Genomic DNA, 57,671 nt, shown 5'->3' with positions numbered 1-57,671 from the left:
GGGGACAGATGAATGTCGCTCACGTCAGCAATGAATACTGCGCAGTCGATTTTCAATAACACAGGTAAGCAGACGGACGTTACCTCGAAAAACATTGCCAATGTCGGCAATGCGAACTACGTCAAGCGAACCGCCATTCTCGGCACGACCATGGCCGGAGCGAGTATCGTCTCCAATGGCCGTGCCCAGAATGAAAGTCTTCTCCGACAGACGATTTCCAGCTCGTCTCTTGCTTCCGGCCAGAGCTCCGTTCTGAGCGGTCTCGAGGAAATGAAGAGCATTTTTGGCGGCAACAATTATGAGAGTTCGCCAGCCAACTATATGAAGGAACTGCTCAAGAGCCTGGATGGCTACGCGGCAAAGCCGAGCGACGCCGCCCTTGCAGCGACGGCCGTTACTGCGGCTTCGGATGTCGCCAGTTCCCTCAACAGGGCTTCGTCCGAACTGCAGGGAATGCGCCTGCGCGCCGACAAGGAGATGTCTCTCCAGGTCGACAAGCTGAACGGATTGCTCGCAAAGTTCGAGGAAGCCAATAACGAGGTCAAGGCGCAGACCGCGATCGGCGGTGATGCGAGCGACGCGCTTGATCAGCGCGAGACGCTTCTGAAGGACATTTCCTCCATCGTCGGCATCAATGTCGTCAATCGCCCCAATAACGATGTCGCGCTCTATACGACTGACGGCGCGACGCTGTTCGAGATCGTGCCGCGCAGCGTAACCTTCAAGACGCAGCCGGGTTACGACGCGACGACCACGGGTAACGCAATTTACATCGATGGCGTGGCGCTGAAGGCCGGTAATGGCACCAATACCACGGCCGCGGGTTCGCTGCAGGGCCTGATGCAGGTTCGTGACGATCTGGCGCCGACGATGCAGAGCCAGCTCGACGAAATTGCGCGCGGTCTCATCACCATGTTTGCGGAAAAGCCGGCGGACCCGACCAGTGGCCTGCCTGATATGCCGGGCCTGTTCACCTACGGCTCGCCAGCCGCGACCACCATTCCGCCAGATGGAGTTGTCTCTCCCGGGCTCGCAGCCAGCATTACCGTCAACCCGGCGTTAATTATTTCCAAAGGTGGCAATCCGGAATTGTTGCGTGACGGCGGTATCAACGGTACCGATTACGTCATCAATACCGCAACTTCGGGGGGAACCGGTTTTTCCACCCTGATCCGAAGCTATGTCACTGCTTTTGACGCGCCCATGAATTTTGCCGCGTCGACACGTATCGATACGAATACCAGCATCCTGAAATACGGCACCAACTCGATGGGGTGGCTCGAACAGGAACGTTCCGGTGCGACTTCGGCAAATGAAGCGAAAAGCGCGCTTTATGAGCGCTCCGCCACCTCCTATTCGAATAATACGGCGGTCAGCCTGGACGAGGAGCTCTCATTGCTCATGGATATCGAGCAATCCTACAAGGCCGCCACGAAACTTGTGACCACCGTCGACGAGATGCTCAAGTCGCTGATGGACATGGTGAGGTAAACGATGAAAACGTCCTTCATTTCATCGCTGGCAATGCAGAACAGCATGCGCAGCACCATCCTGAAGGCTCAGCTTGAGATGACCAATCTCAACACCGAGCTGACGACGGGCAAACATGCCGATCTCGGCCTGACGCTGGCCGCCAATACCGCCCGCAGCCTTGATCTCAATCGCGATGTCGACCGCATTTCCTCGCTGGTCAGCGTCAATTCGATTGCGACGCAACGCCTCAAGTCCTCGCAGACGGCACTGGACGGCATGGCAAAGGCGGCGCAGGAAATCCAGAAGGTGCTCGTTCCCAATACCAGCAGTGAAGCGCCGACGCTGACGACGGTCTCCCAGACCATCTCGAATGCGTTCAACAATTTCACAAGCTTCGCCAATACGGCGGTCAATGGCGAGTATCTGTTTTCCGGCATCAATACGGATGTGAAGCCCGTCGATGACTATTTCGCGGATGGATCTCCGCTGAAAGCGGCCTATGAGACGGAGCTCAATGCATTCATGGCGGCGCAGACGCCGCCGGTGGGTGACTTCGCCAGCCTGTCGAAACCGCAGGTCGAAGCCTTCATGACCCATATCGAGGGCGTGTTCAACGGCACGACCACGGTCACGAACCCGCCGCACAGCAGCCTGACGGCCGGCCAGAACTACGATTTCTGGACGAGCTTCGGTTCGAAGGCGAGCGACACCAATATGACGAGCCGCATCAGCCAGAACGAGGTCGTGGAAACGTCCAGCAACAGCAATTCGCAGGGCATGCGCTACTTCGCACTGACCGCGATGACATCAATGACCTTCCTTGATCCCAAGGTCGATAGCGGCATTCGCGAAATGGTGGCGATGAAGTCGGTGACCAATATCGGCACCGCCATCAATGGTCTGAACCAGCAGCAGAGCCAGCTCGGTCTTTCCGAAAGCCGTGTTTCGAAAGCAAACGAATCACTGGAGGCCCAGAAAAAGATCATCGAAACGCATCTGCTGGATATTGAGGGGATCGATACCTACGAGGCGAAAACCCGTCTCGACCTGCTGCAGCAGCAGATTGAAATCGCATACAGCCTCACGTCGCGTCTGCAAAAAATGAGTCTGGTAAACTACCTCTGATGATCAGAGGTGGCGGCAGATAAAGGATACATGAATGTACCAGTTTTCCTACGCCGAAATCATGGAGGATGGTGTCGCGAACGCGAAAGATCGCGAGCGGCAGGCGTTGACAAAATCGATCGACCTTCTGGTGGAGGCAAGGGACTCCTCTTCGCAGCGCCACTCGATCGAAGCACTTTTTTACACTCGACGGGTCTGGATTCGCTTCATTGAGGATCTCAAGCAACCCGACAACCAGCTGGCCATGGAACTAAGAGCCAATCTGATTTCCATCGCGATCTGGATTTTGAAAGAGTGCGAACTGATCCGGAAACGTCAGTCGACGAATTTCCAGGGCATAATTGACGTGACAACCATCATCAGGGATGGACTGAAATGAAAAGTACACTTCGGATTTCGCTGAAATCGGGCGAAAAGATTTTCATCAACGGCGCGGTTCTGCGTGTGGATCGCAAGGTGGCGCTGGAGTTCCTGAACGATGTCACGTTCCTGCTTGAAAACCACGTTCTGCAGCCCGACCAGGCGACGACCCCGCTCCGGCAGCTTTATTTCATCGCGCAGATGATCCTCATCAACCCGGAAGGGCGCGAGCAATCCACCAACATGTTCCGCAAGTCCGTGAGCATGCTGTTGAACTGCTTCCAGCATGACGAGATTCTGGCGGAACTGAAGCGCATCGACGGGCTGGTTGCCTCCGGCAAGGCTTTCGAAGCGCTGAAGGCCATTCGCGGTCTCTACACGATCGAAGAAAAAATCCTCAGCAATCAGGAAATGACCCCGGCAACGATCGAACAGATTCGCAAGGAGATCGCACCATGGCGGTAGATGCAGTCAACTCGGCGGCCGCTAACCCCTGGGCCAATGCCGGGGCGAGCAGCAGTGACAAGAATGCGGCCTCGCTGAACTATGACAGCTTCCTCAAGCTCCTCATCGCCCAGATGAAGAACCAGGATCCGACCAGCCCGATGGATGCCGGCCAGCAGATGTCGCAGCTGGCAAGCTTCTCGCAGGTCGAGCAGACGATCAAGACCAACACCCACCTGAAGAGCATGCTGCAGGCGGAAGCCCTGACGCGCGCGTCCGATCTTGTCGGCAAGACCGTCATGAGCGCCGATGACAAGGTCACCGGCGTGGTGAAGGAAGTGCAGGTCTTCTCCGACGGCATCGTCGCCGTCACGGAAGCAGGTGATAAAGTGCTGCTGCAGGCCGGTGTGGTCTTCTCGAACGGCCCAATCACGACTAAATCTGACGAAACGACGGCTGATTCGAGCAACTCGGCCGGTTCCTGATAGTGAGGCGGCATGATGCCGCCTCTATAAAACAAGGATGCGACGATGAACGAGGCCGATGCGCTTGATATCATGCAGGCGGCAGTCTGGACTGTTCTCGTCGCGGCCGGTCCGGCGGTTCTCGCCGCCATGATCGTCGGTGTCGCCATCGCTTTCATTCAGGCCCTGACCCAGGTTCAGGAAATGACCCTGACCTTCGTTCCGAAGATCGTGACGATCATGATCGTCCTCGGTGTCGCCGCCCCCTTCGTGGGCGCGCAGATCGTGCTTTTTTCCAACCTCGTCTTTTCCCGTATCCAGTCGGGCTTCTGACCCCCGTTTTCTTCGGATGCCATCCTCGCGCAAGCTTCAGCGGCTAGGGATAGGCTGAAAGCATCGGCCCGAATTGCGTTCGCTTTTCGAAAACCGATGCCCGGAACCGTGCGACGGCTTTTCCGTCGCCCTTCTCATGAAGAGACAGGACGAATTCATGGCGCAGCCACCAGTCATCTCCTTGCCCAAGGTCAGTCCGAGCATGCGGGATATCGGGTTCGCATTGGGCATCATTTCGATCCTTTGCGTTCTGTTTTTGCCAATTCCGGTCATGCTGGTGGATATCGGTCTGGCGTTCTCGATTGCGCTTTCGGTCCTCATCCTCATGGTGGCGCTCTGGATCCAGCGCCCGCTGGACTTCTCGTCATTCCCGACCGTGCTGCTGATTGCCACGATGATCCGTCTGTCGCTGAACATTGCGACGACGCGTGTCATCCTTTCGCATGGCAACGAGGGGCCGACGGCGGCAGGTGGCGTGATCGCGGGTTTCTCCAGCCTCGTCATGTCCGGTGACTTCGTCATCGGTCTGATCGTCTTCCTGATCCTGATCACGGTCAACTTCATCGTCATCACCAAGGGTGCGACGCGTATCGCCGAAGTCGGCGCGCGCTTCACCCTCGATGCCATCCCCGGCAAGCAGATGTCGATCGACGCGGATCTGTCCGCCGGCATCATCGATGAAAAAGAAGCGCAGCGCCGCCGCCGGGAACTGGAAGAGGAAAGCTCCTTCTTCGGTTCGATGGACGGTGCTTCGAAATTCGTCCGCGGCGACGCGATCGCCGGCCTCATCATCACCGCGATCAATATTTTCGGCGGCATCATCATCGGTTACTTCCGCCATGGCATGCCGATTGGCGAAGCGGCCGACGTTTTCGTCAAGCTTTCGGTTGGTGACGGTATCGTTTCGCAGATTCCGGCCCTGATCGTATCGCTTGCCGCCGGCCTTCTGGTGTCGCGCGGCGGCACGGCCGGGTCGACCGATCAGGCGGTCGTCAATCAGCTGAGCGGTTATCCGCGCGCGCTCATGGTCTCGGCCATGCTGATGGGTCTGCTCGCCATTATTCCGGGCCTTCCCTTCGTGCCCTTCATGTTCCTCGGCGGCATCATGGCCTTCGGCAGCTGGTATATTCCGCGCCAGGCCGAAGCCGAAAGCGCGCTCCGCCGCCAGGAAGAGGAGAACAAGGTTCTCCAGACAACCGAGGCGGAAAAGGATTCCGTCAAACAGGTGCTGAAGACCGCCGAGATCGAGCTCGCGCTCGGCAAGCAGGTGTCCACCCGCCTTCTCGGCGCGCATCAGGAACTGGCCTTCCGCGTTGGCAAGATGCGCAAAAAGTTTGCCACGCAATATGGCTTTGTGGTGCCGGAGATAAAGGTCTCCGACGATATCATGATCCCTGAAAAGGCTTACCAGATCCGTGTCCACGGCACGACCATCGCGTCCAGCAATCTTCGCGTTGGTGATGTGCTTGTCGTGACCGGGGCAGGGCGTAAGCCAAGCATCCCGGGCGATGAAATCCGCGAACCCGCTTTCGGCATGCCCGCGGTCTCGATCCTCGAAACCTTCACCGAGGACCTGAAGCGCGAAGGCTTCCACCCGATCGACAACGTCTCCGTCGTGTTGACGCATCTGAGCGAAGTTATCCGCAACAACCTGCCGCAGCTTCTCTCCTATAAGGACGTCAAGATCCTCATCGACAGGCTCGATCCCGAATACAAGAAGCTGGCCGATGAAATCTGCTCATCGCACATGTCCTATTCGGGCCTGCAGGCGGTCTTGAAGCTGCTGCTTGCCGAGCGCGTATCGATCCGCAACCTGCATCTCATTTTGGAAGCCGTCGCAGAACTCGCACCGCATGTGCGCAAGACGGAACAGATCGTCGAACATGTGCGGGTGCGCATGTCGCAACAGCTCTGCGGCGACCTTGCCGACAATGGCGTGCTGCGCGTCCTGCGCCTCGGCAACAAGTGGGACATGGTCTTCCATCAGGCGCTCAAGCGCGACCAGAAGGGCGAAATCGTCGAATTCGACATCGATCCCCGCCATCTCGAGGAGTTTTCGGAGCAGGCGTCGAAAGTTATCCGTGAATTCATGGATCGCGGCCTGCCCTTTGTTCTTGTAACCTCGCCGGAAACGCGGTCCTATGTGCGCATGATTATCGAGCGACTCTTTGCGACCCTGCCGGTTCTTTCGCATGTGGAACTGGCCAAGGGTCTGGAGATCAAGATTCTGGGCGCCATTTCATGATAACCGACCCGCAGGGGACAATCGTTGCATTGTTCCTTGCCATCTGCCGCATAGGCGCCTGCTTCATGACCATGCCGGGCTTTTCAAGCTCGCGCATTTCGCCGCAGATTCGCATGCTTCTCTGTGTGGCCGTGTCCATGGCGCTTCTTCCGGTGCTTTGGGACACGATCTACCCAAAGGTTTCGGGTGCCAGCCAGGGCACGGTCGTCGGCCTCATTTTCTCCGAGGTCCTCATCGGCGCGATGTATGGGCTGATCGCCCGTTTCTACACGCTCGGCTTCCAGTTCACCGGGGCGCTCATCGGCGCTTCCATCGGCCTCAGTGCGCCCGGCGGTGCCGATCCCATCGAAGACGTGCAGGAAAACCAGATCGCCAACTTCATCACCTTCGGTGGCCTGCTGGTGCTGTTCATGATGGATTTTCATCACATCGTCCTGAAGGCGCTGGTGGATTCCTATAGCGCTACACCGGTCGGTGCGCTTATCAGCGGGCAGAAGATGCTGATCACGCTGACGGATACGCTCAGGGCGTCCTTTTCGATCATGCTGCGGCTGGCGAGCCCCTTCGTGATTTATGGCCTGATGTTCAACGTCGCGGTCGGTCTCATCAACAAGCTGGCGCCGCAAATTCCGGTCTTCTTCATATCGACCCCCTTCGTTCTGGCGGGCGGTCTTTTCATGCTCTATCTGTCGGTCGCGGCCCTCATCCGGCAATTCGTGGATGGTTTCGGCCCGGTCTTTATCGGCTTTTGATCGGGAGGAAACGCCATGGCTTCGGACAAGCGCTCGGAAAAGCTCAAGCGTCTGGTAACGGTCCAGCGGCATATGGAAAAAATGGCCGAGGTAGAACTGGCCGATACCACCCGCGTGCGCAGCGAAGTGGCACAATCCATGGAGAGCACGTTTGAGGCCATGAGTTCCATGGACCCGGTGCACCAGACCTTCTCAAAGCATTATTCCGATCGCTACGGCCGCCTGGTCGTTCAGGACCGCCAGCTCGAAGGCGTTCAGCAATTTCAGGAAAATAAGGTTTTAAAGGAAAAAACCAAGGCCGACAGGCTGGAGGACAGGATGCATATTGCCCGCGATCTCGAGGATCGCGAGGCGGATGATAATGCAATCTACGATTTGTTAGAAATTACGAATGTTTCCCACACACCAGCCTCCAGCAAGGTTGGCGATCCATAGTCTTCCCGTTGTTGCATCGCGGGCGTCTTAATACACCGTTCGCGATGTTTCTTGATTGAGTGAACGCGTCGGCTTCCTCCGGCATGTTCGTCAGCTCGGGAGTTCGGGACGTGGCGATATCGGTTATAAGCGATCTGGTGATGGATGTGGTTCGTGCGGCGGACCCTCAGGAAGTGCAGGTTGCCCAGGAAAAACTGAAGGCAAACAAGGCGGCTTTTGCGGCAACCAGCCTGGCAGATGCCGGCAAGGGTTTTGGTGCCGCCGTCGATATGCTTGACGGTGCTTCCTCGAAGGCCGGCCTTGGCGATACCAATATTCGCTCGGCACGCACTGAGGTTCCCGAAACATACCGCAAATATGAAGCCTCGGTTCTCCAGACCTTCGTTGCCAACATGCTGCCGAAAGACAGCGAGGAAGTTTACGGCAAGGGTAATGCCGGCGAAATCTGGAAAAGCATGATGGCGGAACAGTTTGCCGACACGATCTCCAGAAATGGCGGCGTCGGCATTGCGGAGCAGGCCTACAAGGATGCGCTGCGGAAAGCCGAAAGCAAAGGCATTACCGACGTATCGATGAATGACAAAGACCACAATGCTGCAATTCGGATGGTGGCGGAGTTCGAGCGGCAGGTCCTCGGCGTTTCCAATGATAAAACGGACGAGGCTTGAGAATGAAAAACCCTAACGAGGAGACAAGCATGGACCTTATGTCGAACGACCACCGTATCCAATCCGTTCTCGGCCGCCTTGAGATGATCATCGATCACGAGAACGATAATATCGGTAAGGACCCGCAGTTCGACTTCAAGGTCTCCAATGCCCATAAAAGCCGTTGCCTTTATGAACTGACGATGCTGGTCCGGGATACGCCGCATGAAGATATCGCCGCCGGTTATATGGAGCAGGTGAAGGGCATCAAGTCCAAGCTCGCCACCAATGCCAGCCGTGTCGAGGCGCATTTGAACGCGGTTCGCGCTGTCGCGGATCTGCTGAAGAACGCTATCCAGGAAGCCGATACGGACGGCACCTATTCCCAGGAACAATTCCTTTACGGCGCAGCCTCCTGATGTTGAAGCTTCTTCTCACCGGCGTCTGGGTTTGCGCCGTCACGCTCGGCGCGGTGTATTTCTCCGTCCAGATGGCGACGGCGCCGACGCCGGATGAGGCGGGCGCAAAAAAAGCCGACCTGCAACTGGTCAAGGGCGAAAGCATTACGATCCCCGTCATCAATGATGGTGGAGTAAACGGCTATTTCCTCAGCCGGATCTCGCTGCGTGTCGACAAGGCCAAGATGGCCAAGATCGAGCTGCCGGCAACCCAGCTGATGACCGATGAACTGTTCACGCTGCTGGCGGGTTCTTCGATGGTCAACATTGCCAACATTTCCACCTTCGATCCCGACGCCTTCAAGCAACGCATCCGCGAGGGGTTGAACAAGAGGCTCGACGACGAGGTGGTCGAGGACGTGCTGATCGAACAGCTCGACTACCTGTCGAAAGCCGACATTCGCGAGCAGAACGGCAATGGTACGCCCCGCTCGGTCAAGCTCGTCGAGGGCGAGAAAGCGGAAGGGGCTGCGGCAGCGCCGAGCCATTGACGGCGGGGGGGCTTTTTCGGCTCGGATCGCGTCGCTTTCCCGGTTAATCATCCCTTGCTTTGTTCATGAGCATTCGAGAGATTGCTTTCAAGTTAAATTCAACCTGCACCTGTATAACAAACCCATGAACCACCGCCCCGCAGGCCATGCGCCGGGCCGGTGGCGATCGGTTTGGCATTTGGGGGTCGGCATGAGTTTCGCGTCAGGTTTTGCGCGCCGGGGATTGCAACGGAATATCCACGGGCTGCGCGTCTGTGATCTCGACTGGAACAGCGCGCTGGAGCTGGTCAGCGGCAATGCTTCGGGCTGTGAAGGGCATACGATGCTCTCCTTCCTCACCATCGAGAAGGCAAAGCTGTCACTCAAGGATAAAGCCTACCGGCAAATTCTGGAAAGCTGCCTGCTTCTGCCGCAGGGCAAGGGCATGAAAGCCGCCGCGCGGGCCGAACATGGCGAGCCTCTGCCCGCCACCATCGATGGCGTTGCCTTCACCATGGCGCTTCTGACCTACATGGCTGTGCCGAAACGCATCGGCGTGGCGGGAGACGATGCAGCGCAGATCGGCGAAGTGCTTGCCCGGCTGCGCGCGCATGCGCCCTGGCACGATTTCGTCATGCTGAACCGGGATGCGGCCGGCGTTAAGGTGGATGTGCTCCTGGCGGGAATGCTCAAGGAAAATCAGGAGACATGGCTGCACCGCAACGTCAGCCGTGACGATGCGCGTGTCACCATTGCAGTCGGCCCCCTGTTCAAGGTCCTGTCTTCAGAAGTGGCCGGCATGCCGGATATTTTCCGCAAGCTGCATATGAGCTGGCTTTACAGCCTTTGTGCCGAACCCTGGCACATCGCGCTCGGCAAGAGCTGATATCAGGCCGTGAAGCGGCGTGTTAACCATTTGTTTGCCACGATCCTTTAACCTCTCGTAAGGTTTTGACAGTCGCCCGTTGCGGGCGGCACCGAGGGCGGCAGACGGCTTCAAATGGTTGATGACAATCCGGATATGATCGCGATCCGCCCCGAGGGGGATGAAGTCTCCGCGCCTGTGTCGCAGTGGCGCAGGCATTGTCTGCGGCTGCTCACGGCAGGCTGCGTTACGGCCGCAACGCTTGTGGGCGCGGCCATTCCGCTGCTACTTATTGATTCCGGTTTTCGCGGTTATGTTTCGCAGGCCCGGATCGAGGTTACCCAGACTGGATACGATGCCCCGGATGCGTCCCGTTTTCTGGCAATGGCGCGGCGGACCTTGCTTTCGCCCTCCGGGCTTGAACGCATAACCGCCGATCTGAAGCTTAAACCGGCCGATATGATCGGTGTTCGCAATCAGGGCGAGTTTGGCCTGCTTCTCGATCTTCTGACGGGCGGACATGCGCGCGTGGTCTCCCCGCGTGAGGCGCTGAATGGCGCGGTGGGGGAAGCGATACGGCTGGAACTGACCCCGGATGAAAATATGCTTGTTGTGACCGCCAAGGCAGCGACGCCTGACATGGCCATGCGGCTGACGGACTATCTTTCGATGCGTGTGATGGCGGACGGCAAGGCCGGCACCATGACACCGGCGATGCGCGAGATGGAAAGGGCACGGAAGAAGCTGGACGAGGCGGAAGCGGCTCTAAACGGTTTCCAGATGCGCCATGGCGATGCCGTGATGACCGAAGCGCAGCAGCTCGAGCAGCAATTGCGTGACGTCAACGACAGTCTGGCGCGGGCTACCCGGCAGCAGCAATCTCTTGAGGCTGATCTGGCATCGGCTTTGGCCCTGAAACCGAATGACGTCTATTCCAAACCGCTGCCGGCCGGCACGGCATTTTCGGCGCTTGAGGATGTCAGGCAGAAACAGGCGAGTGCCAGCATGGCGCTTGCCGGTGTTTCCGTTGATTATGGTCCGAAACACCCTCGCCGCATTGCCGCCCAGAATGCCGTCGATGCCGCGCAGGCACTTGCCGCCCCAGCATTACGCCAGTTGCTCGACGGGCTGCGGGCGGATGAAAAGCGTCTCAATCAGGAAATTGCCACCGCCACTGGCGAGCAGAAGACATATCTCGACCGCCTGAATGCTCTCGGCGTCGCGCCCGGTGAATTCTCCAGATTGCAGGGTGAGCTGGAAACGGCGCGAAATACCTATCTGGAGGCAAGCGAACGCCGCGACCTGACCGCCTCGGCAACACCTGCCATCGAAACCCGTCTGGCAAAAAAGGCCGCAGCGGGTGAATTGTCCCGGGACCTGACCCAGGCCGCCATGCTGGCCGGCGGCGGCGCGCTGGTTGGCCTGCTGGGCAGCCTCTATCTCCTCAGCTATCGCCGCCATGACGAGGAAGAGGAGGCCGTTTCGGCCGCCGAAACCGGCGAGGAACCGGTGCCCTCCGTCGCCGCGCCACAATTTTCAGAATTCGAGCCAATCGAACCGGCCGTATTCGGCGACCTGCAGCCCGTCGCTGCGGAAACGATTGTCGAGGCGGAGGAGGACAGCTTTGCCGACTATTACGGCGAGGCCGCCAATGATGCCGACGATATGCCGCTGGACGAGCGGGTGCGGCAGGTGCTGATGGGCAATCGTACCGTCAGGACGGCCGATCCCGCATCAGCAGGGCTGCCGCCGTTGCTGGCAGAAGCCCTTGCCGGACGCTTCGATCATGCGCAGGCCGAAGCCGAGGAGCTGATGGAATTGCGACGGGAATTGGCGTTCCTGAGAGAGCGTCTTGCCGATTACGCCGATCACCGTGAAGACGACCGCAAAACAGCCTGAAAACGCCGCATTTTAGCTTGCATTCCTGCGACGGGGGCACCATACGGAGCCTACGTAACCCAGCAGGAGCAGGACGCATGGCAGTTGTGATTGACGGGAAGGCGAAGGCGGCTTCGGTAACGGAGGCGGTCCGCAAATCGGCAGAAGCGCTTGAGGCGGAAAAGGGCGTGAAGCCCGGCCTCGCGGTTGTCATCGTCGGAAATGATCCGGCCAGCCACGCTTACGTGAACTCCAAGAGCAAGATGGCCAAGCAGTGCGGTTTCAACTCCGTCCAGCACACGCTGCCGGAAGAAACCACTCAAGCTGAGCTTCTGAAGCTGGTCGGCGAACTGAACGCCGATGCGTCGATCCACGGCATTCTGGTGCAGCTGCCCCTGCCGAAACATTTCAATTCGGATGAGATCATCCAGTCGATCCTGCCCGAGAAGGATGTTGATGGCCTCAGCGTGCTGAATGCCGGCAAGCTCGCGACCGGCGATCTCGCCACCGGTCTCATCTCCTGCACGCCCGCCGGCGCCATGCTGCTCGTGCGCGGCATTCACGGCGACGACCTTTCCGGCCTCAACGCCGTTGTCATCGGCCGCTCCAACCTGTTCGGCAAGCCCATGGGCCAACTGCTGCTGAATGCCAACGCCACGGTGACCATGGCGCATTCGCGCACCAAAGACCTCGCCACCGTCTGCAAGACGGCCGATATTCTCGTGGCTGCGGTCGGTCGCGCGGCGATGGTGAAGGGCGACTGGGTAAAGCCCGGCGCGACCGTCATCGATGTCGGCATCAACCGCATTGCCGCACCGGAAAAGGGCGAAGGCAAATCGAAGCTGGTGGGCGATGTCGCCTTTGACGAGGTAAGCGCTGTGGCCGCCGCCATCACGCCGGTTCCAGGCGGTGTCGGCCCGATGACGATCGCCATGCTGATGGCCAACACCGTCATCGCTGCCTATCGTGCTCAGGGGCTGAAGGCGCCGAAGTTCTAAGAATCGCGGAGAGCAAAAGGGGATACTTCGCCTCATTCCTGTGCTTGTCACAGGAATCCAGCCAGCCCAAGTCCTTGGGCTGAAAGGATTCTCCCGCCGCGCAAACGTGCGTCGATTGGATTCCTGTGACAAGCACGGGAATGAGGGTGGAGGGGTGCGCAAGCGAGAAAACGCCTTGTGCCAGCGATCTATCCGGTTTCAGCCGCATGGCTTTAGGATGAGACCATCGGCCTTACGCTTTCGGAGCCGGCCCCGTCGAAGCGCGCACCACGAGTTCCGCCTTCCAGAGTTCCTGATGCGGTTCCGTCTGGTTGAGCTTGATGCGATTGATCAGGCGCTGACCCACGCGCACCCCGGCTGCCCTTAGCGACGAGCGCGTGGTGGTCAGCGGCACCGAAAAATTATCGGGCTTCAAAAGCGGCAACACGTCGTCATGGGCGATCAGCGAAATATCCCTGCCGGGCTTTAACCCCCGCTGATTGAGCGAACGGATTGCCCCGAGCGCCAGCGCCGTACTGGCGCAGAGAATGGCGGTCGGTTTTTCCGGACGTGACAGCAGCGCCTCCATGCCGAGATAACCTTCTTCATCCGTCATGCTGCTGTGCCGTTTATTATCCGGATGCAGGGAAAGGCCATTGGCCGCCAGCGCCTTTTCCACCCCGAGACAGCGCCGGTAGGTGAAATCATAACCTTCCGGGCCATTTAGCAGGCCGATGCGCGTATGGCCAAGCTGCAGGAGAAGCTGGGTCGCGTCGCGAAAGGCGCCTTCATTGTCCACGTCGAGATAGGGATAATCCTCCTCCACGCCGACGGAGCGGCCATGCACAAGGAAGGGCAGGGAGAGCGACTGCATCATGGCGATGCGTGGGTCGTTATTTTTCATGTAGGCGAGATAGATGCCATCGACGCTGCCGCTCGCCGCCAGTCCCCGAAGCGCGTCCCGTTCATTTTCCGGTTCGGTCGGCATGATGACGAGATGAAAGCCACTGCGCGAGGCTTCTTCACCCAGCCCGCTCAGAAACTCACCGAAATGCACGTCGGAGCGATGGTGTTCACCAATCGGCATGACAAGACCGATGGAGCCGACCTTGCCCGTGGCCAACCGCTGCGCCGCGGCATTCGGGCGATATCCTGTCTTCTCTGCGGCTTCCATGACACGGCGGCGGGTTTCCGCGCTCACCTCGGGATAGCCGTTGAGCGCCCGGCTGATGGTCGTCTGCGAAATCCCCAGCAGTTGCGACAACTGTTTCAGGTTCATGTCTGTCATTTCCTCCATGCGCGCGCTCAGGAAAAGGCTAAAAGCCGCTCCTCACATTCCCAAAGCGCTTTAGATTTTTAACAGCCCCATCCGCTTTTCTCAATCGAAAATGATAGCCGCCTTCCGAAATAAATATGACTATTCCCAAGGTGCTGCAACGTTTCCGCAGAAAGAGCCTCTTGACTCGGTCTCAATGACAATGAGATGAATAGGCAGCCAAAGCGCTTTGATTGGAAGAGGACGCTTTGAGCCTTTTATGTGATGGGAGGTAAATCACATGCGGAAGACTCTTTTGGCGACGGCGGCTTCGATAGTGCTGCTGTCGGGTTCGGCCTTTGCTGCCGATCTGAAATTCGCACCCGGCGCAGATGCCAAGTTCAACTGGAAAAGCTACGAGGACTTCAAGGCGGCCCATGCCGACCTGAAAGGTCAGACGCTGACGATTTTCGGCCCCTGGCGTGGTGAGGATGAGGCGCTGTTTCAGTCGGTGCTTGCCTATTTCTCCGATGCGACCGGCGTGAATGTCCGTTATTCCTCGTCGGAAAATTACGAACAGCAGATCGTTATCGATACGCAGGCGGGTTCGCCGCCCAATATCGCCATCCTGCCGCAGCCCGGCCTTCTGGCCGACCTTGCCGCCAAGGGTTTCCTTGTGCCGCTCGGCGATGACACTGCCAAATGGGTTGAGGAAAATTACGGCGCTGGCAAGTCCTGGGTCGATCTCGGCAGCTACAAGGGCAAGGACGGCAACAAGGCCTATTTTGCATTCCCCTTCAAGGCCGACGTGAAGTCGCTCGTCTGGTACGTGCCTGAGAACTTCGAAGAAGCGGGCTACAAGGTCCCCGAGAGCATGGAAGACCTGCTCAAGCTGACGGACCAGATCGTCGCCGATGGCGGCACGCCGTGGTGCATCGGTCTTGGCTCCGGCGGCGCGACCGGTTGGCCGGCAACGGACTGGGTGGAAGACCTGATGTTGCGTACGCAGCCGCTCGACGTCTACCAGAAATGGACGACCAACGAGGTCAAGTTCACCGATCCGGCCGTGGTTGCGGCGATCAACGAATTCGGCAAATTCGCCAAGAACGAAAAATATGTGAGCGGCGGCGTTGCGGCCGTGGCCTCCACCGACTTCCGCGACAGCCCGAAGGGCCTCTTCGACATTCCGCCGAAGTGCTACCTGCACCATCAGGCATCGTTCATCCCGTCCTTCTTCCCCGAAGGCACCAAGGTCGGAACGGATGCGGATTTCTTCTACATGCCGACCTATGCGTCCAAGCCTGAACTCGGCAAGCCGGTTCTCGGCGCCGGCACGCTCGTCACGGTCACCAAGGAAGCACCCGCGGCCAAGGCATTCGTCGAATTCCTGCAGACGCCGATCGCTCATGAAGTATGGATGGCGCAGTCCAGCTTCCTGACGCCGTATAAGGGTGTGAATGTCGACACCTATGCCAATGAGCAGATGAAGCGTCAGGGTGAAATCCTGACCACGGCGACGACCTTCGGCTTTGATGGTTCCGACCTGATGCCCGGCAAGATCGGCGCTGGCGCATTCTGGACCGGCATGATCGATTTCGTCGGTGGCAAATCCGCCGATCAGGTCGCTGCCGATATCCAGAAGGCCTGGGACGGCCTGAAGTAACCATCGGCCAGGCAGATTCCGGAAAACTGTTCTGCGGTTTTCCGATCAGAATCTGCGATAAAAAGGCCCGGCGGCTTGCTGCCGGGCCTCACCGAAAGAACTGCCCCGACGACCGCATAAATCAGCGCGGCGCGGAGAGGATCAAGGGAGGGAACATGGCTCAACAACTCGTGTCCGCCATCGGCGTCATGGTAGCCGGCGTTTTTGCCTGCGCTGCCTATTACTGGCTATCCGACAAGGCGCTGCAGGTGATCTTTCCCGTCCGCTCGGGCGACGTCATTCACGCATCCCGCAACCTCAACCGCCGCGCCGCCGTCCGGCCCTGGCTGTTCATCGGCCCGGCGCTGATCTTGCTGCTCGTTTATCTGGTCTATCCCGTCGTCGCCACGCTGATCCTGTCCTTCTATGACCGGACAGGCGCTGAATTCGTCGGCCTTGCCAATTATCGCTGGGCCTTCTTCGATGCCGGTTTCCGCCAGTCGATCTTCAACAATATTCTGTGGCTGGCCGTCGTGCCGGCCGCCTGCACCTTCTTCGGCCTCGTCATCGCCGTCATGACCGACCGAATCTGGTGGGGCAATATCGCCAAATCCATCGTCTTCATGCCGATGGCGATCTCCTTCGTCGGCGCGTCGGTCATCTGGAAGTTCATCTATGAATACCGCGCTGAGGGTCAGGTGCAGATCGGCCTCCTCAACGCCGTCGTCGAATTTTTCGGCGGCAGCCCCGAGGTGTGGATTTCCATGCCTTTCTGGAACAACTTCTTCCTGATGGTCATCCTCATCTGGATTCAGACCGGTTTCGCCATGGTCATCCTGTCAGCGGCGCTGCGCGGCATCCCGGAAGAAACCATCGAGGCGGCCGTCATCGACGGCGCCAATGGCTGGCAGATTTTCTGGAAGATCATGGTGCCGCAGATCTGGGGCACCATCGCCGTCGTCTGGACGACGATCACCATTCTCGTGCTCAAGGTCTTCGACATCGTGCTGACCATGACCAATGGCCAGTGGAACACCATGGTTCTCGCCAACCTGATGTTCGACTGGATGTTCCGCGGTGGCGGTGACAGCGGCCGAAGTGCTGTGATCGCGCTCATCATCATGGCGGCCGTCACCCCGATCATGGTCTGGAACATCCGCCAGGCAAACCGCGAGATGGAGGGCCGCTGAGATGAATATCGTCAAACGCCTGCGCCGCGTCGGCCTGCCGCGCCTCATCGTCCATGCCAGCGTCCTCGTCGTCGTGCTTCTCTGGCTCTTGCCCACGCTCGGCATTCTCGTCAGCTCACTGCGCGACAAGGACCAGATTACCGTGTCCGGCTGGTGGACGGCCTTCTCCAGTTCCGAACAGACCTCGGCAGTGCGCCTCGCCGATGCTTCCGTGCAGAAGCAGGACGGCAGCCGCTATGTGATATCAGGCAATGTCTTCGAAAACGGTGCCGGCGGAAAAGTCTCCGCCTTCGGCGTGCGCGTTCAGGAGCCGAGAGCATTCAATGCCGGTGAACCGGCCGATATCGGCGATGGCGAAACTCTGCTCATCAATACGGACGGCACCTACGAATATAGCAAGGCTTCGAGCTTCGAGGGCGCGCGTGGAAAGCGCGTCTACATCTCCGTCGCGACGCCGCCCGTCTTCACGCTCGACAATTACCGCACGGTTCTGACCTCGGAAGGCATCGGCCAGTCCTTCGTCAACTCACTCACCGTGGCCGTGCCGGCAACCGTCATCCCGATCCTGATTGCCGCCTTCGCCGCCTATGCGCTGTCATGGATGAGCTTTTCCGGCCGCAATCTGCTGATTGCCATGGTGGTGGGCCTGATCGTCGTGCCGCTGCAGATGTCGCTGATCCCGCTTCTCAGGCTCTATAATGAAATCGGCACCATCTTCGGCGTGCCATCCAAGACCTATGCCGGCATCTGGCTGGCGCACACCGCCTTCGGCCTGCCGCTCGCCATCTATCTGCTGCGCAATTATATTTCCGGCCTGCCTAAAGAGATCATCGAAAGCGCCCGCGTGGATGGTGCAAGTGACTTCGAAATCTTCGTCAAGATCATCCTGCCGCTCTCTTTCCCGGCGCTCGCCTCCTTCGCCATCTTCCAGTTCCTGTGGACCTGGAACGACCTGCTCGTCGCCATGGTGTTCCTCGGCACGCAGAAGGACGAACTGGTATTGACCGGTGCGCTCAACGCGTTGCTCGGCTCGCGCGGCGGCAACTGGGAAATCCTCACCGCTTCGGCCTTTGTCACCATCATCGTGCCGCTTTGCGTCTTCTTTGCTCTTCAACGTTATCTCGTGCGTGGCCTGCTTGCAGGCTCCGTCAAGGGAGGCTGACATTCCATGAACGCCCATACCAGACAGGACACTTCCATGACCGCTTCGGTGACTTCCGCTTTGACTCCCAACAAGGATTGGTGGCGCGGCGCTGTTATCTATCAGATCTATCCGCGCTCCTATCAGGACTCCAATGGCGACGGTATCGGTGACCTCAAGGGCATCACCGACCGGCTGGCGCATATTGCCGGCCTCGGTGCAGATGCCATCTGGATTTCGCCCTTCTTCACCTCGCCGATGAAGGATTTCGGCTACGACGTGTCGAATTATGTCGATGTCGATCCGATGTTCGGCACGCTTGCCGATTTCGACGGGCTGATCACCGAGGCCCATCGCCTGGGCATCCGCGTCATGATCGACCTCGTCATGTCGCATACCTCGGACCAGCACCCATGGTTCGTGGAAAGCCGCGCCAGCCGCAATAATGCGAAATCGGATTGGTATGTCTGGTCGGACGGCAAGCCGGATGGCACGCCGCCCAACAACTGGCTGTCGATCTTCGGCGGTCCGGGCTGGCAGTGGGACCCGACCCGCATGCAATATTACATGCACAACTTCCTGACCTCGCAGCCGGACCTCAACCTGCATAACCCTGAAGTGCAGGAAGAGCTGCTAAACATCACCCGTTTCTGGCTGAAGCGCGGCGTCGATGGTTTCCGCCTCGACACCATCAACTTCTATTTCCATGACCTTGAGCTGCGCGACAATCCGGCGCTGGCGCCGGAGCGCCGCAATGCCTCCACGGCACCTGCGGTCAATCCCTATAACTTCCAGGAACACCTCTACGACAAGAACCGCCCGGAAAACATCGCCTTCCTGAAGCGTTTCCGCGCCGTGCTGGACGAATTCCCCGACATTGCCGCCGTCGGTGAAGTCGGCGATAGTCAGCGTGGCCTCGAAATCGTCGGCGAATATACGTCCGGCGACGATAAGATGCAGATGTGCTACGCCTTCGAATTCCTGGCGCCGGATGCGCTCACCCCGCAGCGTGTTGCCGATGTGCAGGCGGATTTCGCCAGAGCCGCACCGGAAGGCTGGGCCTGCTGGGCGTTCTCCAACCATGATGTGGTTCGCCATGTCAGCCGCTGGGGCGAGCATGTCGAGGATAAGGACGCTTTCGCCAAGGTTCTCTCGGCGCTGCTGATGACGCAGCGCGGCTCCGTCTGCATCTATGAGGGTGAGGAACTCGGTCTCACCGAAGCCGATATCGCCTTTGAGGATTTGCAGGATCCATACGGCATCCAGTTCTGGCCGGAATTCAAGGGCCGCGACGGTTGCCGCACGCCGATGGTGTGGGATGCCGGCCACGCACAGGCTGGTTTCTCGACGTCGGACAAGACATGGCTGCCCATTCCGGCCGAACACAAGCAGCGCGCCGTCAGCGCCCAGCAGGGCAATGAAGCTTCGGTGCTGGAACATTACCGCCGCTTCCTCGCTTTCCGCAGGCAGCACCCGGCCTTCGCAAAGGGTGGTATCGAATTCCAGCCGGTTGAGGGCGAGGTGCTGAGCTATACCCGCAAGCTGGGCAACGAAACCGTTCTTTGCCTCTTCAACCTGTCCGCAACGCCGGCAAAAGCCACGCTGCCGGAAGGGAACTGGGAGGTTCTCGAAGGTCACGGCTTTGCAAGCGGCCTTGAAGGCAGAAGCGTAGAACTTCCGGCATGGGGCGCTTTCTTCGCCCGTTACGCCTGACAGAACAGGGAGGACCACCCATGACAAGTCTCGTTCTCAAGGATATCCGCAAATCATACGGGCAGGTGAAGGTCCTGCACGGCATCGATCTTTCGATCGAGCAGGGCGAATTCATCGTTTTTGTCGGCCCGTCCGGCTGCGGAAAATCGACGCTTCTGCGCATGATCGCCGGTCTGGAGGAAATCACCGGCGGCGAGATGTTCATCGACGGCCAGCTGGTCAATGAAATCCCGCCCTCGCGCCGGGGCATCGCCATGGTGTTCCAGTCCTATGCGCTTTATCCGCATATGACTGTCTATGACAACATGGCCTTCGGCATGAAGATCGCCAAGGAAAACAGGCAGGAGATCGACCGCCGCGTTCGCGCCGCCGCCGAAATTCTGCAGCTCACGCAATATCTGGAACGTCTGCCCAAGGCTCTGTCCGGCGGCCAACGCCAGCGCGTCGCCATCGGCCGCGCCATCTGCCGCAATCCCAAGGTCTTCCTGTTCGATGAGCCGCTGTCGAACCTTGACGCTGCCCTGCGTGTCGCCACCCGTATCGAGATCGCCAAGCTCAACGAGCAGATGGCCGATACGACGATGATCTACGTCACCCACGACCAGGTCGAGGCAATGACTCTGGCGGACCGCATCGTCGTTTTGAATGCCGGCCGTGTCGAACAGGTCGGCCCGCCGCTCGAACTTTACGAAAGGCCGGCCAATCTTTTCGTGGCGAAGTTCATCGGCTCGCCCGCCATGAACATCATCGCCGCGAAGATCGTCGGAACCGGCGAACGCACGTCAATCGAACTGGCCGGTGGCAAGACGCTTGCCGTCAGCGTTCCGACCCCTGCCACCGAGCAAGGTAAGGCTGCGAGCTTCGGGGTTCGGCCCGAAGATCTCAGCATCGTCACCGGCGATGATTACCTTTTCGAAGGCAAGGTCACGATTGTCGAGGCTTTGGGTGAAGTGACACTGCTCTATCTTGAAGCGCCGAAAGGCCAGGAGCCGATTATCGTCAAGGTGCCGAGCATAGTTTCCGTCAGCAAGGGTGAAACGCTGCGGTTTGCGGCGCCACAGGAAAAGCTCCACCTCTTTGACGCCGCCGGCAAGACCTACCGCCCATAAGGGACCGCGATCTGAAAAGTTCACCCCGGAACACTGCCGTTCCGGGGTCTTTCATGGCTTTTTTGCCCTTGTGGAAAAACACCGGAAATGTCCCGCTTCCGGCTCTGTTTAAGAGGGCCCTGATATGAATTGTTAAAGACTATGGCCTAGTCTCGAGCCATTGAATGAGCATGGGAGTCTGGGCGTGCAGAGCGGGGCGGGTGTCATCAGGAACCATTTCCTGAGCAAGGAAGAATCCTTCATGTATGACCGCGAAAGCCGGTTTCGCATGGAAGATACCATGAATGCGGCACGCATCGAATATACTGAAAAGGCCGTGATGCACATGGCGGCGCGCCGCTGCGACGTCATCCGCATCTCCCAGACCGAAGCGGTGCTGGCACTGCTGACGAAATATAACCTGCCCAACCAGTTCTATCTCGATATTCCCGACGCCCGCATCAGTAAGATCGGCTGCGTCATGTTGCGCGTCAACGCCAACAACACCATCCACGTCCGCTTCCTGCGCATGCTGACACAGAAGGAACTGGACCGTATTTTCGTGTTCAGCACCCATCCGGCCCATAGGGACCGGAAGCTGGATATCCGCTCGTTCTGAGGCCCGGATGATCTGCAGCTTTAAGAAAGTCCGCCCAGAACCGTCTGCTTCAGCTTCACATCCATCACCTCGGTAAAGGTCAGGTCGCCACGGCCGAAATAGGATTTCTGGTTGGTGGCTGACCAGTCGTTGCAGACGAGCTTGTAGCGGTCTTTCTTTTCCGGCTTTTCCGGCATGGCGTAGAGATAGTCGCCGGTGCGGGCGGCGAGCGGAATGTCGCCATCCTGATTGCATCGCTTGAGGATTCCAGCAAGCGCCTCGCCATCCACCTCCGTCACCATCAGTTTGCCGTCGAAACGCAGCGAGGCGTTGAAGTCGTAGCGGCGAATGTCGCCCTCCGGCAGACCAGCACCGAAGGAGGTGTGGCCGACGAAGCCGACATCGGCGCCGGTTTTTGCAGCGATAAGCTGCGCCACATGGCGGCCGGCCTCATCGACGGTCATCGCCTTGGCAGACTTGCCGACGATTTCCCGCTCTTCCGCGGTCAGGTGCTTTTGAAGGGTCTGCTCGATCAGGGTCTTGAGGGCAGGGGATGCGGGAGCATCACGATCGATGGTGACAGTCTCGATGGCGGCAGCCTTGCCGGGAGCGGCGATCGTCGCCACCGTCATGGAGGTGCACCAGGAGCCGGTATGGACATAACGCGTCGCGCCCTGTTCATGCACGAAGTTCAGGTGATCATGGCCGCCGACCAGCAGCGTGCCATCAGGCAGCAGCGGCAGGATATCGCGGTCGGCGACGACACCGGCGTGGCTCAGAACGATATTGATCGCGTCCGCTTTGACGATTTCGGGCAGATTGGCCTTCGCCCATTCGACCGGCTGCGGAATGTCGAGCATCTCGCGCGTGGCCTTGGGATAGGTGTTGATCGCATTGGTGGCGAGGCCCGCGAGGATGGCCTTCCGATCGCCGACCTTCACCTCGGCCCTGTCAGGCGCATAGGGTTTTCCACTGCGCTTGTCGATGATGTTGGAAAACACAGTGATGCCGAGCGCCTGGGCGCGGGTAACGAAATTGGCGAGGTCATTGTCGATATCAGGCTCGTGATTGCCGATATTGATGACGGTGGGAGCGAGCCTGGCGAGCGCCGCGAGGAATGTCCACTCGATTTCACCGGCGGACCGTGCCGCCACCGCATTGCCGATCTCGAACAGGTCACCGTTCAGGAGAATGATATGGGGTACCTTGTCGGCGGCAATGCGGGTTTCTATTGCCGCGAGAAGCTGGCCGATACGCTCATAGGCCGAATGCAGGTCGGAGATGATGATCGCACGCAGCGCCACATCCTGCGCCATAACAGGCGTCGCCGCCACCAACAGCGGCAGCATGGCGGTGCCTGCCATAAGCTTCAGCACATCGCGGCGTTTGCTCGAGAAAATCGTCATGTCCTGGCCCCATCATCCGAAACTGCAACACCGTCCCCCGGCTGTTGAGAAGGCCCTAAAGGGCAATCATCACAGCCGCATGACAAGTTTGGCGTTTCAGAAATGGGAAATAAAGCGGTTTCTGCACCGGACCGTCAGGGGCGAGAAAGTGCAGTTGGGCGATGCTGCAAAGCAGGGTTGAAAGGCGAAAACCGCATCAGTTTTCGCCTTTCGGACGATCAATGGAACAGAACGCTGGCGCCCTGATCGGCCGGGCCGGCATTGCGGCGGAAGGGGGCGAAAAGTTCGCGGCCCATGCCCCATTCATTGCCGGAGAGATCGGCGCGCGCCGGTTCGCGTTTCGCCAGCTCGGCGGCAGAAACCAGCACCTCGAGCGAGCCAGAAATGGCGTCGAGACGGATGATGTCGCCATCGCGGATGAGCGAGATCGGGCCGCAATCGGAGGCTTCGGGCGTGACGTGGATAGCGGCCGGCACCTTGCCGGATGCGCCGGACATGCGCCCATCCGTCACCAGCGCCACCTTGAAGCCGCGATCCTGCAACACGCCGAGCGGCGGCGTCAGGCGGTGCAGTTCCGGCATGCCGTTCGCCTTCGGTCCCTGGAAGCGCACGACGGCAATGAAGTCGCGGTTGAGCTTGCCGTCCTTGAACGCGTCCTGAAGCTCCTGCTGGTCATGGAAGACGATCGCCGGTGCCTCGATGATATGGCGTTCCGGCTTGACGGCGGAAATCTTGATGACCGATTTGCCGAGATTGCCGGTCAGCATCTTCAGGCCGCCAGTCGGCTGGAACGGCGTTTCGATGCTGGAAAGAACCTTCGGGTCATGGCTCTGTTCGGGGGAGGGCTGGCGGGTGACAGCGCCCTTCTCGTCAAGCATGGCATCGACGGTGTAGGCCGCAAGCCCCTGTCCGAAGACGGTGCGCACGTCATCGTGTACGAAGCCCTGTTTCAGCAGCTGCTTGATGAGGAAGCCCATGCCGCCGGCGGCGTGGAAATGGTTCACATCCGCAAGGCCGTTGGGGTAAACGCGGGCGAGCAGCGGCACGATGTCGGAAAGATCGGAAATATCCTGCCAAGTGAGGATGATGCCAGCGGCACGCGCCATGGCGATCAGATGCATGGTGTGGTTGGTGGAGCCACCGGTTGCATGCAGGCCGACGACGCCGTTGACGACGGATCTCTCATCAATCATCTCGCCCGCCGGCGTGAACTCATTGCCCTGCGCGGTGATGGCGAGCGCGCGCTTGGCTGCTTCACGCGTTAGTGCATCACGCAGCGGCGTGCCGGGATTGATGAAGGACGAACCGGGCATGTGGAAACCCATGATCTCCATCAGCATCTGGTTCGAATTGGCCGTACCGTAGAAGGTGCAGGTGCCGGGGCCATGATAGGATTTCGATTCCGCTTCGAGAAGCTCCTCGCGGCCGACCTTGCCTTCGGCATAAAGCTGGCGAATGCGTGATTTCTCGTCATTCGGCAGACCCGATGTCATCGGGCCGGCGGGGACGAAGACGGCGGGCAGGTGGCCGAAGGCGAGCGCGGCGATGACGAGGCCGGGCACGATCTTGTCACAGACGCCGAGATAGACGGCGGCGTCGAACATGTTGTGCGAGAGGCCGATGCCGGCCGCCATGGCGATGGCATCGCGGGAGAACAGCGAGAGCTCCATGCCGGGCTGGCCCTGGGTCACGCCGTCGCACATGGCGGGAACCGCGCCAGCCACCTGCGCTATGCCGCCCGCTTCCTTTGCCGCATCACGGATGATCGCCGGAAAGGTCTCGTAAGGCTGGTGCGCCGAAAGCATGTCGTTATAGGCGGTGATGATGCCGAGATTGGGAACCCGGTCGCCGGCAAGGATATCCTTGTCGGCGGGGGAACAGACCGCAAACCCGTGCGCAAGGTTGCCGCAGGAAAGCACGGAACGGTGAACGCCTTTTGAGACCTGCAGCCGCAGCCGCTCGAGATAGGTCTCGCGGTAGGGCTTGGAACGTTCGACGATGCGGGCGGTAATGGCCTGAATGCGGGAATCGGCGGACATGGGCGTTCATCCTGTTCGTTGGTCGGCAACCGGCGTTCCGGGAGGTGAGCGGCCGGTTGTCGTGTTTCAGTCTTCATGTCGTTGGGCGTTTTCGCGGGCCGCAGGTGCGGCGGCCGCGTGGCTTATGGCGCCCAGTATATATCCACGGGCGTTTCTGCCCGGTTCAGCACGGCGCGAACAGGCATTTCGTCCTCATCCTCGCCCGATTGCGCTTTCTCCAGCGTCGCCTTCTTGGCGGCGCCTTCGATATGCAGCACCAGAAAATCGGCATCGTGCAGGCTGGAGAAGTTGAAGGTCAACCGCTCCTCTCCGGCATTTTCCGCCGCCATGGTCAAAACGCCACGCGGCTCGTCGAGATCAAGCGCTTCGTAGAGATTGTCGCCGCCCGGGAAGAACGATGCCGTGTGGCCATCCGTTCCCATGCCGAGAATGACGACGTCGAAAGGATCGCAGATCGCTTCGGTCTTGACGGTGGCAAGTGTGGCCGCATCCTCCGGCGAGGCCGCCGGCTGGAACAGCGGCACGAAATAGGCCGCCTTCGCCTTGTCCTGCAGAAGATTTTCGGCAACGAGGCGATGGTTCGAACGGTCGCTTTCCGGTGGCACGAAACGCTCGTCCACCAGCGTCACGCTGATATTGGGCCAGTCGAGATCGTGCCGGGAAAGCGCCTGAAAGAACAGTTTCGGTGTCGAGCCGCCGGAGACCGCAATACTTGCGGCCCCCCGTTCCTTGGTCGCCGCATCAAGGCGCTTGGCAACCTCCGCCGCCAGAGCGGTGGCCAGTTCGGCGGCGGTGTCGAAGACGTGGATCGTTTCGCTCATCGCCAGGCCCTCAGTCGGCATCGTGCCAGGTGCGGCCGTCGCGCTCGATCAGTGCGATCGAACCGCTCGGGCCCCAGGTGCCGGCAGTGTAACCCTGTACGCCCTGTCCCAGATCTTCCCAGCTCTTCAAGATGGGGTCGATCCAGTCCCAGGCGGCCTCGACCTCGTCGCGGCGCATGAACAGCGTCTGGTTGGAACGGATGGTGTCCATCAACAGCCGTTCATAGGCATCGGGGCTGCGCACGTTGAAAGCTTCGGCAAAGCTCATGTCCAGCGAGACCTGACGCAGGCGCATGCCGCCCGGGCCGGGGTCCTTGATGAGGAGCGACTGCTTGACGCCTTCATCCGGCTGCAGGCGAATGACCAGCTTGTTGGCTTCGATCTTGCCGGCCGCATCGTCGAAGATCGAGTGCGGAATCTGCTTGAAGGTGACGACGATTTCCGAAACGCGGGTCGCGAGGCGTTTGCCGGTACGGATGTAGAAGGGAACGCCCGCCCAGCGCCAGTTGGCGATTTCGGCCTTGATGGCGACGAAGGTTTCAGTGTTGGAAACGCCGCCTTCCAGCTCTTCCAGATAGCCCTTGACCGGACCACCGGCGGAAGCGCCGGCGCGGTACTGGCCGCGTACCGTCAGCTTTTCGACATTGCTGGTATCGATCGGCTTCAGCGACCGCAGGACCTTGAGCTTTTCGTCGCGCACGGCTTCCGATTTCATCGAAGCGGGTGGCTCCATGGCCACGAGGCAAAGAAGCTGGAGGATATGGTTCTGCACCATGTCGCGCAGCGCCCCGGCCTTGTCGTAATAACCGGCGCGGCCTTCAAGACCGACCGCTTCGGCAACGGTGATCTGTACGTGGTCGATATGGGCGGAATTCCACAGCGGCTCGTAAAGCGCATTGGCGAAGCGCAGCGCCATCAGGTTCTGCACCGTCTCCTTGCCGAGATAGTGGTCGATGCGGAATATCTGCTCTTCCTTGAAGACGTGGCCGATGGTGTCATTGAGTTCCTGCGCGGAGGCGAGATCGCGGCCGATCGGCTTTTCGACGACGATGCGGGTCGAGCGGGTGATCAGCTTGTGCTCACGGATCTTGTCGGCGATATCGCCGAAAATGCCGGGCGCGACGGCCAGATAAAAGGCGCGCACGCGCTCTTTGCCCTCATCGAGCAGCTTCTTCAGCACGTCCCAGCCATTGCTGCCCTTCGCATCAACGGGCACATAAAAAAGCCTGTTCAGGAACACGGCAACCTGCGCATCGTCATATTCGCCGGCCTTCAGGTGCTCCTTCAGGGCGTCCTGCGCGAATTTGCGATATTCCTCATGGGTCATGACCGAACGCGACGCGCCGATAATGCGGGTCGGCTCCGTGAACTGGCCTTCGACCTGGCGGTGATAAAGGGCCGGCAGAAGCTTGCGCTCGGCAAGATCGCCCGTGCCGCCGAAAACGACACAATCAAAAGGTTCAACAGGAATGATCTGACTGCTCATATCGATTCTCTCGATCTTCAAAGGTTGGGGCATCAATAATCTAATCGATTTAAAAATGCCAGACTCAGTTATGTGAAATTATGAATTTTGCTTTTGCAGGGCTTTGCAACGCTCATACGGTTATCTCAGCCATTCTGCCATGCACCGGCAAAACGCTGGTTCTGAAGATGCCTTTGGCAGGTGGTGGAACGGAAAATAAGAAAAACACAAGGACAGCGGCAATCCCATGCCAGAGTTGTAGGCTCTTTTTGGCATCCGTGATTTCGCTGCTTTGCTCGATGCTGTCCAGCAGCATCTCCGCTTCTTCACGCTGCCGTGCCGCGATGCGGATCTCTATCCCACCAAAAGCCACCGTATAGTGCCAGAATATCGAGGCGCATTGGGAGGGAATGGCGGTTGTCGGGATTCCATAGGCCTGCAGAAACGAGGATGTCACCGCCGTGTCAACGAGACCATAGCCCGTCGCGATTGTAACAAGCCTGTCATCCGGTTTTTCCATCGAAACCCCCCTATGCGTCCTGAAGGATCAAAACCTGTCTCGCAACGCGAACCATGAGAGCGCCATGAAAAGCAGCGGCGCGCGCAGTGATGCCCCGCCGGGGAAGGCGGGCACCTTCAGCCGCGCGAAGGGCGCCAGCATGTCCTTTTTGCCGAGAACGAGATCGGCATAAAGCTTGCCGCAATAATTCGACAGCATCACCCCGTGGCCGGAATAACCGCCGATGGAAGTGACGCCGGGCATGACCTCGCGCACGAAGACCTTGCGTGGCAGGGTAATGCCGACGGACCCGCCCCAGGAATGGGTGATGTCGACGGCCTTCAGCTCGGGATAGATTTCCGCAATCTGCCGGCGGATATGGCTGGAAATATCGCGCGGCGCATCGGCCGTATAGGCCTCGCGCCCACCAAACAGCAGCCGGTTGTCGGCCGTCTTGCGGAAATAACGCACCACGAAACGGGAGTCGGCCACCGCTTCCTTGCCGGGGATGATGTCCGGATAGGCGTCGAGCGGTGCGGTGGCACCGATGAAGGAACGGATCGGCATGATATGGGCCGCCGTCACCGGTTCCAGATTGCCGATATAGGCATTGGTGGCGATCAGCACCCGCGGCGCGGTGATCGTGCCGAAGGGGGTTTCGATGATCGTCTTGCCGCCGACTTGCCGGATGGATTTCGCCGGCGTCATTTCATAAATGTCAGCGCCTGCGGCCTTCGCCGCTTTCGCTAGCCCGACCAGCAGTTTCAGCGGGTGGATATGGCCGGTGCCGGTATCGCGCGTACCGCCGAAATAATGGGTGGAGCCGACACGTTTGCGCGCCTCTCCACGTTCCATGTAGGAAATATGCGGATAGCCATAGCGGTTGTTCATCGCATCGACGCTTCTGCGATAATCATCCTCGTAGGCCGCCTTGTGCGCCACATAAAGCTGCCCCTGCAGGTAGTCCATGTCGATGCCGCGGCTGCTGGCGAAGTCGCGCACGTAGTTCTTGGCGTCCTCGGCAATGTCGAACAGCAGCTTGGATTGCTCGAAGCCGATCTCGCCTTCCATCTCGTCGGGGAAGGAGCGCTGGCCTGTGCCGAACTGGCCGCCATTGCGGCCGGAGGCGCCATCGCCAAAGCGGTGCGCTTCGATGAGGGCAACCGAGAGGCCGTTTTCGGCAAGGTTACAGGCGGCCTGAAGGCCGGTATAACCACCGCCGATGATCGCGACATCAACCTGCTTCGACCCGTCGAGAGCGGGATAGTCCGGCCGCTCGCCGACGGTTGCCTGATACCAGGATAGTCCCGGCGCAATCGGGCTTTGCCATGTCATGCTCGTGGTTCCTCACACGTTGAGAAGCAGGAACTCGCGCTCCCAGGGGCTGATGACCTGCATGAAGGTCTCGAATTCCCCGCGTTTCAGGCCGGCATAAAGGCCCACGAATTCATGGCCGAACACACGGTCGAACTGTTCCTCGCCTTCCAGCAGCGCCACGGCCTCCAGGAGACCACGCGGCAGTTCGATGGAGCCTTCATTGGCCGTATCGGCGGTGGGTTCGGTCGGCTCGATATTGTTGACGATGCCAAGCCAACCGCAGCCGAGCGAAGCGGCAAGCGCCAGATAGGGGTTGGCGTCCGAACTCGGCAGCCGGTTTTCGACGCGACGCGCCTGCGGCCCGGAAATCGGCACCCGGAAAGCCGTGGTGCGGTTATCGTAACCCCAGGCATTGTTGACTGGGCAGGCCATGTCGGGCGTCAGGCGGCGATAGGAATTCACATAGGGCGCCAGCATGACGAGCGCGTTCGGAACGTAACGCTGCATGCCGCCGACAAAGGCGAAGAATTCCTTCGAGGGACTGCCATCCGCATTGGAGAAGATGTTGCGGCCGCTATCGATCTCCACCACCGACTGGTGGATATGCATGGCCGAACCCGGCTGACCCTGCATCGGTTTTGCCATGAAGGTGGCATAGATGCCGTGTTTCAGCGCTGCCTCGCGAATGGTGCGCTTGAACAGGAACACCTGGTCGGCAAGCTCGATCGGATCGCCATGGCGCAGGTTGATTTCCAGCTGCGCCGGGCCTTCCTCGTGGATCAGCGTATCGATCTCAAGGCCCTGTTTTTCCGAGAAATGATAGATGTCGTCGATCAACTCGTCGAATTCGTTGATGCCGGCGATGGAATAGCTTTGACCGCCAACGATGGAGCGGCCGGACCGGCCCTTCGGCGGATGCAGCGGATAATCGGGGTCGTCATTCATGGCGACGAGATAAAATTCGATTTCGGGTGCTACGACCGGCTTCCAGCCTTTTTCGGTATAGAGCGAAAGCACGTTCTTCAGGACGTTGCGCGGCGTGTAGGGAACGAAATTGCCCTCGGCATCCACGACGTCGCAGATCACCTGCGCAGTCGGATCGCTTTCCCAGGGCACGACGGACAGCGTCGAAAGATCGGGCACCAGCTTCAGGTCGCTATCGCGCGGCTCATAACGGAAGTTCGCGGTCTCATCAGGGTATTCGCCTGATATCGTGTGGCGGTAGAGCGCGGACGGCAGGGCGAGCGAGGTATCGCCCGTGAATTTCGCCGTCGGCATCATCTTGCCGCGCGGAACACCCGCAAGGTCTGGCGTGATGCATTCTATGTCTTCGATCCCGCGCGCGCGCAGCCATTGCGCGGCTTCGCGCCAGGAGGAAACGCCACGGGTGGAGGAGAGATCGAGGGGAGGAGACTTTTTTGCCATGGTTGCCTGTTTCTTCGGGCGGAGCATGGTTTTTTTGGCGGGCATGTATCACCGGGTCTGTGTTTCTGGTGGAGCCATCATAACCGTAGTTTGACAATTGGCGAGGGGGAAAGCGCCATTGACAAGCGGCGGTACTTGGAAAAGAGGAAAGGAAACGGATCGGATGGAATGATGACAGAGAAATGTGACGTGCTGATTTTGGGGGCGGGCGCCGCAGGCATGATGTGCGCCATCCGCGCCGGAAAGCGCGGTCGCTCCGTCGTCATTCTCGACCATGCCAGGGCGCCGGGCGAAAAGATCCGTATCTCCGGCGGCGGCCGCTGCAACTTCACCAATATCCATGCCGGGCCGAAGAACTATCTCTCCGCCAACCCGCATTTCGCCAAATCCGCGCTCGCCCGCTATTCGCCGCGCGATTTCATCGCTCTCGTCGAAAAACACCGTATCGCCTGGCACGAAAAGACGCTCGGGCAGCTGTTTTGCGATGACAGCGCCAAGGACATCATCCGCATGCTGCTTGGTGAAATGCAGGCGGTGAATGCGAAACTGCGGCTCGAAACGTCAGTCTCTGCCGTCGCCCATGATGGTGGCCGTTTTCGCGTGACGACCTCAGGCGGCGTCATCGAGGCGGAAAGCCTTGTCGTGGCAACGGGCGGCAAGTCCATCCCGAAAATGGGCGCGACCGGTTTTGCCTATCAGATCGCCGAACAATTCGGTCTCAAGCTCATCGAGCCGCGCCCCGGCCTCGTGCCGCTGACGCTCGATCCCGCTTTGCTGGAAAGGCTGAGCCCGCTTGCCGGCGTCGCGGTTCCGGCTGAGGTTTCCCATGGCAAGACCTCGTTCGAGGAAGCGCTGCTGTTCACCCATCGCGGTTTGAGTGGTCCTTCCATTCTGCAAATCTCGTCCTATTGGCGCGAGGGTGATGTGATCCGCCTGAAGCTCGAACCGGGCCGGGATATCGTCGCGCTGCTGAGGCAAGCAAAACAGAAGAACGGCCGCCAGTCGGCCCAGACGGCTCTTTCCGAAATCCTGCCGAAGCGGCTTGCCCAACATGTGGTCGAACAAACCGGCATCACCGGCAATCTCGCCGATATGTCCGACAAGGTTCTCGCAAAGCTGGCGGCGCAGGTGCAGGACTGGCAGATCAAGCCCGCCGGTTCCGAAGGCTACCGCACGGCGGAAGTCACGCTCGGTGGCGTGGACACGATGGCTCTCGATTCCCGCAACATGGCGGTGAAAGCGGTGCCGGGCCTGTTCTTCATCGGCGAATGCGTTGACGTCACCGGCTGGCTCGGCGGCTATAATTTCCAGTGGGCCTGGGCGTCCGGACAGGCGGCAGGCGAATTCGCGTGAGATGGGCTCAGACTGTTAAAGCATTCCATCGGCGTCATCCTCGGCCCTGTGCCGAGGATCTAATCACCTCGAATAAAACCAATCGGTAGCAGATCCTCGGGACAAGCCCGAGGATGACGGCGGCGCGAGTGGTGTGGCTCGCCGTCAGTTTGTGGCCCGTTTTCGCCCTCTTTAACATTCTGTTAACAGGCGAGGAGTCATCCTGACCGAATGCCAGCAAAGCCGGATCGCTCCACGATCCCGCTGCACATGATGTCCTGCTGGAGGCTCTTAACAGGGCATGGGTCGGTTGAGTTTTTCGTCAGGAGCCCGCGCATGAACAGATCTGCACATCGCCGCCCTCGCGCCATTGCCATCGCCCGCGCCGAAAGCGAGAGCCGGCAGCTGGCCTTTCGCCTCAGCATCATCGCAGCTGGTGCCGTCGCAGCCTTGATCACTCTCTTTCACTGATCGGCGGCTCGTCACGTTTATCAAACCGGCAAGCGCGCTGAAAAGCCGCCATGCCCGGGACGCTTGGGCCATGTCAGCATAGAACTTCTCTTCCTGCAGAATGGCTTCGCGCCGTGTGCGCGGCTGCTGGTTTTCGATAATGACCCGTGCTGCAAAAATGGCATGCATGTTCGCTCTCCTTCTAACTGCGGAGGGCCATGATGCACGCCGGTTTTTGATTTATCTGCGCAAGAAAATGCGCTACGTTTTTCACCGATGAAAAACGTCACCTGGGATTCCTATCAGCTTTTCCTCGATGTGTCACGCAGCGGCGGCCTGACGGGTGCTGCCGCGCTGACCGGTTTGAGCCCCGCGACCGTGGGGCGGCGCATGGTCGAGCTGGAGGAGCGCATCGGCAAGGTCCTCTTCCTGCGCAGCCAGACCGGATACGCCCTGACGGCGGACGGGCGGGCACTGTTCGACCGGCTTCAGGCAATGGAAAATGCGGCCAAGGATATCGAGGGATGGCAGAAGGCGTCCTCGGCATCTTCGACCGTGCGCATTGCCGTCGGCACCTGGAATGCCTGGCTGCTGACCGGCAACTTCTCCGCCATCTGCACCGACCGGGATGATTTCCGCATCGATCTTTTCATTGCCGAACAGAGGGCGTCTCTCGCGCATCGTGAAAACGACATCGGGATTCGCGCTTTCGAGCCGCAGGAAAAGAACCTTGCCGCCATAAAAACGGGGGAGGTGGCCTATGCGCCCTACAGGCTGCGCAACGCCGCCGCAGCCGTTGCCGACCGTTGGCTGGCGGTGGCGGAAGATGGCGCCATTTCCACCTATCTGCGCTGGCCGCATGAGAACCGCCGCAGCGATATCGCGGTGACGGTTAACCGGCCGGTGGCGCTGCTCGATCTGGTGTTGGCCGGGGCCGGGATCGCCGTACTTCCCTGTTTCGTGGGCGATGCGGATGCGCGGCTTCTTCGTGAAGGCGGCGAAATCGAACCACTCCGCCACAATCAATGGATCGTCATGAACAATGACGATCGCCACCGCCGTGATATCAGGACGGTGGCGGATCGGATGACCCGTCTCATCAAGGGCCATTCCGATCTTTATGCCGGACGCAAGAGCCGTCCGGCATGAAAGCCAGCATGAAAGAATGGCGGCCGGTCAGGCAGCGGCACTTCCCTGCGCGACGATGACGGGGATCAGCAGATCGCCCCAGTTGCCGCCGCCACCGTGGTGGCGGGCCGAGCGAACGAGCTCGACGGAAACGCCGGCCTCGACGGCTTTCATGACGGCCTGATTGAGGCGGTGCAGATCATTGGCCAGCATGCGGATGGCGGCCTGCTGATCCTGCGTCATGGCGGAGGATTGTTCCTCGGCGCGTTCCTTGACGTGGGTCTTGATGGGATTGTGGGCATTCATGGCATTTCTCCTCTCATTATTGTCAGGGGTTTTTGATCCGGTTTGCAAGCCCTTCCCTGTAATGGGAAGGGCGGTTTTCTCGATTTATTCGGCCGCCGGGCGGAACTGGTCGTGCTCGGTGGATTCCTTCATGGCTGTCGTGGACGACGTGCCGCCCGAGATCGCCAGGGACACGGCGTCGAAATAGCCGGTGCCGACTTCGCGCTGGTGCTTGGTGGCGGTGTAACCGTTTACTTCCGCCGCGAATTCCGCTTCCTGAAGCTCGGAATAGGCCGCCATCTGCCGGTCCTTGTAACCACGCGCCAGTTCGAACATGCCGAAATTCAGCTGGTGGAAACCGGCAAGCGTGATGAACTGGAACTTGTAGCCCATCGCGCCGAGCTCCCGCTGGAACTTGGCAATCGTCGCGTCGTCGAGGTTCTTTTTCCAGTTGAACGACGGTGAGCAATTGTAAGCCAGCTTCTTGCCGGGATGCACCTTGTGCACTCCTTCAGCAAACCTGCGCGCCTGTTCGAGATCCGGCTTTGATGTCTCGCACCAGATCAGATCGCAATAGGGCGCATAGGCCACCGCGCGGGCAATGCAGGGCTCAAGACCGTTCTTGACCTGATAGAAGCCCTCAACGGTGCGGCCGGCATCGTAATCCACGAAAGGCTGGTCGCGCTCGTCGATGTCTGAGGTCAGAAGCTTGGCGGCCTCCGCATCCGTGCGGGCGATAACCAGCGTCGGCACACCCATGACATCAGCCGCAAGCCGCGCCGCCGTGAGATTGCGGATATGCGCCGCCGTCGGGATCAGAACCTTGCCGCCAAGATGGCCGCACTTCTTTTCCGATGCCAGCTGGTCTTCATAATGAACACCCGCCGCACCCGCTTCGATAAAGGCCTTCATGATCTCGAAGGCGTTGAGCGGCCCGCCGAACCCGGCCTCCGCATCGGCAACGATCGGCGCGAACCAGGTGTCGACCGAAAGGCCCTTGCCCTCTGCTGTCTCGATCTGATCGGCGCGCTGCAAGGTGCGGTTGATGCGCTTTGCAAGCTCCGGTGCCGCATTGGCGGGATAAAGCGACTGGTCTGGATACATGGCCGAGGCGGTGTTGGCATCCGCCGCAACCTGCCAGCCAGAAAGATAGATCGCCTTCAGCCCGGCGCGAACCATCTGCATGGCCTGGTTGCCGGAAAGCGCGCCGAGCGCATTGACGAAATTCTCCTCGTTGATCAGCTTCCACAGCCGGTTGGCACCCATTTCGGCCAGCGAATGGCGGATGTCGACGGAGCCGCGCAGCCGCTCCACATCGGCGGCGGTGTAGGTGCGTTCGATGCCGTCAAAACGTCCCTGCGCAGCACCCGGAACAAGCTTGTAAAAATCCGTCATACTTCTCTCTCCCATGATAAATACGGTTTCTGAAACGGGCCGCCGTGAACTTCGTGTGGCGCTGTTCGATGTGACTACATTTACATTTTTGGAGATTTGAGCGCCAGAACAAACATAAAAACAGTGACTTGAAAGAGGTTATCCTGTAGGATGCGTGACAGGGTGGAGCTGTAAAATTGTAAATTTTGTAAAAACCTTTGGCTCGACGAGTTTGTAACAGACTTGTATGAGTGACGGGTTGGGGAGGTTAGGACGTGTCGGAAAACAAGATCTTTGCCGGACCACGGGTGCGCCGCATTCGCAATGGTCTCGCATTGACGCAGACGGCCATGGCCGAGGCGCTGGCGATCTCGCCGTCTTACCTCAATCTCATCGAGCGCAACCAGCGGCCGCTGACCGTGCAGCTGCTGTTGAAGCTCGCCTCGGTCTACAAGGTCGATCTGGACGACTTGCAGGGCGAAAGCGCCGGTTCCGCCGGGCAGTTGCGTGAGGTCTTCGCCGATCCGCTGCTGGTGGGTGAGGTGCCATCACCGCAGGAACTGATCGAGGTGGCCGATGCCGCGCCCAACGCGGCAAGCGGTGTCCTCAAGCTTTACCGGGCCTATCGGGAACAGGCGCAGCGCCTTTCCGACCTCTCCGATCTTCTGGCGCGGGAAGGGCATGAGACGGCGCTCTCCTCCACCCGCCTGCCGATCGACGAAGTGAGGCACGTTTTCGAAAACCGCCCGGCCTATTTCCATGCCATCGACGCGGCGGCGGAAGAACTCCATAAACAATTGTCGGCGGGTGATGATCTCACTTCCGGTCTGCGCGCATGGCTGCAGAAAAACCACGGCATTGTCGTCAGGACCCTGCCGGTGCACGCCATGCCCAATCTCCGGCGGCGGTATGACCGTCATTCCATGCGGCTGTTTTTGTCCGAGCGCCTGTCACAGCCGGATCAGCTCCGGGAAATGGCGATGGAGACCTGTCTTCTGGCGCTTCGCGAAGAGATAGGGACGGAACTGGAGGCGCTGGGCCTGAAAGGCGAGGAGGCGCGGCGTATCGCCCGTTTCGAACTGGCGCGTTATGCCGCCCATGCGCTGATGATGCCCTATGGTGCGTTCCTTTCCGCCGCCCAGCGCGCCAAATATGACCTCGATGTCCTGCGGCCGCGCTTCAACGTCTCGTTCGAACAGGCCGCCAACCGGCTCGTCAGCCTGCAACGGGCGACAGCCGCGACGATCCCGTTTTTCCTGATGGAGATCGACAATGCCGGCAACCGTTTCCGGCTCGCCGGGGCGGGCGGTTTCCCGAGGGCGCGATTCGGCGGCCTCTGTCCGCGGCTCAATATCCATGCCGCCTTCGCGCAGCCGGGGCAGGTGCTGGTGGAATCGGTGGAGATGCCTGACGGTGATGCTTTCCTGACTGTTTCGCGCACACTGGAGGGCCCACAGGCTGGTTTCGGCGAAAGGGTGAGGCGCACCGCCGTGCTTCTGGGCTGCGATCTCGGCCAGGCGGGGGAGACGGTCTATGGCCCCGCCGCGTCGGGTGCGGCACCCGTGGCCATCGGCCCCTCGTGCCGGCTGTGCGAAAGGCAGGGTTGCCTGTCACGGGCCGAAGCACCGCTCACGCGCCCGCTCGGGTTGGATGAAATGGTCACCGGCCTCAGTGTTTTCGACTTCCAGTAGGCGTTTCGATGCAATTTTTTCTGGCCGGAACACATTTGGTTGAAAATGCTGTGCTGCACATTTCCCGCTTGCTCCCTTTTGTTTTCCTTTCTAGTCTCGCTAAAAAAGGGGATCACGCTTCCGTCGTGAGGATGCGTTAACAGGAGACATCATGAAAAACCGTTCTCTCCGTCTGACCTTGGCTCTCACCACCGTGCTCGTTGCAGCAGGCTCGGCAATGGCCCAGGAGAAGGTCGTCCACGTCTATAACTGGTCGGATTATATCGATCCCGTCATCCTTGAAGATTTTACCAAGGAAACCGGGATCAAGGTGGTTTACGACGTCTATGACGGTAACGAGGTGCTGGAGACCAAGCTATTGGCCGGCAGCTCGGGTTATGACGTCGTGGCGCCGACATCGCCTTTCCTGGCACGGCAGATCAAGGCCGGTGTCTACCAGAAACTGGACAAGTCCAAGCTGCCGAACCTCAAGAATGCGTGGCCGGAAATTACCGAACGCCTGGCGAAATATGACCCCGGCAACGAATATGCCGTCAACTACATGTGGGGCACCACCGGCATCGGCTACAATGTCGCCAAGGTGAAGGCCGCGCTCGGCGATGTGCCTGTCGACAGCTGGGACGTGTTGTTCAAGCCGGAAAATGCCGAGAAGCTGAAATCCTGCGGTATCAACGTTCTCGACGCGTCGGACGAGACTTTCGCGATTGCGATGAACTATATCGGCAAGAATCCCGACAGCAAGGAGACGGCCGACCTGGAAGCGGGCGGCGAGGTCTATTCGAAGATTCGCTCCTCTGTGAAGACCTTCAATTCGTCGCCTTATATCAATGATCTCGCCAATGGTGACATTTGCATCTCCATCGGCTGGTCCGGCGATATCCTTCAGGCGAAAACGCGCGCCGAGGAAGCCAAGAACGGCGTCGAGGTGAATTATGTCATCCCCAAGGAAGGCACTTATATCTGGATGGATAGCTTCGCCATTCCGGCTGATGCCAAGAATGTCGAAGAGGCCCACGCCTTCATCAACTACATGATGAAGCCTGAAGTCGCCGCCAAGGCTTCCAATTACGTGCAATACGCCAACGGCAACCTTCCCTCGCAGACGCTGATGGATCCGTCGGTCGCGAAGAACCCGGGGGTCTATCCCGATCCGGAAACGATGAAGAAGCTCTTCACCATTTCGCCCTACGGACCGAAGGAACAGCGTGTGTTGAACCGCGTCTGGACGCAGATAAAGACCGGCACCTGATCGGGCTTGGGAGAGGGTGGCGCTGTCCACCCTCTTTCTCCTTTACGTCGTCGATGGATTATTGGGTGAAATGGGGCGGGCATGGCAAAGACACTCGGACCGGTCAAACGCAAATTCAGCCCTTGGGACAATCCCGATGCGGTGCCTTTCATCCGATTTGAAAACGTCACCAAGCGTTTTGGCGATTTTGTCGCCGTCAACAATCTGACGCTTGATATTTACGAGCGCGAATTCTTCTCGCTGCTCGGTCCTTCCGGTTGCGGCAAGACCACGCTGATGCGCATGCTGGCCGGTTTCGAGGAGCCGACCGAGGGTCGTATCCTGCTGCAGGGCAAGGATATTTCCGGCGTGCCACCCTATAAGCGCCCCACCAACATGATGTTCCAGTCCTACGCGCTTTTCCCGCATATGTCGGTGGAAAAGAACGTTGCTTTCGGCCTGGAGCAGGACGGCCTGCCCAAGGCGGACATCGCCGCCCGCGTCGAGGAAATGCTGCGGCTCGTCAAGCTCACGGAATTTGCCAAGCGCAAGCCGAGCCAGCTTTCCGGCGGTCAGCGCCAGCGCGTGGCGCTCGCCCGGTCGCTCGCCAAGCGGCCGAAGGTGTTGCTGCTGGATGAACCGCTCGGCGCGCTCGACAAGAAGCTGCGTGAGGAAACACAGTTCGAACTGATGGATATCCAGACCAATCTTGGTCTTACCTTCCTCATCGTCACCCATGACCAGGAAGAGGCGATGACGGTGTCGGACCGCATCGCTGTCATGGACAAGGGCATCGTCGTGCAGGTGGCGACGCCGGCCGAGATCTATGAAGCGCCGAACACCCGCTACGTGGCCGACTTCATCGGCGACATCAATATTTTCGACGCGAACGTCGTCGCCAATGCCTCCGATATCGGCAAACCCGGTCTGGTGACGCTGGATTGCGACGGGCTGAAGGTTTCGGTGGAGCAGGAATGCGCGGCGGCCACCGGCAGCCAGGTGGCCTATGCCATTCGCCCGGAAAAGGTCCGCATCTCGCTCGACCAGCCCGCCGACAGCAGCATCAATTCCGCCTATGGCGAAGTCTGGGACATCGGTTATCTCGGCGATTTTTCGGTATTCATCGTCAAGCTTGCCGATGGCCGCGTCCTTCGCGCCGCGCAGGCGAATGTCTCTCGTCTCGTCGATCGCCCGATCACTTTCGGGGATATGGTGTGGCTTAATTGGAAACCGGATTCAGGTCTTGTCCTGACACGCTGAGGGAGGCTTTCATGGCGATCACCACTCCCGAAAACCGGCAAAGCCCCTGGCGCTGGCTGGTCGTTGCGGTTCCCTATTTCTGGCTGCTGCTGTTTTTCGCCGCACCCTTTCTCATCATCGTCAAGATTTCGCTGTCGGATACGGCGATCTCCATGCCGCCCTATACGCCTGTTTTTGAAGGGTTTTCGAAGCTCGGCGAATTTTTATCGCAGCTGGATTTCGAGAACTATTTCTTCCTGACGGAAGACCCGCTTTATGTCGAAGCCTATCTGTCGTCGCTGCGCATCGCCTTCATCTCCACTTTCCTGCTTCTGCTGATCGGTTATCCCATGGCGCTCGCCATGGCGCGTGCGCCGTCTTCCGTCCGTCCGACGCTGGTGATGCTGGTGATCCTGCCGTTCTGGACCTCTTTCCTGATCCGCGTTTACGCCTGGATCGGCATTCTTAAGCCGGAAGGCCTGCTGACGGTGCTGTTCCAGTGGCTTGGGTTTCTGGGTCCTGACCAGCAGGTCAATATCTTCCGCACCGAGACGGCGATCTTCATCGGCATCGTTTATTCCTATCTGCCCTTCATGGTGCTGCCGCTTTATTCGGCGCTGGAAAAACTCGACAATACGCTGCTCGAGGCGGCCGCCGATCTCGGTTGCCCGCCGTGGAAAGCCTTCTGGAAGATCACCTTTCCACTGTCCCTGCCGGGCGTGGTCGCCGGGGCGATGATCTGCTTCATCCCGATAACAGGCGAGTTCGTCATTCCCGATCTGCTGGGCGGTGCCCAGACGCTGATGATCGGCAAGACGCTATGGACGGAGTTCTTCGGCAATCGCGACTGGCCCCTAGCATCCGCTGTCGCCGTGCTGTTGCTGATCCTGCTGGTGGTGCCCATCGCCATCTTCCAGAACCAGCAGAAGAAGGTGGGGTGAGGCCATGAAGCGCGGAAAATTCGACATCACCGTCCTGACGCTCGGTTTTGCCTTTCTCTATATCCCGATCATCATCCTGATCATCTATTCCTTCAATGCCTCCAAGCTCGTCACCGTCTGGGGCGGCTTTTCGCTGCAATGGTATAAGTCCATGTGGTCGAATCAGGGGCTGATGGATGCCGCCTGGGTGACGTTGCGTGTCGGCATCCTCAGCGCCACCATCGGCACCATTCTTGGAACGCTGGCGGCGCTGTCTCTCACCCGCTTTGCCCGTTTTCCAGGGCGCGTGCTGTTTTCCGGCATGATCTATGCGCCGCTCGTCATGCCGGAGGTCATTACCGGCCTGTCGCTGCTGCTTCTGTTCGTGGCTGTCGGGGTGGATCGCGGGTTCTGGACTGTCGTCATCGCCCACACCACCTTCACCATGTGTTATGTGGCAATCGTCGTGCAGTCACGTCTGCTGACCTTCGACCGCAGTCTTGAGGAGGCGGCGCTCGATCTCGGCTGCCCGCCGGTCAAGACCTTCTTCCGCATCACTCTGCCGTTGATTTTCCCGGCCGTCATCGCCGGCTGGATGCTCGCCTTCACCCTGTCGCTCGACGATCTCGTGATCGCCAGCTTTGCAACCGGCCCGGGCGCGACGACGCTACCGATCAAGATTTATTCGCAGGTTCGTTTGGGCGTGACGCCGGAAATCAACGCCATCTGCACCATCCTGATCGGACTTGTGACCATCGGCGTCATCGTCGCTTCCGTCGCCTCCAAGCGCACCGAATTGCAGCGGATGCGCGATGAGCATGCGGCCGCCCGGAACTGATCAAACGGAACTCCACGATTTATTCGCGTTACTGTTGAAATCGCGATAAAATCAGGAACCTGTAATTTAGTTTTGGCACTTTACGGTCTCAGAATAGGAATTTTCGTCGGTAATTGATCGATTTTGGTTTTAACCCCTTGTTAATGGGAGTTGGCGGAAAGTAAATCCAACGCAGGGCCGTCATATGTTTGATGGTCGGGATTGGTAATTTCCAAATGGCGAGATTGTCCCCCTTTCTCTCGTTGAAAAGCACAACTCATACAGGCGGCCGCAAGGCCGCCTTTCTTTTTGCTGGCGTTGCCGATGCATCTCGGTGATGTTCCGGATGATCCATCGATTTCGAGACGAGCAGCACGGGAATAAGCCCGGCCATGATGATGATGATCGCCGGCACGGCGGCATCCTGCACCCTGGAGCGGGACGCATCCTCATAAACCAGCGTGGCGAGTGTGTTGAAACCGAAAGGCCGGAGCAGGATTGTGGCCGGCAGTTCCTTCATGGATTCGATCAGGACCAGAAGGAAGGCGGTCAGTGCCGCCGGCCGCATATTCGGCAAAAGCACCTTGAATAGCGTCTGCGCCCGGTTGCGGCCCAGCGTCCGCGAGGCCATGTCGATATGCGGCGAGAGCTTCTGGAAACCGGCATCAAGCGTGCCTTCCGCCATGGTCATGAAACGCACGGCATGGGCATAGATGATGGCAAACGCGGTGCCGGAAAGCAGCAACCCACTGGAAAAGCCGAAATGGGAACGGATGAACCCGTCAACGCCATTGTCGAAACTTGCCAGCGGAATGAGCACGCCGATGGCAAGCACGGTGCCCGGCACGCCATAACCCATGGAGCCGAAACGCGCCGCCACTTTTGAAATGCGCGAACGCTCCGTGCGAATGGCATAGGAAAACACGAAAGCGGCAATCAGTGTTACGAAAGCAGCGGTCAGCGAAACTTCGAGGCTGTGCCCGAGTGCTTTCAAAAGCTTCGGGGCCACAAGTGCATCCAGCCTTTTCACGGCGTAACCGCCCAGCACGATGACCGGAATGAAAAAGCCGCTCGCCACAGGCAGGAAGCAGAACAGGCTCGCTGACCAGCGCCGCCAGCCGGCGAGCGCCTTCAGCCGGTGACGCTGGGCCATGCTCGTCGCCTTCGGCGCGCCAAAGCGCTGTTTTTCCCGAGCATTGCGCTCAATGACGATCAGCGCACCGACAATGATGAGGATGACGGCGGCGATCTGGGTCGCATTGGCGAGATTGCCGCGATTGAGCCAGGTCTCGTAGATGGTGAAGGTAAGCGTCTGGACGCCGAGATATTCGACGGCGCCAATATCGTTCAGCGTCTCCATCAGCACCAGCGACAGCCCGATGGCAATCGCCGGCCGCGCCATCGGCAATTGCACGGAGAAGAACACATTCAACGGCTTTGCACCGAGCGTGCGGGCCGCTTCAGCCGCAAACCGCCCTTGCATGGAAAAAGCGGCGCGAGCGGAGAGATAGACATAAGGGTAAAGCACCGAACTGAGGACGATCACCGCACCGCCGAGCGAGCGGATATCGGGAAACCAGTAGTCACGGATGCTGTGGTAACCGAAGGCGGCGCGAACGGCACTCTGCACCGGCCCGGTGAAATCGAGGAATTCGCCGAACGCATAGGCCGCCAGATAGGACGGGATGGCGAGTGGCAACACAAGAGCCGCGGACAATATCCGCCGCAACGGAAATTCGAAGGTGGTGACGAGCCAGGCGCAGGCGATCCCGAAGAAGGCCGTTGTCGCGGCCGTCAGTCCCAGCAACATGAAGGTGCGGAACCCGGCGCGTGGAAGAACATTGGCAAGAAGATGCTGCCATCCCTCCGTGCTGCCGGTCAGCGCCAGCCAGAAGATCGCCAGAATGGGCATGGCGGCAACGGCCGCGATCACGACCGCCGTGATCGGCAGCACTGAAACGCGCCTTGTCGCTGGAGGGGAAATGGTCATGGGCATGCGGGCCTGCTGTCTTGCGAAAGCCTTTACCGGCTGATCTTTCAGTCGGCGGCTTCCGCATTGCTACGCCCGCATGGCCTCAGTTGGCAAGAACCCGCTGCGATGGAAAGGTGATTTCCACCAGCGTGCCTTCATTCGGCGTGGAGGTGATGGAGAAATTCGCGCGGTTGGCATCCACCATGGCTTTCGTCAGCGGCAGGCCAAGCCCGGTGCCGTCGCCGCGCACGCGCTTGCCTGACGATGCCACCTGCCGGAACGGCTTCATCGCCTGTTCCAGTTCCGCCCGCGTCATGCCGATGCCGGTGTCGCGGATGCGCAGCGACACGCTGCCATTGGCTTCATAGGCGGTGGAGACGACAATCTGGCCGCCGGATGGGGTGAAGCGGATGGCGTTCGACAGGATGTTCAGCACGATCTGCTTGATCGAGCGCAGGTCGGCGACGATCTGGGGCACGGATTGTGCCAGCGCGGTGCGAATGATGACGCGCTGATTGTTGGCCTGCGGCTGCACCAGCGAGACCGCCTCGGCCACCGTCTCGTTCAGCGGCACGGCGATGAAATCCACATCCATCTGCCCGGCCTCGATCTTGGAAATATCGAGGAGATCATTGACGATATCGAGCACATGCCGGCCGGAACGGCCGATATCATTGGCATATTCCACATAACGCGGATTGCCGATCGGCCCGAAACGTTCGGTCGCCATCATGTCGGAGAAGCCGATGATGGCGTTGAGCGGCGTGCGGATTTCATGACTGACGCGTGCCAGAAAGTCCGTTTTGTGCGCATTGGCGGTTTCCGCCGCGCGCTTGGCGTTGCGCAGCTCTTCTTCGGTGCGCTTCCACTGAGTGATGTCGCGGATCACGGCGCAATAGCCATGCGAGGATTTCAGCCGCCCGATGGTCATGAACAGCGGCAGGAAACCGCCGGAGGCCTCGCGACCGATCACTTCCCGGCCGTCATTCAGCACGCTGGCAACACCGTTATTGGCAAGGCCGGAGAGATAGTCGAGCACGGCCCGCTGGCTCTCATGGGCAAAGAGCGTCACGAAGGGCTTGCCGGCGATTTCGCCATTATCATAGTTGAACAGCGCGCTGGCGGAACGGTTGAGCGAGCGGATTTCGCCGTCGTCGCCCAGAAGCACCACGCCATCGGTGGCGGTTTCCAGAATGGAATGCAGCTCTTCCATTTCGCCCTGCAACAGGGAGAGGCTGCCCACCTCCGCATTGTCCGCGGTGTTTTCATTGGCCGCCATAACCGCCGCCGGTTTTTCTTCCTGCGGAACCAGCGACAGCATCAGTGCCTTCGTCTCTTCCCAGCGGATGGACTGCAGCCGCGCCTTGACCGGAATGATGTCGTTTTCGGCGCTGACGACGACCATGCCGCCCTCATTGTCAGGCATGTTCTCCAGTTCCTGCCGCTGCAGCAAGGCTTCCAACCCGCCGACCTCTTCCAGCTCAGTCAGGGAGGTGTAGCCCGTCAGCCGCAGGAAGTCGGGATTGGCGTGGATCAGCCTGTCACCGGCATGCACCAGAAGCGCCACCGGCATCTGATCCAGCGTCTCGGCCGTCAGCGCACTGGCGGCACGAATGGGCGGGCTCACCATGGAGGTGGCAATATCGGCAACCGGCTGCTCGTCGGTGGTCGTCACCTGTTTTTCTTCAGAAGCGGTTTCATCCGTGCGTGTACGAACGAGCGCAGGCTGTTCACCCCGAACATAATCGGCAAAAAGATCGTCTTCTTCTGCCGGTTCCGTTGTCTCTGCGTCGTCGCCCATCTCGGAAGGAGCGCTTTCGATGGTCTCCGCAACGATGTCTTGCTGGATATCCTCAACGACCGGCTCTGCCGAAATCCCTTCCGCATCCGCTTCGCGTTTTTCCTCCGACGCCGTATCCGATGGCGCGAGCGTCCGGCCAATTTCGCGGAAGGCGGCTTGCTCGCCTGCGGTCAGTCCTTCGCGGGAGCGCGAACGGCGCTCCTCCAGATGGACGACCTTGTCGGAATAGGATGGTTCGGGCGCAGGCGTTTCTATTGGCGCTTCGACTTCCGGCGAGGTCTCATCATCAAGCTGTTCTTCCGCCAAAACCTCGTCGGTAGCGTCGTCGGCCTCATCGAAGCCTACCGCCGGTTCATCAGGCAGCGCCGAGTGAGGATTGTCGTCCGTTTGCTCGTCCTCATCGACAAAAGCCAGCAATTCATGGCTCTCATCTTCCACGGCCGGCTGCGGCAAAACCTCTGCCGGATCCGTCTCTTCACTATTCAGGAAGGTCAGCCCGGTGGCATGTGGGTCTTCGGTAGTATCGGCGAGGCGCACGATGCCGAAACCGCGGAAACCGTCAAATTCGCGGGCACGGGTATAGGTCGGCAGGGCGGCGAGATCGATCGGCACCATCAGCGAAGTGCCTTCCACCGGCCAGTAGATCGTCTTGCCCGACCAGGTGTCGCGTCGGCCGAGAAGCTCGCGGATCTTGCCGTCTGGATCGAGATTGAACAGGGCCGCGACATCGGCAAAGCCCATGCCTTCCACGGCAGCCGCCTTGGCGCCCACGGCTTCTGCAAATTCGTGCGAAATCGAGCTGAAACGCCCTTCAGCATCGATTTTCCAGACGAAGCGGGAGGCGCGCGCACCGGCATTAAAGACGAAAGGCCGTGCTTCTTCGCCAGTGCCGATCTCTGCCGTTTCCGTCTCCGTCGTTAGCTCTTCGTCCGCCGCAGTAGCAGCTTCTGCCGCCCCGGTTTCGGCGATTTCATCGTCCGCGACTGTGTTTTCTTCGGCCTGCGCCTCACCGGCATGATCCTCTGCGACCGTTCGCTCGATCGAGGGAGCCACCGTTTCATCGGCGTCGAGTTCGAAGAGGTCCTCAATGTCGTCGGTCATCGCCATATCGGCGGCGGCATCCGCATCCCGCGCAGGAAGCTCTGCCGATACTTCCGCAAGGCTTTCCGGCATAGACGGAACGCTGTTTTCAGCCGGTTCCGCTGCCACGTTCTCTTCGGAATCGGACGGCAGTTCCTGCACCTCTTCCACCTCCTCGATGCCGGCAACGGCGTCGAGAACGGAATCGAAAGAGGCGGTTGCCGCGATAACAGGTGCCGTCTCTTCAACCGGCAGGACGGGCTCGGCGGCGGCCAGGGTTTCCTGCGGCTTGTCTTCTGCAAACCCATTGACGGGATCGAGCGTTCCGAGCGCAGTTTCCACCACGAACATCAGGTTCAGTTCGGGCGATGTCGTGATCTGGCCGGTGGCGGCAGGCAGATAGCCCTTTCCTGTTGGCACAGGGCGTTTGACGAGGTGACCGGACTGGCCGGCGGCCATTTTGATGAGCGTGCGGGCGGTGTGCGGCGTGATGCCGAGCGACGAAAAGCCCGAGGAGGCGGCGATGATCTCATTGTCGCCATTCAGCACCGCCATATGAATATCTGGATCGTCAAACCCTTCGATCATGCGCCGGGCGCATTCGGCCACGTCGGGCGCGGCCTGATCGGTGAGGGCGGCAAACAGGATGGCCGGATGGCCGGGTTCCGCCTCGATGATCTCCGCGCGGGCGGTGACGGCAAGGCTGCGGAAACCCGAAGTGATACGAATGGTAAATGGCAGACCGTCGCCGGCTGTCGAAAGCCGGGCCGCCGTGGCCGCCAATTGCCGGAAGGTCACATCCTGGCGTTTGGGGCCTTGCTCCAGAAAATCGTAAACCATCGGCGTGCCGAACAGCGAAGCACCACGCCCATTGGCCCAGAGAACATTTTGAAGATCGAGCGAAAACAGCGCCATGGCCTCACCGCGCCCGAAACCTTCACGCACCCGTTCATGCACTGCTATATCGATAAAGGGATATTGGACGGCGGGCATGTCGAAACCTATTCTGGCACTACCGGACCTTGCGGGCTTCTTGGCTTCCTCATGAAGCGCAAAACGTAAACCCGCCAGGCATCACGTTAACAGAATTTTAAATAACTTCACAGCGCCGCCGGGTCCACCGCCCGGTGGATGAATCGCCAAATAGAGTTAACATCAACAGGCCCATTCCCGCTTCGGGTTCCTAGTCACCCTATCGAAAAGCACTTGCCTTTCGCAGCCTTTTTTCGCAAAATTCGAAGAGGCACTTGCAAATGGGGGAAACACCTTTTATGTCACCCCCCGTAGCGCCGCTTCGGCGTTTCATGTGCGGTTGTAGCTCAGTTGGTTAGAGCGCAGGTTTGTGGCACCTGAGGTCGGTGGTTCGACCCCACTCAACCGTACCATTCCCCTCTCCCAGTAAGTTTATATGTCACAAGGACTTACAGGGAGAGGGGAATTTCTTTCCTCATTGGCGCCTGTTCATGAGTTGCTGAGGTTCGCGCAGGTCTCGGCGCCGAGCTGATCTGCCTGCCGACTTCGAAAATCCCCTGACATCATTGCCGCGATCGTGACGATCCGTATCCAGCCCTGGCCAGGCGTCAGGCCATCCCATGGATGGCCTGCCAAAAACCATTTGGCTAAAATCGCCTGCGCTGGTATTGTCCACCCAACGAAACCTTATGAAAGCCAGCAGCATAGCGTCTACGCTTGTGCGCGGCGAAATGGACAAGACAGTGATCGACCCCGGAAACGGCCCAAAGCCGTCGGAACAAGGGGCGTCGGTGGCGAACAAAGGGAAAGCGAAGCGATCCCGTCGTGGCAAGAAACACAAGCGTGACGGTAAGCCCCGTGACGCTGTTGTGTTGTCGCATGATGTTGCCGCGGATGTTCCGGCCGGTTCCTCCTACGTATCGGCTCTCGAGCCGGACGCCGAGCCGCGCAAGAGAAAGCGCCGCAGGCGTTCTCGTGGCAAAGGCACGTCTCAGCAGGCTGCAGCCGCTGTCAACGGAGAGGTGCAGGCTCCAGCCGCACCCGATAGCGCAAATTCATCCTCCGTGCCGCCTATTGGCCCGCGAAAATCGCGTAACCGCAAACGCGGCCACCGCGATCCCCGCGGTCGTGACCCGCAGGGCCGTCCGCTGGTTCCCAGCCACGCACCGAAACATAGCGGTAAGCAGAACGGCCGTGCCAATGGCTCGGCACAGGAGCAGCACCGGTCGCAGTCTGAAATCTCCGCCCGCCACGCAGGCCGCCAGCATGAGCATGGTCAGGAGCCGCTGGCGGATATGTATGCGGCGCTCGATCTCGGCACCAATAATTGCCGCCTGCTGATCGCGCAGCCGACACGGCCGGGCCAGTTCCGGGTGGTCGATGCCTTTTCACGCATCGTCCGGCTGGGCGAGGGGCTGATATCGAGCGGTCGGCTTTCCGATGATGCGATGGATCGCGCCGTGGAAGCGCTCAAGGTCTGCTCCTCGAAACTTGCCGGACGCCCGATCAGGCGCATGCGGCTGATCGCCACCGAGGCCTGCCGCGCAGCCTCCAATGGCGAGGAATTTCTGGAGCGCGTCACGCGGGAAACGGGGCTGAAGCTCGAAATCATCAGCCGCGAGACGGAAGCCCGGCTTGCGGTCTCCGGCTGCGCCTCGCTTGTCGGGCGTGAAGCGCGCTCCGTCGTGCTGTTCGATATTGGCGGTGGATCGTCGGAAATAGCGGTCATCAAGGTCGGTGAAAACCGCTCGAACCGGCTCGCCAACCACATCACCCACTGGACCTCTTTGCCGGTCGGCGTCGTCACTTTGTCGGAACGTCATGGCGGCCGCGATGTGACGCCGGATGTTTTTGCCGCCATGGTGCGGGAAGTCGAAGGCCTGCTCGATGCATTCCATTGCCCGCCGCTCGCACCGCAATTGCATCATGAGGATTTTCATCTGATCGGAACCTCGGGCACGGTGACGACGCTTGCGGGCGTCCATCTCGATCTGCCACGCTATGATCGCCGCAAGGTGGATGGCCTCTGGCTTTCCGATGTCGAGGTGACGGCCATGCAGGACAAGCTTCTGGCATGGGATTTCGCCGGCCGCGCCGCCAATGCCTGCATTGGGCCTGACCGGGCCGATCTGGTTCTGGCCGGCTGCGCTATTCTTGAGGCCATTCGCCGCCGCTGGCCGGCACGCCGCATGCGGGTGGCCGATCGTGGCCTGCGCGAAGGCCTCTTGACGGATATGATGGCGGATGACGGCGCATGGCGGCGCAACCGCATAAGGCGCATGCAGATGGTACGGCAGGATAGAACGGAAGGTTTGACATGAGCAAGGCGCCGACAAGCACCAATCGCACCGGCCGCAAGATCGGCCAGAAGGTCAAGAAGACCAAGCTCAAGGCCTCGTCGCGCCGCTGGCTGGAGCGTCATATCAATGACCCCTATGTGCAGCGCGCCAAGCTGGAAGGCTATCGCGCCCGCGCCGCCTTCAAGCTTCTGGAAATCAACGACAAGCACCAGATTTTGAAGGGTGCGACCCGCATCATCGACCTTGGTGCCGCTCCCGGAAGCTGGTCGCAGATCGCCTCTAAGGTGACGGATTCCACCGAAGACGATATCCGCGTCGCGGCCATCGATTTCCTCGAAATCGATCCGATCCCCGGCGTGAAGATCCTGCAACTCGACTTCCTCGACCCGACCGCACCCGATCAGCTGATGGAAGCCGTCGGCGGCACGCCCGATCTTGTCTTGTCGGATATGGCCGCGCCCACCACGGGCCACCAGAAGACCGACCACATCCGCACCATGCATCTGTGCGAGGTCGCAGCCGATTTCGCGGTTCAGGTGCTGGCGGAAGGCGGCCATTTCCTTGCCAAGACCTTCCAGGGCGGCACGGAAAAGGCATTGCTTGATATGCTGAAGAAGAACTTCAAGCAGGTTCTGCACATCAAGCCGGCGTCGTCACGTTCGGAATCGGTCGAGATGTTCCTGCTTGCCAAGCACTTCAAGGGCCGCAGAAACGAACCGGCTATCGATGCCGACGCTGAAGAGTCGACTGAGGACTGATCACTCTGCCGGTTGCGAAACCTTGCCGCGGTGGCCGGAAACGGCCGCCCCGGCCTGCGCGTCCATGCGGATGATCGGCACGATCGCGAACAACGAAACCAGCGCGACGATGGTGAAGGCGATGTGGAAATCGGCAAGCTGAAGATGCGTGCCTGACATCATGCTGCTGACTTCCAGAATGGAAGCGGCGAAAGCCACGCCCAGCGCCAGGCTGATCTGTTGCAGCACCGAGGCCATCGAGGTCGCCTGGCTGGCCTGGCTGTCTTCGATATCGGAATAGCTCAGCGCGTTCGATCCGGTGAAGAAGAAGGATCGAGCAAATCCCGCCGTGACCAGGAAGATCATGATCAGCGGATATGGTGTTTCAGGCGTGAAGAAGCTGTTGGCGAGCGTCGTGCAGGCGCCGACAATGCCGGCCCCGATCAGCGTCGAGCGGAACCCCGTTGCCGCAAACACCCGCTTGGCCATGAATTTCGTGGTGATCGCCCCGATGGCGCCGGCAAAGGTGATCATGCCCGACTGGAACGGGTTGAGCCCGAAACCGATCTGCAACATCAGCGGCATCAGGAAGGGGATGGCGCCCGTGGAAATGCGGAAAACGGTGCCGCCGACGGAGGCCGCCCGGAAGGTCGCGTTTTGGAAAATCCGGAAATCCAGAATGGGGGCAGGGTGGCGCGCGGCGTGGCGCATGTAAAGAAAACCACAGATAAACCCGATGATCGTCGAGGCGATGCCGATGGCGGGCGGCAGGGCCGGAAGGCTGACCACCGACACGCCGAAGACAACGCCGGAGGCGGCGATGCCTGACAGAACGAACCCCTTGCCGTCCATCGGCGGTGGGTTGGTGGTTTCGATTTCCGGCAGGAAGATCGTCGACAGCCAGATGCCGATGATGCCGATGGGCACGTTGATCAGGAAAATCCAGTGCCATGAAAAATAGGTGGTGATGAAGCCGCCGATCGGCGGGCCGGTGAGCGGCCCGACAAGCCCCGGTATCGTCAGCAGCGCCATGGCGGAGACGAGTTCACTACGCTTGGTCGTGCGCAGCAGCACGAGACGGCCAACCGGCGTCATCATTGCCCCGCCCATGCCCTGCAGGAAACGCGACAGCACGAATTCGAACACCGACGACGAAACCGCGCAGCAGATTGACCCGACCACGAAAACGCCGATAGCGAAACGGAAGATTTTCTTCGCGCCGTATTTGTCGGCCATCCAGCCGCTGATGGGAATGAAGATCGCCAGCGCCACCATATAGGCCGTCAACGCCAGCTTCAGCGTGATCGGGCCGACATGGAGGTCTTTTGCAATCGCCGGGAGCGAGGTGGCGATGACGGTGGAGTCCATCTGCTCCATGAAGAGAGCGACTGCGAGGATCAGGGGAATGATGCGATTCATGGGACTGCCTGCGGCTTTCCGCTGCGACAAGGGATATCGCCGTTCCTCCTACGCCTGATAGGCGGGCTTGCCAACACGTTAATTATCAATTTCTCAAGTTCCGATCAAACCTGCGTGAGGCCGGTTTTCTTGCAACTTTCTCGCTCTATTGTCCGTTGGGTGGGATCAGTTGGCGATCACGGCCAGTTGGCGATATCGGAGACAAGATGATGACCCAATCCTTGAGCATGAGCAGACGTGGCCTCATCGGTGCTGCCGGCGCCAGCGTTCTCGGCGCGCCGCTGTTGATGGCGCGCGGCGCAAACGCCCAGACCAACCAGCCGCAGACCTCCATGGAGATAAAACACGCCATGCCACCGGAAACCAACCGCTTCAAGCTCGGCAATTTCGAGGTGCTGGTCGTCAAGGATGGCTCGCGCGCTGCACCCAATCCGGGAGAGACCTTCGGCACGGACCAGTCGGCGGAGACCGTGGGCAAATTGCTGGAAGACAATTTTCTGCCCAAGGATCAGTTCGTTAATTCCTTCTCGCCGGTCCTCGTCAATACCGGCAGCGATCTCGTGCTGTTCGACACGGGTTTCGGTGAGGCTGGCCGCGGTGCTGGCAATGGCCGCCTGACCGAAGGCATGGCTGCGGCCGGTTATACGCCTGAAGATGTGACCGTGGTGGTGCTGACCCATATGCATGGTGACCACATTGGCGGGTTGATGGAAAAGGGTGCGCCGGCTTTTTCAAAGGCGCGTTATGTCTTCGGCCAGGCGGAATATGATTTCTGGGCCGATGAGAAACGCGCCGGCACCCCTGCCGAAGGTGGGCAGAAGGGCGTTCTTGCCAACGTCAAGCCGCTGGCCGAAAAGGCAACCTTCATCGGCGACGGTGCCAGTGTGGTCTCAGGCATCACTGGTATTGCCGCTTTCGGCCATTCGCCGGGACATATGATCTTCCGCGTAGAATCGGAAGGTAAGCAACTTATCCTGACGGCGGATACCGCCAACCATTTCGTCCTGTCGCTGCAGCGGCCGGACTGGGAGGTGAAGTTCGACATGGACAAGGCGGCTGCGGCTTCGACCCGCAAGAAGGTTTATGACATGATCGCCACCGACCGGCTGCCATTCCTCGGGTATCACATGCCTTTCCCGTCCGTCGGTTACGCGGAGAAGCTGGATACGGGTTATCGTTTCGTGCCGAAATCCTACCAGTTCGACATATGATGCATGTCGCGCAGAAGTGTTAAGCGGTTTTGCGATAACGACATGCATAGAAACAAGCAGTTAAAGCGCGTCGTGTGGAACAAGGATCCACACGACGCGCTTTAACGTCTGCTGCAATGCAGCAACAGAAGAAGCCCGGAAGGTCGTTCCGGGTTTTTTCTATTCCCTTCCTGTCATGAACGTGTTACCAGCCCTCGCCAACTTCCAAGCAATCCTTGCAGGGCGCCGGAGTGAACTTTTCGTTCCGGAACGGCCACGCATTTTCATTATGAAGGAATTTGGTCATGGCACGCATCATTCAAACACCCACTGGTTTGGACGCTCTCACATTTGACGATGTGTTGCTGCAACCCGGACATTCCGAAGTCATGCCGGGACAGACGAATATAGCCACCCGCATTGCCCGCGATATCGATCTCAACCTTCCGATCCTCTCTTCCGCCATGGATACGGTCACCGAAGGCCGTCTCGCCATCGCCATGGCCCAGGCCGGCGGCATCGGCGTCATCCATCGCAACCTCACCCCCATCGAACAGGCCGAAGAAGTGCGGCAGGTGAAGAAGTTCGAAAGCGGCATGGTCGTGAACCCCGTCACCATCGGCCCCGACGCGACGCTTGCAGAAGCCCAGGCGCTGATGAAGGCGCACGGCATTTCCGGCATTCCGGTGGTTGAAAATGGCGGTGCCGGCGGCCACAAGAACGGCCGCCTCGTCGGCATCCTGACCAACCGCGACGTGCGCTTCGCCTCTGATCCGCAGCAGAAGATCTACGAACTGATGACCCGCGAAAATCTGGTCACGGTCAAGGAAAGCAGCGTCGATCAGCAGGAGGCCCGCCGGCTCCTGCACAAGCACCGCATTGAAAAGCTGCTGGTGGTGGATGCGAAAGGTAACTGCGTCGGCCTCATCACCGTCAAGGATATCGAAAAGTCGCAGCTGAACCCCAACGCCACCAAGGATGCGCAGGGCCGCCTTCGCGCCGCCGCCGCCATTAGCGTTGGTGCAGATGCCATCGAGCGTGCCGAGCGCCTCATCGATGCCGGCGTTGACCTTCTGGTCGTGGATACCGCCCATGGCCATTCGCAGCGCGTTCTCGATGCCGTGGCGCAGGTCAAGAAGATGTCGAACTCGGTTCGCATCATCGCCGGCAATGTCGCCACCGCCGACGGCACCAAGGCGCTGATCGATGCCGGTGCTGACGCTGTCAAGGTCGGTATCGGCCCCGGCTCCATCTGCACGACGCGCATCGTTGCCGGCGTCGGCGTTCCGCAGCTGGCGGCCGTCATGGCTTCTGTTGAAGCGGCCAATGCCGCTGATATTCCCGTCATCGCCGATGGCGGCATCAAGTTCTCGGGCGACCTGGCCAAGGCCATCGCCGCCGGCGCTTCCGCCGTCATGATCGGCTCGCTGCTCGCCGGCACCGATGAAAGCCCGGGCGAAGTGTTCCTCTATCAGGGCCGTTCCTTCAAGGCCTATCGTGGCATGGGCTCCGTCGGCGCCATGGCCCGCGGTTCGGCAGACCGTTACTTCCAGGCGGAAGTGCGCGATACGCTAAAGCTCGTGCCTGAAGGCATCGAAGGTCAGGTGCCCTACAAGGGTCCGGTCTCCGGCGTGCTGCATCAGCTGGCCGGCGGCCTGAAGGCCGCGATGGGTTATGTCGGCGGCAGCAACATCAAGGAATTCCAGGAACGCGCCACCTTCGTGCGCATCTCCAGCGCCGGCCTGCGTGAAAGCCACGCCCATGACGTGACGATCACCCGCGAAAGCCCGAACTATCCCGGCGCGGTTTGATCTTTCGAGCCGAATCCGTAAAAAGATAGGCTAGATATTTGGCGCTCCCCGATTCCAGCCGGATCGGGGAGCGTTTTCATGATTGGGGGAAAGCATGTCACCGACGACCGCAATGTTCTGGCCGATGATCGCCCATGTCTTTCTGGTCTTTTGCCTTTACGCACTCCTGATTATCCGGCGCAATAAATACACCTTCAAGGATCGCGAATCCGCGATCAAGCTGCGCGACCGGGGCGAGGAAGCGCGGGAAAGCTATCTGGTGAATCGCAACATCGCCAACCAGTTCGAACTGCCGGTCCTGTTCCACATCGCCTGCCTGCTGCTTTACATCACGGATGCGGACAATATCGTCACCGTCGTTCTGGCATGGCTGTTCGTGCTCTCGCGCTGCGCCCATTCCTATGTCCATGTCACCAGCAACCGCCTGCGTCAGCGCGGAGCATTGTTCGGCATCGGCTTTGCGCTCGTTGTCTGCCTCTGGGGATGGCTCGCCATATGGTTGGCGCTGGAGTAAATCAGCACCATCAGGTTGCTTCATAAGTGAGACAATCCCGCCGCGCAAAATGCTCCGGCTTGCGATGGGTCAATTCCATGACGCCCCATCCCCGTTAATCTCTGCCCGCCGTCGAGGATTTCAGGCGAGCAGAGATTAGGGAGTATGTCATGGCTAAAACAATGAAGGCGGCGGTCGTCCGCGCATTTGGAAAACCGCTGACCATCGAGGAAGTGGCGATACCGGATCCCGGTCCCGGTGAAATTCTCATCAACTACAAGGCGACGGGCGTTTGCCACACCGACCTGCACGCCGCAACGGGTGACTGGCCGGTCAAGCCCAACCCGCCCTTCATTCCCGGACATGAAGGTGCAGGTTATGTCGCCAAGATCGGCGCTGGCGTCACCGGCATCAAGGAAGGTGACCGCGCCGGCACACCCTGGCTCTACACCGCCTGCGGCTGCTGCATTCCCTGCCGCACCGGCTGGGAGACGCTGTGCCCAAGCCAGAAGAACTCAGGCTATTCCGTCAACGGCAGCTTTGCCGAATATGGCCTTGCCGATCCGAAATTCGTCGGCCGCCTGCCTGATAATCTCGATTTCGGTCCGGCCGCACCCGTGCTCTGCGCCGGTGTCACGGTCTATAAGGGCCTAAAAGAAACAGAAGTCAGGCCCGGTGAATGGGTGGTCATTTCAGGCATTGGCGGGCTTGGCCACATGGCCGTGCAATATGCGAAAGCCATGGGCATGCATGTCGTTGCCGCCGATATTTTCGACGACAAGCTGGCGCTTGCCAAAAAACTCGGAGCAGACGTCGTCGTCAACGGCCGCGCTCCTGACGCGGTGGAGCAGGTTCAAAAGGCAACCGGCGGCGTCCATGGCGCGCTGGTGACGGCGGTTTCGCCGAAAGCCATGGAGCAGGCCTATGGCTTCCTGCGCTCTAAGGGCACCATGGCGCTTGTCGGCCTGCCGCCGGGCTTCATCTCCATTCCGGTGTTTGACACGGTGCTGAAACGTATCACGGTGCGTGGCTCCATCGTCGGCACAAGGCAGGATCTGGAGGAGGCGCTGACCTTTGCCGGTGAAGGCAAGGTGGCTGCCCACTTCTCCTGGGACAAGCTCGAAAACATCAATGACATCTTCCACCGCATGGAAGAGGGCAAGATCGACGGCCGCATCGTCGTGGATCTCGCCGCCTGACGTCAAACCCGGAAGCGGCGCTCACGCAAATGTGTGGCGCCGCTTCCGCCCGCCTTGTTCCCCGCAGGGCGATCTGCGTTATCCTTCCGCATCCGCGCGTTCAAGGAGGATAGAGCGATCGACAAGCCCAAGATTACGCAGGCGATGATCGACGCTTACGATGAATATACCCATCTCAGCCTCGACCGCCGCAAATTCATGGAAAAGCTCTCCATATTGGCCGGCTCGGGTGCGGCTGCTGCTGCAATCGCCCCGCTGCTTTCTGCCAATAGCGCCCGCGCAGCCATCGTTGCGCCTGACGATGCGGGAATTGTTGCGGAAGACGTGACCTATCCAGCGCCCGGCGGCGAGATGAAGGGTTATCTCGTCACACCGAAGTCGGTGTCCGGCCCCATTGGTTCCGTCATCGTCATCCATGAAAACCGTGGTCTGAACGACCATATCCGCGATGTGGCAAGACGTGTGGCGCTCGCCGGTTTCCGGGCGCTAGCGGTTGATTTTCTCTCGCCGCAGGGCGGAACGCCGGCGGACGAGGATAAGGCGCGGGAAATGTTCAGCGGTCTCGACATGGAGGCAACCGTCGCCAATGCCGAAGCGGGCAGGGTGTGGCTCGCGGCAAGGCAGGGGGCGAATGGCAAGGTGGGTGCGGTCGGCTTCTGCTGGGGCGGCGGGCTGGTCAATCGTTTCGCCACCAAATCGACGGGCCTCAATGCCGGCGTCGCCTATTACGGCCAGCAACCGCCGGCGGCCGATGTGCCAGCCATCAAGGCGCCGCTGCTTTTGCAATATGCGGGTCTCGACGAGCGCATCAATGCCGGTATCGACGCCTATAAAAAGGCGCTGGAGGAAAACGGCAAGACCTTCGAAATCTTCGTTTATGACGGCGTCAACCATGCTTTCAACAACGATACGTCCTCGGCGCGCTACGACAAGGCGGCCGCAGATCTCGCCTGGGGGCGGACGACGGAGTTTTTCAAGAGATATCTGGGGTGATGGGGTTCAACGTCCACTCGGCTCTTCTTTTCGTTGACGAAAGGGGCTGGATGCTGCCCTTGATCGTGGATCGAAGGCGTGTGGGGCTTACCCCCTCTGCCCTGCCGGGCATCTCCCCCTCAAGGGGGGAGATCGGCAAGCGGCTAAGTCTCGATGATCTCAACGTTTGAGAGTGAAATGGCGGTAGCCCCTCCTGCTGATCTCCCCCCTTGAGGGGGAGATGCCCGGCAGGGCAGAGGGGGGTGAGCCCCACGCACCTTCGGCCCAACAACCCTGAATCCGGCTCTAAACGCCCCCAGCCCCACGCTTCAAATGCTCATCGAGCCGCGGCATGATTTCCACGAAATTGCAGGGCATATGGCGGTAATCGAGCTGGGCCTTGAGGATGCCGTCCCAGGCATCCTTGCAGGCGCCGGGAGAGCCGGGCAGCACGAAGATGAAGGTGGCATTGGCCACGCCGCCGGTCGCGCGTGACTGGATGGTGGCGGTGCCGATCTTCTCATAGGAAATGCGATGGAAAAGCGCGGAAAACCCGTCCATGCGTTTTTCGAACAACGGCTCCAGTGCCTCGGGCGTCACGTCGCGGCCGGTAAAGCCGGTGCCGCCTGTCGTGATGACCACATCCACGCCTTCAGACCGCGTCCATTCGCGCACGGTGTCTGCAATCGCTGCCTTGTCATCCGGCACGATGGCGCGAGCGGCGAGCCTGTGGCCC

The 57,671-nt window shown here is 59.7% G+C and carries 50 protein-coding genes and 1 tRNA gene (1 of these 51 only partly in view); 36 read left to right on the top strand and 15 right to left on the bottom strand.

Going from position 1 to position 57,671, the window contains the following annotated elements; translation table 11 throughout:
* Positions 1–12: 12 nt before the first annotated feature.
* The 15 genes from flgK to folD all read left to right on the top strand — a co-directional run bounded on the left by flgK (position 13) and on the right by folD (position 12,947).
* Entirely contained in the window at positions 13–1,491 is a 1,479-nt protein-coding gene (gene flgK, locus O8B93_RS01075) for a flagellar hook-associated protein FlgK (RefSeq protein ID WP_269707993.1), read from the top strand.
* Positions 1,492–1,494: 3 nt separating this feature from the next.
* Positions 1,495–2,598 (top strand): flagellar hook-associated family protein, encoded by a 1,104-nt coding sequence (locus O8B93_RS01070; RefSeq protein WP_269707992.1) that lies wholly within the window; start codon positions 1,495–1,497, stop codon positions 2,596–2,598.
* A gap of 34 nt (positions 2,599–2,632) precedes the next feature.
* Positions 2,633–2,977 (top strand): flagellar biosynthesis regulator FlaF, encoded by a 345-nt coding sequence (flaF, locus tag O8B93_RS01065; protein ID WP_006313042.1) that lies wholly within the window; start codon positions 2,633–2,635, stop codon positions 2,975–2,977.
* Positions 2,974–3,423 (top strand): flagellar biosynthesis repressor FlbT, encoded by a 450-nt coding sequence (gene flbT / locus O8B93_RS01060; protein ID WP_006313043.1) that lies wholly within the window; start codon positions 2,974–2,976, stop codon positions 3,421–3,423. The genes flaF and flbT overlap by 4 nt, the downstream gene beginning before the upstream one ends.
* Positions 3,414–3,887, top strand: coding sequence for a flagellar hook assembly protein FlgD (flgD, locus tag O8B93_RS01055; protein ID WP_080810568.1), 474 nt, complete (start codon positions 3,414–3,416; stop codon positions 3,885–3,887). The genes flbT and flgD overlap by 10 nt, the downstream gene beginning before the upstream one ends.
* A gap of 45 nt (positions 3,888–3,932) precedes the next feature.
* On the top strand, positions 3,933–4,199 hold the full coding sequence (locus O8B93_RS01050; protein ID WP_006313045.1) for a flagellar biosynthetic protein FliQ: 267 nt from the start codon (positions 3,933–3,935) through the stop codon (positions 4,197–4,199).
* A 157-nt stretch (positions 4,200–4,356) separates the two neighbouring features.
* Positions 4,357–6,444: a flagellar biosynthesis protein FlhA gene (flhA, locus tag O8B93_RS01045; RefSeq protein WP_269707991.1), complete on the top strand. Its 2,088-nt coding sequence runs from the start codon at positions 4,357–4,359 to the stop codon at positions 6,442–6,444.
* Entirely contained in the window at positions 6,441–7,196 is a 756-nt protein-coding gene (fliR, locus tag O8B93_RS01040; RefSeq protein ID WP_269707990.1) for a flagellar biosynthetic protein FliR, read from the top strand. The genes flhA and fliR overlap by 4 nt, the downstream gene beginning before the upstream one ends.
* Before the next feature lie 15 nt (positions 7,197–7,211).
* Positions 7,212–7,631, top strand: a complete 420-nt coding sequence (locus O8B93_RS01035) for a hypothetical protein (protein WP_269707989.1) — start codon at positions 7,212–7,214, stop codon at positions 7,629–7,631.
* 110 nt (positions 7,632–7,741) lie between these two features.
* The gene (locus O8B93_RS01030) at positions 7,742–8,299 is read left to right on the top strand and encodes a rod-binding protein (RefSeq protein WP_269707988.1); all 558 of its coding nucleotides are present in this window, start codon (positions 7,742–7,744) and stop codon (positions 8,297–8,299) included.
* Between the two features lie 29 nt (positions 8,300–8,328).
* Positions 8,329–8,697 (top strand): hypothetical protein, encoded by a 369-nt coding sequence (locus O8B93_RS01025; protein WP_269707987.1) that lies wholly within the window; start codon positions 8,329–8,331, stop codon positions 8,695–8,697.
* Entirely contained in the window at positions 8,697–9,227 is a 531-nt protein-coding gene (locus O8B93_RS01020; RefSeq protein ID WP_269707986.1) for a flagellar basal body-associated FliL family protein, read from the top strand. The genes O8B93_RS01025 and O8B93_RS01020 overlap by 1 nt, the downstream gene beginning before the upstream one ends.
* 190 nt (positions 9,228–9,417) lie before the next feature.
* Entirely contained in the window at positions 9,418–10,092 is a 675-nt protein-coding gene (locus O8B93_RS01015; protein ID WP_269707985.1) for a WecB/TagA/CpsF family glycosyltransferase, read from the top strand.
* Positions 10,093–10,206: 114 nt separating this feature from the next.
* Entirely contained in the window at positions 10,207–11,970 is a 1,764-nt protein-coding gene (locus tag O8B93_RS01010; protein ID WP_269707984.1) for a GumC family protein, read from the top strand.
* Between the two features lie 77 nt (positions 11,971–12,047).
* On the top strand, positions 12,048–12,947 hold the full coding sequence (folD, locus tag O8B93_RS01005) for a bifunctional methylenetetrahydrofolate dehydrogenase/methenyltetrahydrofolate cyclohydrolase FolD (RefSeq protein ID WP_269707983.1): 900 nt from the start codon (positions 12,048–12,050) through the stop codon (positions 12,945–12,947).
* Between the two features lie 232 nt (positions 12,948–13,179).
* Here the strand turns inward: folD and O8B93_RS01000 are convergent, their stop codons facing one another.
* The gene (locus O8B93_RS01000; RefSeq protein ID WP_269707982.1) at positions 13,180–14,205 is read right to left on the bottom strand and encodes a LacI family DNA-binding transcriptional regulator; all 1,026 of its coding nucleotides are present in this window, start codon (positions 14,203–14,205) and stop codon (positions 13,180–13,182) included.
* A gap of 277 nt (positions 14,206–14,482) precedes the next feature.
* Between O8B93_RS01000 and O8B93_RS00995 the strand changes: the two genes are divergently transcribed.
* From O8B93_RS00995 to O8B93_RS00970, 6 genes are all read left to right on the top strand, one after another.
* On the top strand, positions 14,483–15,844 hold the full coding sequence (locus O8B93_RS00995) for an ABC transporter substrate-binding protein (protein WP_269707981.1): 1,362 nt from the start codon (positions 14,483–14,485) through the stop codon (positions 15,842–15,844).
* Positions 15,845–15,999: 155 nt separating this feature from the next.
* Positions 16,000–17,013: a carbohydrate ABC transporter permease gene (locus O8B93_RS00990; protein WP_269707980.1), complete on the top strand. Its 1,014-nt coding sequence runs from the start codon at positions 16,000–16,002 to the stop codon at positions 17,011–17,013.
* A gap of 1 nt (position 17,014) precedes the next feature.
* Complete coding sequence (locus O8B93_RS00985; RefSeq protein WP_269707979.1) at positions 17,015–18,175, top strand: carbohydrate ABC transporter permease; 1,161 nt, start codon at positions 17,015–17,017, stop codon at positions 18,173–18,175.
* Positions 18,176–18,211: 36 nt separating this feature from the next.
* Positions 18,212–19,867 (top strand): beta-galactosidase BglA, encoded by a 1,656-nt coding sequence (gene bglA / locus O8B93_RS00980; protein ID WP_269707978.1) that lies wholly within the window; start codon positions 18,212–18,214, stop codon positions 19,865–19,867.
* A 20-nt stretch (positions 19,868–19,887) separates the two neighbouring features.
* Positions 19,888–20,976, top strand: coding sequence for an ABC transporter ATP-binding protein (locus O8B93_RS00975; protein ID WP_269707977.1), 1,089 nt, complete (start codon positions 19,888–19,890; stop codon positions 20,974–20,976).
* Between the two features lie 241 nt (positions 20,977–21,217).
* Entirely contained in the window at positions 21,218–21,574 is a 357-nt protein-coding gene (locus O8B93_RS00970; RefSeq protein ID WP_269708619.1) for a hypothetical protein, read from the top strand.
* A 20-nt stretch (positions 21,575–21,594) separates the two neighbouring features.
* Here O8B93_RS00970 and O8B93_RS00965 read toward each other — a convergent pair whose 3' ends face one another.
* From O8B93_RS00965 to O8B93_RS00935, 7 genes are all read right to left on the bottom strand, one after another.
* Complete coding sequence (locus O8B93_RS00965; protein WP_269707976.1) at positions 21,595–22,959, bottom strand: metallophosphoesterase; 1,365 nt, start codon at positions 22,957–22,959, stop codon at positions 21,595–21,597.
* 218 nt (positions 22,960–23,177) lie between these two features.
* Complete coding sequence (edd, locus tag O8B93_RS00960) at positions 23,178–24,998, bottom strand: phosphogluconate dehydratase (RefSeq protein ID WP_269707975.1); 1,821 nt, start codon at positions 24,996–24,998, stop codon at positions 23,178–23,180.
* Between the two features lie 122 nt (positions 24,999–25,120).
* The gene (pgl, locus tag O8B93_RS00955) at positions 25,121–25,819 is read right to left on the bottom strand and encodes a 6-phosphogluconolactonase (RefSeq protein WP_269707974.1); all 699 of its coding nucleotides are present in this window, start codon (positions 25,817–25,819) and stop codon (positions 25,121–25,123) included.
* A 10-nt stretch (positions 25,820–25,829) separates the two neighbouring features.
* Positions 25,830–27,305, bottom strand: coding sequence for a glucose-6-phosphate dehydrogenase (zwf, locus tag O8B93_RS00950; RefSeq protein ID WP_269707973.1), 1,476 nt, complete (start codon positions 27,303–27,305; stop codon positions 25,830–25,832).
* A 112-nt stretch (positions 27,306–27,417) separates the two neighbouring features.
* Positions 27,418–27,804 (bottom strand): hypothetical protein, encoded by a 387-nt coding sequence (locus O8B93_RS00945; protein WP_269707972.1) that lies wholly within the window; start codon positions 27,802–27,804, stop codon positions 27,418–27,420.
* A gap of 27 nt (positions 27,805–27,831) precedes the next feature.
* Positions 27,832–29,118, bottom strand: a complete 1,287-nt coding sequence (locus O8B93_RS00940; RefSeq protein ID WP_269707971.1) for an NAD(P)/FAD-dependent oxidoreductase — start codon at positions 29,116–29,118, stop codon at positions 27,832–27,834.
* Between the two features lie 12 nt (positions 29,119–29,130).
* The gene (locus tag O8B93_RS00935) at positions 29,131–30,570 is read right to left on the bottom strand and encodes a glutamine synthetase family protein (protein ID WP_269707970.1); all 1,440 of its coding nucleotides are present in this window, start codon (positions 30,568–30,570) and stop codon (positions 29,131–29,133) included.
* Positions 30,571–30,693: 123 nt separating this feature from the next.
* Here O8B93_RS00935 and O8B93_RS00930 point away from each other — a divergent pair, with 123 nt between their 5' ends.
* Entirely contained in the window at positions 30,694–31,878 is a 1,185-nt protein-coding gene (locus O8B93_RS00930) for a BaiN/RdsA family NAD(P)/FAD-dependent oxidoreductase (RefSeq protein WP_269707969.1), read from the top strand.
* A gap of 270 nt (positions 31,879–32,148) precedes the next feature.
* Here O8B93_RS00930 and O8B93_RS00925 read toward each other — a convergent pair whose 3' ends face one another.
* A complete protein-coding gene (locus O8B93_RS00925) occupies positions 32,149–32,496 on the bottom strand; it encodes a hypothetical protein (protein ID WP_269707968.1) in 348 nt (115 codons plus the stop codon).
* Positions 32,497–32,583: 87 nt separating this feature from the next.
* Here O8B93_RS00925 and O8B93_RS00920 point away from each other — a divergent pair, with 87 nt between their 5' ends.
* Positions 32,584–33,456, top strand: coding sequence for a LysR family transcriptional regulator (locus tag O8B93_RS00920; protein WP_269707967.1), 873 nt, complete (start codon positions 32,584–32,586; stop codon positions 33,454–33,456).
* A gap of 27 nt (positions 33,457–33,483) precedes the next feature.
* Here O8B93_RS00920 and O8B93_RS00915 read toward each other — a convergent pair whose 3' ends face one another.
* A complete protein-coding gene (locus O8B93_RS00915; protein ID WP_003493954.1) occupies positions 33,484–33,741 on the bottom strand; it encodes an SMc00767 family acetate metabolism repressor in 258 nt (85 codons plus the stop codon).
* Positions 33,742–33,825: 84 nt separating this feature from the next.
* Positions 33,826–35,115, bottom strand: coding sequence for an isocitrate lyase (gene aceA / locus O8B93_RS00910; protein ID WP_269707966.1), 1,290 nt, complete (start codon positions 35,113–35,115; stop codon positions 33,826–33,828).
* Between the two features lie 254 nt (positions 35,116–35,369).
* On the opposite strand from aceA, the gene O8B93_RS00905 reads away from it, so the two are divergent.
* The 5 genes from O8B93_RS00905 to O8B93_RS00885 all read left to right on the top strand — a co-directional run bounded on the left by O8B93_RS00905 (position 35,370) and on the right by O8B93_RS00885 (position 41,010).
* Positions 35,370–36,785 (top strand): helix-turn-helix domain-containing protein, encoded by a 1,416-nt coding sequence (locus O8B93_RS00905; protein WP_269707965.1) that lies wholly within the window; start codon positions 35,370–35,372, stop codon positions 36,783–36,785.
* Between the two features lie 151 nt (positions 36,786–36,936).
* A complete protein-coding gene (locus tag O8B93_RS00900; protein WP_269707964.1) occupies positions 36,937–38,034 on the top strand; it encodes a polyamine ABC transporter substrate-binding protein in 1,098 nt (365 codons plus the stop codon).
* A gap of 81 nt (positions 38,035–38,115) precedes the next feature.
* Entirely contained in the window at positions 38,116–39,273 is a 1,158-nt protein-coding gene (locus O8B93_RS00895) for an ABC transporter ATP-binding protein (RefSeq protein WP_269707963.1), read from the top strand.
* An 11-nt stretch (positions 39,274–39,284) separates the two neighbouring features.
* The gene (locus O8B93_RS00890; RefSeq protein ID WP_269707962.1) at positions 39,285–40,193 is read left to right on the top strand and encodes an ABC transporter permease subunit; all 909 of its coding nucleotides are present in this window, start codon (positions 39,285–39,287) and stop codon (positions 40,191–40,193) included.
* A gap of 4 nt (positions 40,194–40,197) precedes the next feature.
* Positions 40,198–41,010, top strand: coding sequence for an ABC transporter permease (locus O8B93_RS00885; protein ID WP_006313080.1), 813 nt, complete (start codon positions 40,198–40,200; stop codon positions 41,008–41,010).
* Between the two features lie 256 nt (positions 41,011–41,266).
* Here the strand turns inward: O8B93_RS00885 and O8B93_RS00880 are convergent, their stop codons facing one another.
* Both O8B93_RS00880 and O8B93_RS00875 read right to left on the bottom strand, forming a co-directional pair.
* A complete protein-coding gene (locus tag O8B93_RS00880; protein WP_269707960.1) occupies positions 41,267–42,985 on the bottom strand; it encodes an ABC transporter permease in 1,719 nt (572 codons plus the stop codon).
* A 79-nt stretch (positions 42,986–43,064) separates the two neighbouring features.
* The gene (locus O8B93_RS00875) at positions 43,065–46,835 is read right to left on the bottom strand and encodes an ATP-binding protein (RefSeq protein ID WP_269707959.1); all 3,771 of its coding nucleotides are present in this window, start codon (positions 46,833–46,835) and stop codon (positions 43,065–43,067) included.
* 315 nt (positions 46,836–47,150) lie between these two features.
* Between O8B93_RS00875 and O8B93_RS00870 the strand changes: the two genes are divergently transcribed.
* The 3 genes from O8B93_RS00870 (at position 47,151) to O8B93_RS00860 (ending at position 49,872) form a co-directional block, all read left to right on the top strand.
* Positions 47,151–47,227 (top strand) — tRNA-His (locus O8B93_RS00870).
* A 276-nt stretch (positions 47,228–47,503) separates the two neighbouring features.
* Positions 47,504–49,135, top strand: coding sequence for a Ppx/GppA phosphatase family protein (locus O8B93_RS00865; protein WP_269707958.1), 1,632 nt, complete (start codon positions 47,504–47,506; stop codon positions 49,133–49,135).
* Positions 49,132–49,872 carry an RlmE family RNA methyltransferase gene (locus O8B93_RS00860; protein WP_269707957.1) on the top strand — a complete coding sequence of 247 codons (741 nt, stop codon included), beginning with the start codon at positions 49,132–49,134 and terminating at the stop codon, positions 49,870–49,872. Before O8B93_RS00865 ends, O8B93_RS00860 begins: the two co-directional genes overlap by 4 nt.
* Here O8B93_RS00860 and O8B93_RS00855 read toward each other — a convergent pair whose 3' ends face one another.
* A complete protein-coding gene (locus tag O8B93_RS00855; RefSeq protein ID WP_269707956.1) occupies positions 49,873–51,270 on the bottom strand; it encodes an MDR family MFS transporter in 1,398 nt (465 codons plus the stop codon). It abuts the gene before it with no gap.
* Between the two features lie 209 nt (positions 51,271–51,479).
* Here O8B93_RS00855 and O8B93_RS00850 point away from each other — a divergent pair, with 209 nt between their 5' ends.
* The 5 genes from O8B93_RS00850 (at position 51,480) to O8B93_RS00830 (ending at position 56,956) form a co-directional block, all read left to right on the top strand.
* On the top strand, positions 51,480–52,481 hold the full coding sequence (locus O8B93_RS00850) for an MBL fold metallo-hydrolase (protein ID WP_269708618.1): 1,002 nt from the start codon (positions 51,480–51,482) through the stop codon (positions 52,479–52,481).
* Positions 52,482–52,765: 284 nt separating this feature from the next.
* Positions 52,766–54,271, top strand: coding sequence for an IMP dehydrogenase (gene guaB, locus O8B93_RS00845; RefSeq protein WP_173986310.1), 1,506 nt, complete (start codon positions 52,766–52,768; stop codon positions 54,269–54,271).
* 112 nt (positions 54,272–54,383) lie between these two features.
* On the top strand, positions 54,384–54,785 hold the full coding sequence (locus O8B93_RS00840) for an MAPEG family protein (RefSeq protein ID WP_269708617.1): 402 nt from the start codon (positions 54,384–54,386) through the stop codon (positions 54,783–54,785).
* A gap of 149 nt (positions 54,786–54,934) precedes the next feature.
* On the top strand, positions 54,935–55,963 hold the full coding sequence (adhP, locus tag O8B93_RS00835; protein ID WP_046800638.1) for an alcohol dehydrogenase AdhP: 1,029 nt from the start codon (positions 54,935–54,937) through the stop codon (positions 55,961–55,963).
* 117 nt (positions 55,964–56,080) lie between these two features.
* Positions 56,081–56,956 carry a dienelactone hydrolase family protein gene (locus O8B93_RS00830; RefSeq protein WP_269708616.1) on the top strand — a complete coding sequence of 292 codons (876 nt, stop codon included), beginning with the start codon at positions 56,081–56,083 and terminating at the stop codon, positions 56,954–56,956.
* A gap of 285 nt (positions 56,957–57,241) precedes the next feature.
* Here the strand turns inward: O8B93_RS00830 and moaB are convergent, their stop codons facing one another.
* A protein-coding gene (gene moaB / locus O8B93_RS00825; RefSeq protein ID WP_269707955.1) for a molybdenum cofactor biosynthesis protein B crosses the window boundary here: on the bottom strand, positions 57,242–57,671 show its 3' portion. The gene runs 116 nt beyond the window's last position; only the last 430 of its 546 coding nucleotides appear in the window; its start codon lies off the right edge, out of view; it ends in the stop codon at positions 57,242–57,244.

Source organism: Martinezella rhizogenes, assembly GCF_027460065.1.
Taxonomy (GTDB): Bacteria; Pseudomonadota; Alphaproteobacteria; order Rhizobiales; family Rhizobiaceae; genus Agrobacterium; species Agrobacterium rhizogenes_C.
The sequence above is the reverse complement of the archived record's forward strand: the minus strand, read 5'-3'. Positions and strand labels throughout refer to the sequence as shown.

Coding starts and splice junctions, on each gene's coding strand:
- flgD (WP_080810568.1), top strand. CDS start 3,414: ATGGCGGTAGATGCAGTCAACTCGGCGGCCGCTAACCCCTGGGCCAAT.
- O8B93_RS00945 (WP_269707972.1), bottom strand. CDS start 27,804: ATGGAAAAACCGGATGACAGGCTTGTTACAATCGCGACGGGCTATGGT.
- O8B93_RS00940 (WP_269707971.1), bottom strand. CDS start 29,118: ATGACATGGCAAAGCCCGATTGCGCCGGGACTATCCTGGTATCAGGCA.
- O8B93_RS01070 (WP_269707992.1), top strand. CDS start 1,495: ATGAAAACGTCCTTCATTTCATCGCTGGCAATGCAGAACAGCATGCGC.
- bglA (WP_269707978.1), top strand. CDS start 18,212: ATGACCGCTTCGGTGACTTCCGCTTTGACTCCCAACAAGGATTGGTGG.
- flaF (WP_006313042.1), top strand. CDS start 2,633: ATGTACCAGTTTTCCTACGCCGAAATCATGGAGGATGGTGTCGCGAAC.
- edd (WP_269707975.1), bottom strand. CDS start 24,998: ATGTCCGCCGATTCCCGCATTCAGGCCATTACCGCCCGCATCGTCGAA.
- O8B93_RS00990 (WP_269707980.1), top strand. CDS start 16,000: ATGGCTCAACAACTCGTGTCCGCCATCGGCGTCATGGTAGCCGGCGTT.
- aceA (WP_269707966.1), bottom strand. CDS start 35,115: ATGACGGATTTTTACAAGCTTGTTCCGGGTGCTGCGCAGGGACGTTTT.
- O8B93_RS00880 (WP_269707960.1), bottom strand. CDS start 42,985: ATGCCCATGACCATTTCCCCTCCAGCGACAAGGCGCGTTTCAGTGCTG.
- O8B93_RS01015 (WP_269707985.1), top strand. CDS start 9,418: ATGAGTTTCGCGTCAGGTTTTGCGCGCCGGGGATTGCAACGGAATATC.
- O8B93_RS00840 (WP_269708617.1), top strand. CDS start 54,384: ATGTTCTGGCCGATGATCGCCCATGTCTTTCTGGTCTTTTGCCTTTAC.
- O8B93_RS00850 (WP_269708618.1), top strand. CDS start 51,480: ATGACCCAATCCTTGAGCATGAGCAGACGTGGCCTCATCGGTGCTGCC.
- O8B93_RS01050 (WP_006313045.1), top strand. CDS start 3,933: ATGAACGAGGCCGATGCGCTTGATATCATGCAGGCGGCAGTCTGGACT.
- O8B93_RS01010 (WP_269707984.1), top strand. CDS start 10,207: ATGGTTGATGACAATCCGGATATGATCGCGATCCGCCCCGAGGGGGAT.
- adhP (WP_046800638.1), top strand. CDS start 54,935: ATGGCTAAAACAATGAAGGCGGCGGTCGTCCGCGCATTTGGAAAACCG.
- O8B93_RS01020 (WP_269707986.1), top strand. CDS start 8,697: ATGTTGAAGCTTCTTCTCACCGGCGTCTGGGTTTGCGCCGTCACGCTC.
- O8B93_RS00900 (WP_269707964.1), top strand. CDS start 36,937: ATGAAAAACCGTTCTCTCCGTCTGACCTTGGCTCTCACCACCGTGCTC.
- zwf (WP_269707973.1), bottom strand. CDS start 27,305: ATGAGCAGTCAGATCATTCCTGTTGAACCTTTTGATTGTGTCGTTTTC.
- flgK (WP_269707993.1), top strand. CDS start 13: ATGTCGCTCACGTCAGCAATGAATACTGCGCAGTCGATTTTCAATAAC.
- O8B93_RS00975 (WP_269707977.1), top strand. CDS start 19,888: ATGACAAGTCTCGTTCTCAAGGATATCCGCAAATCATACGGGCAGGTG.
- O8B93_RS01025 (WP_269707987.1), top strand. CDS start 8,329: ATGGACCTTATGTCGAACGACCACCGTATCCAATCCGTTCTCGGCCGC.
- O8B93_RS00930 (WP_269707969.1), top strand. CDS start 30,694: ATGATGACAGAGAAATGTGACGTGCTGATTTTGGGGGCGGGCGCCGCA.
- fliR (WP_269707990.1), top strand. CDS start 6,441: ATGATAACCGACCCGCAGGGGACAATCGTTGCATTGTTCCTTGCCATC.
- O8B93_RS00925 (WP_269707968.1), bottom strand. CDS start 32,496: ATGCATGCCATTTTTGCAGCACGGGTCATTATCGAAAACCAGCAGCCG.
- O8B93_RS01035 (WP_269707989.1), top strand. CDS start 7,212: ATGGCTTCGGACAAGCGCTCGGAAAAGCTCAAGCGTCTGGTAACGGTC.
- O8B93_RS00970 (WP_269708619.1), top strand. CDS start 21,218: ATGTATGACCGCGAAAGCCGGTTTCGCATGGAAGATACCATGAATGCG.
- flbT (WP_006313043.1), top strand. CDS start 2,974: ATGAAAAGTACACTTCGGATTTCGCTGAAATCGGGCGAAAAGATTTTC.
- O8B93_RS00885 (WP_006313080.1), top strand. CDS start 40,198: ATGAAGCGCGGAAAATTCGACATCACCGTCCTGACGCTCGGTTTTGCC.
- O8B93_RS00915 (WP_003493954.1), bottom strand. CDS start 33,741: ATGAATGCCCACAATCCCATCAAGACCCACGTCAAGGAACGCGCCGAG.
- O8B93_RS00965 (WP_269707976.1), bottom strand. CDS start 22,959: ATGACGATTTTCTCGAGCAAACGCCGCGATGTGCTGAAGCTTATGGCA.
- O8B93_RS00855 (WP_269707956.1), bottom strand. CDS start 51,270: ATGAATCGCATCATTCCCCTGATCCTCGCAGTCGCTCTCTTCATGGAG.
- O8B93_RS00920 (WP_269707967.1), top strand. CDS start 32,584: ATGAAAAACGTCACCTGGGATTCCTATCAGCTTTTCCTCGATGTGTCA.
- pgl (WP_269707974.1), bottom strand. CDS start 25,819: ATGAGCGAAACGATCCACGTCTTCGACACCGCCGCCGAACTGGCCACC.
- O8B93_RS00875 (WP_269707959.1), bottom strand. CDS start 46,835: ATGCCCGCCGTCCAATATCCCTTTATCGATATAGCAGTGCATGAACGG.
- folD (WP_269707983.1), top strand. CDS start 12,048: ATGGCAGTTGTGATTGACGGGAAGGCGAAGGCGGCTTCGGTAACGGAG.
- O8B93_RS00865 (WP_269707958.1), top strand. CDS start 47,504: ATGAAAGCCAGCAGCATAGCGTCTACGCTTGTGCGCGGCGAAATGGAC.
- O8B93_RS00935 (WP_269707970.1), bottom strand. CDS start 30,570: ATGCCCGCCAAAAAAACCATGCTCCGCCCGAAGAAACAGGCAACCATG.
- O8B93_RS00985 (WP_269707979.1), top strand. CDS start 17,015: ATGAATATCGTCAAACGCCTGCGCCGCGTCGGCCTGCCGCGCCTCATC.
- O8B93_RS01000 (WP_269707982.1), bottom strand. CDS start 14,205: ATGAACCTGAAACAGTTGTCGCAACTGCTGGGGATTTCGCAGACGACC.
- O8B93_RS00895 (WP_269707963.1), top strand. CDS start 38,116: ATGGCAAAGACACTCGGACCGGTCAAACGCAAATTCAGCCCTTGGGAC.
- flhA (WP_269707991.1), top strand. CDS start 4,357: ATGGCGCAGCCACCAGTCATCTCCTTGCCCAAGGTCAGTCCGAGCATG.
- O8B93_RS00860 (WP_269707957.1), top strand. CDS start 49,132: ATGAGCAAGGCGCCGACAAGCACCAATCGCACCGGCCGCAAGATCGGC.
- guaB (WP_173986310.1), top strand. CDS start 52,766: ATGGCACGCATCATTCAAACACCCACTGGTTTGGACGCTCTCACATTT.
- O8B93_RS00995 (WP_269707981.1), top strand. CDS start 14,483: ATGCGGAAGACTCTTTTGGCGACGGCGGCTTCGATAGTGCTGCTGTCG.
- O8B93_RS00890 (WP_269707962.1), top strand. CDS start 39,285: ATGGCGATCACCACTCCCGAAAACCGGCAAAGCCCCTGGCGCTGGCTG.